Genomic DNA, 57,671 nt, shown 5'->3' with positions numbered 1-57,671 from the left:
AATACCAATTGCATTGAATAAGTGTTCTATTATAGCGCTCAGAAAATAGCGTAATAACAAGGCGAAAACTATGATATATAGTTGCTCTATATGAATAATTTTTAACGCAGTGAGTACGCTATTTAATGCGATAGAATGATTATTTTTTAATATAATTGGTATAACTATGCTACTTGAAAAAGCCAACCAACTACTGCAACAAAATAAACTCAAAGAAGCCGAGTTCCATTTTAAAGCAATTTTAAATAGTAACCCTGAAAATGGTGAGGCTTTATTTGGCTTAGGCAGAATTGCCTTACGACTAGAACGTTACGACGCTGCTGTATACCTACTCCAAAAAGCCTGTGAGCGCTTGCCTCATATGCTTGAACCATTACATGCCCTTGCTGATGCTTTTAACGGTGTTCATTCGCCAAACGATGCGCTAACGGTGCTTAAATACGCAAAAAAATTAGCAAGTCATAATCCAGAACCTCATTATTACTTAGCACAGCACTATTTAACACATGGCGAGTTAGATAAAGCTCATACAACTTTTGCTCATGCACTCAGCATTGGTGTATACCCTGTAACAGCCTATATTTTATTTGAACTTGTACAATTAGGTCGCTTTGATAAAGAACATAATTATGTAAGTAATTTGCACCACTTATTAACTCAAACTAGTAATTTACGTTTAAAAATGGTGTGTTACTACGCATTAGCAAACAGTTACGATGCACTTGAGGATACCAAGCAAGCATTTAATTATTTTATATTGGCGAATAAATTACAAAAAAAATTAAGTGAATTTGACACTAGAGATTTAATCCCTTTTTACGATGAAATAATAAAATACAACACCGAGGAGTTTATAGCCTCTGCCGATAAAAAATTTACGGGTAATATCACGCCTGTATTTATTATTGGCATGCCTCGTAGTGGCTCTACCCTTATGGAGCAAATGTTGGCAAGCCATAGTCAGTTTTCGAGCCTAGGAGAGAGCACGAGTATTAGTAATAACGCAGTTGCTTTTATCGAACAAAAAACGGGAGTGACTTACCCGCAATGTTTAGCACATTTAACGCCGGATTTAATCAAAAAAGCCCGCGAGCTGTATATCACAACATTAAAAACAGCATCGCCCATCAGACCTTTTATAATAAATAAACTGCCGAGTAATTATCAGTCGCTCGGACTTATATATATTCTATTTCCAAATGCTAAATTTATAAATTTAAGTCGTGATTTTAATGCCACTGCATTTTCTATCTTCACTAATTACTTTGCTGAAAACGAGCCTTACTTTTGCTCACTACCTGAGTTTAAGCTTTATCATAAGTTGTATAAAAAACTGATGAGCCATTGGCACTCTTTTAAAGAGATGCCAATTTATGATGTCAGTTACGAAGATTTAGTGAGTAACCCAAAAGAGCAGCTAACGCAGTTACTTGGTTTTTTAAACTGTAGTTTTGAAGAGCGCTGCTTAGCGTTTTATAAACAAAAAACACCGGTAACGACCTTGAGTAAACATGCTATTCGCCAACCTATTAATAATGCCGCAATCGCTAAGTGGGAGCGTTACAAAACACCTCTTCTAAAGTTACTTGATGAGAATTAATTAGGGCCTGTTTATCTTTCGAGGTTAAATTTGCAGTAGGCTGTTTGGTATTTAGGCAAGGCAGAGCCTATGTAGTGTGGTTGTTCCCCATAAATAGGCGATAACGCAGCATAAAGACCAAACATCCACTGCCCTTTGGGTTCTCTCTAGGGACGATTAACTCTTTGTTGCTCGGTTTTACCGAGCCCACTAGGTTACAAACTTCGCGCCGTGATTAAATCTTCCTTGGATTGAACAAATTTTAATCCTGAAAGGTCAACAGGCCCTTACGGATGTGCTTTAAACCAATTAAGTAAATCTTTAAATTGATCATCACGCGCACTTGGGTGGGTAAGCATATTAATATGATCGTAATCAAAATTATGCCCGTGTTTACGACCGTAAATTTGCATTTGTTGAATGCCTAGCCCCGATTCGTCCATAAATTTTTGAATATCGATTGGTTGCGCTAATGCTTTATCTTTTACCGCAGCAATATGAAGAGTTGGTGGTAAATGCAGATTGTTTAGCGCTTTTGCATAATCAAAATTATCATCAGAATCTATCCATGGCTTCTTTTTAGCCCATTGCATACTTTGATAATGCGACTTTTGAGTTTCGTTATCGCTTCCCCACTTATAACCTTTAGCATTTAAATAGCCATGTTTTTTAGCAAGTAAAGGTGCCATAAAATACCAAATTAAATTGGCTTGTAATAATTTTTGAGGATGATTATTAAATAAAGAACGCTTAGAGCCAAAATACACACATGCTTTAACGTCGTTAATATATTCTGGAAAACGTGCAAACGCGCTGTTCATCAATACCCCGCCCCAAGAGTGAGCAACCCAGTAGTCTGGCTTTTTGCCTTCAATCAACTCTATTTGCTTAATAAAGGCAGGGATGTCTTCTAGGATAGACTCAGTTTGTCCATATTCGGACTCGCTCGAAATGATTGGCTTGCTATCACCTCGGCCACGTAAATCAGCCACATAACATCTATACCCATGCTCAGCTAAAAAAGGGGCAAGTCCTTTATTAGAGTGCGTGTAAAAAATCTTACCGTTTTCTATTGCTCCATGCATAAAAAATACGATAGGCCCTTGCTTATCTTCATCGCTAATACGGCGTAAATGAAGTGTTTGCTGATCAGCTACATTAATAATTATTGATTGCTGAGAAATTGCCACAGTTATTCCTTTTTATTATTTTCAACTCATCCTACCAGTAATATTAAATATACCAAAGGAAATGTCTGCACTTTACTCATCAGCATTTGTTACAATCACCACATCATATCTGTTGTTAAAATGAAGCCATGAAAGAAAATAAAGCACGTTCAAAATTACACCCTCGTAACCTACATAAAAATGGGTACGACTTCGATTTATTAACAACAGAGCATCCTGCTCTACTGCCCTTTGTTATAACCACACCTGCAGGGACTAAAAGCATTGATTTTAGTGACAACAAGGCTGTTAAAACACTCAATCAAGCTCTTTTAAAAGCACATTATAATATTGATTTTTGGGATATTCCCGAGCACAACTTATGCCCACCTATACCTGGGCGTGTTGACTACATTCACTACTTGGCCGACCTATTAAGTGATGATAATCAACAACAAATACCTTTAGGTAAGCAAATTAAAGTGCTTGATATTGGCACTGGCGCTAACTTAGTTTATCCGCTTACTGGTACAAGTGAATATAAATGGCATTTTACTGGGACTGATATTGATACAGCCTCGGTGAAAATAGCAAAGCAAATAGCCCAGTTTAATGGTTTAAAAATAACCCTAAAACAACAAAAAAACGCATCACATATTTTTGAAGGCGTTATAAATCAAAAAGATCTATACCATTTAACGCTCTGTAACCCTCCGTTTCATGCAAGTGAAGAAGAGGCAAGTAAAGGCAGTGAACGTAAATGGAAAAACTTAGGAAAAACACCCAGTAGCACGCTTAATTTTGGTGGTCATAATAATGAATTGTGGTGCGAAGGCGGTGAAGTACAGTTTATCTCTAATATGATTAAAGAAAGCGAAGACTTTGCAGAGCAAGTACTGTGGTTTACGTCGTTAGTCTCTAAAAAAGATAATATTGCAGCCCTTGAAGAAGTATTAAAAGCTCACCCAATAGCACAGTATAAAATTGTTGATATGGCACAAGGTCAAAAAATTAGCCGCTTTATTGCTTGGACCTACTTTGATAAAGACACTCGTGAGCAAATTTGTAGCGAGCTTGATTAATACCAATTTTATTAAAAATAATAAAAAGGATAAGGCAATCATGATAGATTTTCGCTCTGATACAGTTACAAAACCAACAAAAGAAATGCGCGATATTATGTACAACGCACCGGTTGGTGACGATGTATATGGTGATGATGAAAGCGTTAACCAACTAGAAGCCTATGCGTGTAAGCGTTTTAATTTTGAAGCCGCACTTTATTGTAGCTCAGGCACACAAGCCAACTTACTTGCGTTAATGGCGCACTGTGAGCGAGGTGACGAATACATTTGTGGCCAAAATGCTCACAATTATAAGTTTGAGGGTGGCGGCGCAGCTGTATTAGGATCTGTTCAGCCACAGCCTATTGAAAACGAAGCTGATGGCAGCATCCCTTTTAGTAAAATAGCAGCGGCTATAAAACCAGACGATTGCCATTTTGCAAAAACGCGATTGCTCAGCTTAGAAAATACCATTGGCGGAAAAGTACTCCCGCTTGAGTACTTAGCCCAAGCACGTGACTTTGTTAATACGCATAGTTTAGCGCTGCACTTAGACGGCGCACGTGCTTTTAATGCCGCTGTTGAGCTAAAAGTTGATATCACTGAAATTACAAAGCACTTTGACTCAGTTTCTATTTGTTTATCTAAAGGTTTGGGGGCGCCCGTAGGCTCTTTATTATTAGGCTCACCAGCACTTATTAATAAAGCAAGACGATGGAGAAAAGTACTTGGTGGCGGTATGCGCCAAGCCGGAATGCTTGCAGCCGCTGGACAATTTGCACTTGAGCACAATGTAGAGCGCTTAAAAGACGATCATGAAAATGCACGTTATTTGGCTCAACAATTAAGTGAAATCAGTGGCTTTACTGTCGATATGACTAACACCACTAATATGGTTTACGCAACATACAGTAGCAGTATAAATATTAAAGATATTGCTGAAGCGCTTAAACAACAAGGCATATTATTTAGCCCAAGCAAGCAGCTTAGGCTAGTTACGCATTTAGATATAACCCGCGAAGATATTGATACATTTTTAAATGCTTTATCGGCCCATATTTAACGCGGCTTTATAATGTTTGCGGCATACCGAAACATATCGGTCATTGCCGCCAATTTCTACTTGGTTACCATCGGCTATTGCTTCGCCATTTTCATCGGTACGCAGTACATGGTTTGCTTTACGTCCACAGTGGCAAACAGTTTTAAGCTCAACTAACTTATCAGCCCACGCAAGCAAATATTGCGACCCTATAAATAGCTCGCCTCTAAAGTCGTTACGCAGGCCATAACACAATACCGGTATACCGAGTTCATCAACCACATCGGTTAATTGCATTACTTGTTCTTTTGATAAAAATTGGCACTCGTCAACTAACACACAATGGCGCTTTTTATCATCATTGAGTGATTGAATAAGATCAAAAACATCTTTACTGGCATCAAATACATGCGCATCAGCTTGCAACCCAATACGAGACGATACTTTACCCACGCCTTGTCTATCATCAATGGCAGCAGTCAGGATCACAGGTTCCATGCCACGTTCTTTATAATTAAATGCAGATTGTAATAACGTGGTTGATTTACCTGCATTCATTGCAGAGTAGTAAAAGTATAATTGAGCCATTGCGGTGCCATTTTATAAAAAGTGCGCTTATGCTACCTTAATATTAAATTAATACCAATTTACAAACGCGAATTTAATGAGTTTATTTAAGTGTTTGTAAGTATTTAATATACACAGGTGCACTTTCAAATTTTGATAACCACTGCCACATTTCCCAACTTAGAGCATTATTTTCTTCATAGAATTTTTTTGAAAAAACAAGATAACCATGGCTAGTTTCGTAAGGGGGAAAAATAGGTTTAACATTATTACCCTCATACGGATAACTCGACACTTTTAAGCCATCTACTTGGCATAGATCAACGCTCGCCTGCACTACCCCCTTATCTAGCAACTCAAAAGCTTTGCTTTTAGAAAACGTATTATGAATAAAAAATGGTTCTTCTTTTAACGCGCTATTTAGCCCATAACCATTAGGAATAGCTATCGTAAATGCTTTATTTTGAAATACTTCACGAGTCTCCCATTCCTTATGAAATTTATAACGCCCTATAAGACAGCTGCCAAATTCACTTACTGCGTAGTCATCTTGTAACTTACCTTGCTCATCAACAGGATAAACAGCAACGTTTTCTCGCCCTTTGCGGTAACTTGCAATAACAGCATTAACTCGATTAAATTCTAAATCGTTTAAGCATCTACGCCATGGCTTTCTAACAAATGATATTGCTACATTGGGCAATGCTAAATCAAGTTGTTGAAGTATTTCGATTGATGCACCAGGTTTATCTGTTGGTATATTTTGGCCATCACCTAAAAACATGGGTGCTATATTTTTGTCTTCGTAACAAAACACGAGACTTTGCGGCTTGCTAAACGCAGTAGCGGTAAACATTAAACTGGCAATAAAAAAGTACACTAAGCTATTAATACGCATAATAATTTTTATTAGTTGATTATTTAAATTATAGGTTGAGTTAAGCAGACTGGCTATATTTTATCAATTAATTTACATTAATCCTTCGTGTTTCAGCAACCACAGTTTCCTTTCAAGCCCACCAGCATAGCCCGTTAACTTTGCATTTGCGCCAATAATGCGGTGGCACGGTACAATAATACTAATCGGATTTTTACCATTAGCAGCGCCTACTGCCCTCACTGCTTTTGGGTTATTGAGTTGGTTAGCAATATAGCCGTATGTTTGCGATTGTCCAAAAGGCACCGTTAATAGTGCTTGCCATACACTTTGCTGAAATACCGTACCGGTTGTATCAAGTGGTACATCAAACATAGTGCGTTTTTTTGCAAAGTACTCATTTAACTGCGCAGCGCAAATAAGCACCGCCTTGTTAGTAACTTGCTCAAATGGCGTATAAGAGTGCTCAACTGGAGGATAAAACCCAACGTAACTCACACCTTTATCAGTCGCTTGAATAATTATGTCGTCTATAGGGCTCGAAATTGATGTTTGAATGATCATTATAATTGCTGCCAAAGTTGAAACGTTAAGTAAGAGCGAAAAGGAGCGCAATTAGCAGGCTCAAAAGGGTTTGCCGCCGCTTGAGCTTTTTTAACACCTAAGTCGCCATCAAGTAATATATCGGGTTGGCTTTGTCCTCGCAGCTTTGCATAATTTACTGTCCAAGGACCAATTCCCTTTAAGCTAAGCCATTCGTCTAAATCGTCATTTTCAGGATTTAGTGCACAAAATTGGGCTAAGTTGTGTAGCGCATTTTTGCGTGCTTGTGGCATTTTAAAAAATGCAAAATCACTATTAGCAACAATTTTAGCCGTAGGAAAATAAACGGCATCGCCCTCTTTTTCGCCTAATTCATCAACTAACTTTGTTACTAAATTATGCGCTGCAGTAACACTCACTTGTTGCCCAAGTACCGCTCTTATACCGGCTTCAAAACTTGACCAAATCCCCGGAAGTCTGAGCCCTTCGCACACTGTAAACGCATTGTTTATATTGGCGCTTAAATGCGTTTCAATTAAATTAATATCGGCATCTAAATCAAGCACACGGCGTATATTATTTATAACTGTTTGTAAGTACGCCGTATTGTCTATATTGATAGACACACTAAAGTGGTTTTTACTCGCTATAAATTCAGCGGTAAAGCTTCCTTTATATTTCTCAGTTGCAAAAGTACGCCCGTAGCTCGTTTGTGTTATCCACTCCATTGGTTTTATCAAGCGCCTTTGTAAAAAGCCCTGCAAAGCAGGCCAATTATAAGGCGGCCTAAATGGCAGGGTTAAAGTGAGTGTTGACGTTGGTTTTTTATCGCCACTGCGCAGCTTCGAGGGAGCTATATTTAACTGCTGTAAAAATGCATCATTAAAGCGCCTAATGCTTTTAAAGCCTGCAGCAAACGCTATTTCGGTAAGGGGTAAATGTGTTTCTTGAATCAGCTTTTTAGCAAAGTGACATTGTTTAAATAATCGATATTGCGTAATCGACATGCCAAAATACTGCTTAAACAACTGCCTTAAATAACGACTACTTATACCTAAACGAGCTGCTAATTTTTCGCAGTCGTGCTCGTCATTTTGATCTATTAACTGTTTTGCTCTAAGTGCAGTCGTTTTTGTACCTTGCCATGCTGCGCTGCCAGGGGCACTATCGGGCCTGCATCTGATACACGGCCTAAAACCATCTTGCGCCGCGTTATGGGCAAACTGATAATAAGCAACGTTTTTTTCGTGAGCCGTTGGTGCAGGGCAAATTGGTCTGCAATAAATACCGGTACTTTTTACCGCTACGTAAAAAAGCCCGTCAAAACGAGGATCGCGACTCTGACGTGCTTTTTGCCAATGTAAAGTGTCCATAAACGGCTCTATAATTAATCTAATAGAGCCTAGCTTATAGAAAATAAACTGTATTACTAGCCATATTCGGCACTCAACTTACTGCGGCTAGGTAGCGTTTTTCAACTTCAGTCCAATTAATTACATTATAAAAAGCAGCAATATAGTCAGGACGCTTATTTTGATACTTCAAATAATAGGCATGCTCCCATACATCAAGTCCCAAAATAGGGGTATTTCCTTGCATTAAAGGGCAATCTTGATTAGCACTATTTTCTACAATCAACTTTTCATCCGGCGTTACAATTAGCCACGCCCAACCACTGCCAAATTGACTAATTGCAGCAGCAGTAAATTGGTCTTTAAACTTATCAAAACTGCCAAACTGTTCATTTATTGCCTGAGATACACTACCTTCAGGTTCACCTCCTCCTTGCGAGCTCATTACTTGCCAAAATAAGCTGTGATTAAAATGCCCTCCTACATGCTCTTGTACTGCTTTTTGTAAATCACTAGGCAGGCTATTTATTTCCTTAAGTAATTTTTTAGCATTTGCGTTTGCATATACAGTATCTGCTAAAGCAGCATTGGCTTTATTGATATACGTTTGATGATGCAATGTGTGGTGAATATGCATTGTTTTACCATCAATATGAGGCTCAAGCGCATCATATTCATAATCAAGTGCTGGCAATGTAAACGCCATAAATTACTCCTTATTTTAATGTAGCAGGCTGTTTGTTGAGTTTTTTGAGCATAAGCAAAAATTCACTTGCTCTATTAGCTCAGGTAAAAAATGATAGCGTCTTGCAAATGATACAAGTTCAGAGGAAGTTTTAGTGTAATGATGCTTGCTCACTTTTTGTATATCGTAATGAGTATGCTTAATTAGCGAACAGAGTGTTAAGTGTACTTCGCATAGCCATTTGCATGCATTTTCAGGCTGTTGCAAAGCTATATAGGTATCAGCTAAATTATGCGACGCAACAACAAGTGCAGGTATGCAATGCTCAATAGCATGGATGACATTGTTATTAATCTGAGCATATAAAAACTGCTGAAGAAGATGATCTGCAAGTGTTTTAGCTAATAAGTATTTATCGCGGGCTTCGAGAAGTGCACCTTGTTCAAATGCATAATTACCTTGCATTATATTCGACTGCCAAGGGCTTAATGCTTGATCAAGACAAAGTAAATCTGAGTGGGATTGTTTTTGATTTGAGATCATATAATCATCTGCACGTTTATTTATGGGCGTGTAGTTAACTTACACACCCACAAACCTAAATACAAATGATTTTCATTAATTATTTAGCAAAGTCTAGTAATTCCTGCCCTGTTAAGCGATATATAATCCATTCGTTTTGCGGCTTTGCACCAATGCTATTGTAAAAATCGATAGCGGGTTTATTCCAATCAAGCACTACCCATTCAAAACGACCACAGTCATTACTAGTCGCCTTATTAGCTAAGTGCTTCATAATGGCTTTACCTGCACCATTGCCACGGCTATCTGGGCTTACGTATAAATCTTCAAGGTATAGGCCATTTTTACCTAACCATGTAGAGTAATTATAAAAATAGACCGCAAAACCAATTGGCTCATCACCTTCTAAACAAATTATGCTGTGCGCAGTAGCACCGTCGCTAAACAGCGTATCTAAAATAGCCTGTTCGTCTGTTTTAACTGCATCCGGTTCTTTTTCATATATGGCAAGTTCGGTAATAAAGTGCAAAATTGTTTTCGCATCACTTGGTTTTGCATCACGTATTATAACGGGTTGGCTCATTGTATTTTTACCTTAAATATACTGCTCTAATTTATCTTTTAAAATATCTAATTGAATCGGTTTGCTCAAGTAGTCATCCATTCCAGCGGTTATACAACGCTCTTTATCAGAGTCCATTGCGTTAGCCGTAATAGCAATGATCCTAATGTTTTTGTGTTGTATACCCGCCATACCTTTACGGATAGCTGCAGTTGTAGCAAAGCCATCCATAACAGGCATCTGGCAATCCATAAGAACGAGCTTAAAGAAACCAGAATCGTGAGACTCTAATATATCTATCGCTAATTGACCATTTTCGGCAATTGTAACGTCACAATTAAGCTTTTTGAGCATTAATGTAGCCACTTGTCGATTAATTGGATTATCTTCTACAAGTAATATTTGGGTAGGTTCCTGCACCTTTTCTTTTTTAAGAGAGGAAATATAGCCTGAAGTAACAAGTGGGAGTGTCTCATCTGAATCATTACTTGTTATGACTGACAGTGCAGAAATTAAATCGGCAGTGGTTACAGGTTTGGGGAAATATGCCTGAAAGCCTGCATTAGAATAGCGCTGCGCACCTTCCATACCAGCAATACTGGTCATCATTACAAGTGGCATTGATTTATAATGTTCATGTGCTTTTAGTGCTTTACACAGCTCTATACCATCCATTCCTGGCATTTGCATATCAAGCACTGCAATGTCATACATGCAATTGTTACTTTTATACTGCTGCGCGCACATATCAAGAGCTTCGCGTGCGTCACATGCAAGCGCAACCTTAGCTCCCCAGTGCTCAAGCTGCTGTGAAATTACAATTCGATTTGTCTCGTTATCATCAACAACCAAAACGGTTAGCTCTTCCATATTAATATTAGGAATATAACGTTCTTTTTGATCTCCCGGAGTCAGCATTATAGTGGCAGTAAAAGTACTCCCTTTACCGGCTTCGCTAGTGAGAGAGATAGCCCCCCCCATTAGTTCACAAAGCTGCTTACAAATAGCCAGCCCTAAGCCACTGCCTCCATATTCACGCGTTGTTGATGCATCGACTTGAGAGAAAGGGGTAAATAATTGCTCTTGTTTTTCTAAACTTATTCCTATGCCTGAGTCCTTTATACTTACAACAAACTCTAAACCTTGAGCTACTTTATTAATTTTCGCGCTTACAACGACCTCGCCTTGACTCGTAAACTTAACGGCGTTGCTCAATAAATTAGTAATAACTTGGCGAATGCGCCCTGGATCGCCGCATAACTGCGAAGGCTCTAGCGCTACCAGATCCAAAATAATTTCAATACCTTTGTCTTGAGCTGTAAATGCTTGTGCGGCAGCAACTTCACCAATTAAATCACGTCCATTAAAGTTAATTTCTTCAAGCTCGATTTTACCTGCTTCAGCTTTAGAGAAATCTAAAATATCATTAATTACACCCAATAAAGAATGTGCACTTTTTTTGGCTATATCTACTTTTGTTTCTATTGGTTTAGATAGCGACTCTAATTGAACAAGCTCTAGCATACCGAGTACGCCATTCATCGGCGTTCTAATTTCATGGCTCATGGTTGCTAAAAATTGGCTCTTAGCAATGGCTGCATCTTCAGCTTTCACGAGTGCTACTTTTAGCTCCTCACTAATTACTTTTCGTTTTTGAGAAACTAAAGTGCTTCCCACTAAAGTAGCTAATGAGCGAAGATACGTTTCTTCACTTTGCGTCCAGTTGTGATGCTCGCCTACTGTTTCAGCGCACAAAATACCTAAATTACCATCGCCTGTTGCAATTACAGCATCAAGCATCGATTTAATATTTAGTGGTGTTACATATGCTTCAATAAAATCAACAGTTGCTGAGTGAGTATAAACATCATCAATAGCCACTAAATTATGTTTATAAATAGCATTAAAATAAGCTGGGTAGTCTTTAGCAGTTAAAATAGCGTCGGTATCTACAAACCCTTGACCATTTATATATAAGCAATGACACGTCATCACATCTCGTTTTTCGTTAAAGATCCATATCGAAGCTCGTGTAACATTTAGCACTTCACACATAGATTTAACGGCTAGCTTTTTAACCTGTTCTACATCACTATTTTGCACCTCAGGTGCGACTGTAAGCGCGGCTAAATTTTTGTTATAACGATTTGCTTTTTCGCTCTCAAGTTCAAGTCGTTTATGTGCATCAATACTTTGAAATGAACCAAACACACGTACACATTTACCGTCTTTAAGCTCAGCTTGGCCCATCGATTTAACCCAACGCTCTTGCCCAGAATAGGTCAAAATAATAAGCTCTACACTCCAGCTTTCACCTAAAGTCACTGCGCACTCAAATAAGGTACTTATAGTATCTCGGTGTATGCCTGGTTTATAAAAGTTAATAGCGGTATCTATGCTCGGTTCAAAGTCCTCTGGTACTTCGTGAATAACTTTAACTTCATCAGACCAATAAAGTGTATGCGCATCTAAGTCCATCTCCCATGCGCCAATCTGCCCTTGCTTACTCATTGATTCAAGTAGGCTTTGCTGACGATTTATTTTTAACTGTGTATTGTAACGCTCTGTAATATCAAAAATAAATCCATCTAAATACAATATGCTGCCATCATCTGCGTAAATGGCTTGGCCTTTTTCATTTACCCAATGTAAGGAGCCATCGCGGGCTGTAATCCTATACTCAACAGACCATGACTGCTTAGCGCTAACACAACGTAGAATTTCATCTTTTATTTTTTTAGAATCGTCTTCGCATATCAAATCAAAAAAGCTGGAGGGTTCATCATGTATCAACTCATCAGGTGAATAACCTGTTATTCCACTCGCTTGCTCGCTCATATAAAGCATGCTTAATTTATTATCAAACTTACATCGATAAATAATGCCAGGGATATTTGATACCAAAGATGCAAACCTATCGCGGCTTCCTTGTAGCTCAAGCTCTGTAGATTTTCGTTCTGATATATCTAAATGCGTACCTATCATACGTTTTGGAGAGCCATCGGTATTCCACTCAACTACTTTTGCAGTATCGAGTACCCAAATCCAATGTCCATTTTTATGCTTCATGCGGGCTTCACTAACAAAATAGTCAGTCTCACCGGCAAAGTGCTCTTGAAGTTTTTTATTTGATATCACTAAGTCGTCTGGGTGAGCATATGTATACCAAGTATCTATAGTACAAGGCTCAATCTCACTGAGTTTGTAACCTATTATCTCGGCCCAGCGGTTATTAAACGTCACTTTATTCGTATCAATATACCAATCCCAAATACCCACGGCTGTTGAGTCTATCACTAACTGTAACTGTGTTTTGTGTTGCTCAAGCTCTAGCTCTTGTACTTTCAGGGCTGTAATGTCATTACGAATAGCAATATAGTTTTGCGGTTTTCCATTTTCATCTAAAAATGGTGCAATCGTCGTATCTACCCAATATATGCCACCATGCTTAGCTTTATTGCATATTTGCCCGTTCCATATATCACCACGTTTAAGCGTTTTATACATATTTTTAAAAAATGCTTTTTCGTGTTTTCCTGAATTTAAAAGGCGATGGTTTTGACCTATTAATTCGTGTTCATCGTAGCCACTAATCTCACAAAATTTCTTATTTACAAAAGTGATGGTGCCATGCAAATCAGTTACAGCAACAATAGCGTGTTCATCTAATGCACTTTTTTGCTCGGCTAATTGTTTTAATGCAATTTGAAGTGCAGAGCGTTGCTTTTGTAATATACTGTGTTGCTCTTCTTTTACGGCTACTAAATTACGTAAACCCAATGAAAGCTGGTTAAACTCAATACTGTCGTTTATTACAGGGACTTTTACCTTATCTCCTTTTGTAATACTTTCAACAATTTTAGCTAAGTTAATTAAAGGTCTAGAAAGTCGACGCCCAAACCACCACGATGACGTTAATATAAGCAGCAATGCCCCCGCATTTGTTAATAAAGCAAGCTGTTTATAAAAATTAGCACCTTGTAGTGCAACTTCTTTTGGTTTTGTTACAAGTAATTGCCATCCAGATTCATTTAAAAACTCTAGAGAATCAATATACCCGTATAAAGTCTCTTCATTTTTATTACTGTAAGAAAAAACACGTTGCGTTGGGGAGCCGTTTTGAGAGAAAAATAATGGTTGAGAATCTTCTGAATTATTATTTTTTTGAATTTTATTATTATGCATAACATAAAATGTTATGTCTTTATTTGCAGCGTGTATTTTACTTAGATTATTTAATAAGCCGTTTAAATTTATATCTGCGAGCAATATGGCTTGTAGCTTATTTTCGGTATTTACTAACGGTAAGCCAATAATATGATACTCACGCCCTGAGACTGTCATTGACTGAAATTGGATTTTACCTGTATTTTTAATACCAGAGAGTATGTTATTAAAACGTTGATCTTTAATAATATTAAAAAAGGGTGATGAAGGTAGTGATTTAACGAGGTTTACATCAATAAGTTCTACATTATTAACAAAGTCGTACTGCTCAACAAATTGCGCTATTAATTGTTGTTTTTTAGTCGGGCTAATATCAAACTGCGCCCTAAGCAAATATAGATCCTTAACATGCTCTGCAAACCAAATATCAGCAAATTGCTTACCTATATTATTAAGCTCGTTTAGTTCAGCGTCTGCATTTTGCTTAAGCGTGCTATTTACATGTCCAAGGCTAAACCAAGTAAGTATACATAGTGGCCCTAAGGCTATAATTATAAAGGTTATAATTAACTTACTTCGAACAGACTGTCCTTTACCTGTTAATTCATCAAAGTTTAAACCTTTGTGCATGCTTAATATCCAGCAACTTATAATCATTTAATATTACTTACATTAATGCACTAAATATATAAAGACGCAAGTTTTGAGCGGTAAACTCCTTAAAAAATGGGTGTTTAGCGTTACAATATTAAATTCACACTTTTTAAAATATACGCCTTTATTACTAACTTATAATTAGATTTATTGACGCTACCACATCTGTAGCGGTTTTAAACCAGCCATGATATAAGCAATATTCAATTAATACATTTGAGGTCATTATGGCGCACGATCACTCACATAGTCATGTAGACGAAAACCAGAGCGATAAACAGCTAACCGTCGCTGTGGTTATTAATGTATTGCTAACCGTAGCCCAAGTTATTGGCGGGGTATTTTCGGGCAGTTTGTCACTTATAGCCGATGCACTTCATAATTTAAGTGATGCTGCCGCTATATTTATCGCGCTCGTTGCACGTAAAATTGGTAATAAACCTGCTGACACCACTCATCATTTTGGCTATAAACGCGCTGAAATACTTGCCACACTTTTTAATAGCAGTACATTGATATTAATTGGTGTGTATTTAATTTTTGAAGCCATTTCGAGCTATTTAAACCCTCAACCAATTAATGGTTGGATAGTTGTGTGGGTGGCAGCAATAGCATTGATTATTGATTTAGCAACCGCATATTTAACCTACCGAGCTGGCGCAAATCACAGTATAAATATAAAAGCGGCCTTTATTCATAACGTATCAGATGCAATGGCATCTATTGTTGTTATTATTGCGGGCACCTTAATTATTTTATACCAGTGGTATATCGTTGACTTAATTGCCACTGTGCTTATTTCTCTTTATGTAATTTATCATGGCATTTTACTATTAAAGCAAAGCTGCAAAATTTTAATGCAAGCAGCGCCTAGCAATATTGATATACACGCAATATCACATGCTATTAGTAATGAATTTAATATCGAATCGGTAGTTAGCATTAAGCTTTGGCAACTAGATGATAAAGAAAATTATTGTGAGCTTATTATTGGCACTCAGCACTTAATTAATTTGCCAGCAGTAAAAAGCTTTTTACACGACAATTTTAATATTGAAAATTGCATAATAGAAATCCGACCAATCGCAAATTAAAGCCCAATTTAATGCTCTTAATAACAAGCTAAACCAAATACATAACTATTTAATTGAAAACAGCTCGTATTATCATTTACAATATTGTCATTAACTCATAATGAGATACCGTTTTTGAAACTTTGGTTACGTAGAATTCATTTAGGCCTTGCCCTAATTAGCGGACTATTTTTATTAATAGTGAGCCTAACCGGTGCTGTTATGATTTATGCAAAAGACATACAGCACCTAATAGAGCCTGAGAAATGGCAAGTAACACCCCAAAAAAACTTAATGCATTACGATGAACTTATACAAAATGTACAAGCTCAAACTAAGCAAAAAATCACCTTTTTTATGCCCGAACAAGCGCCAAACGCAGCATGGCAATTTCGGTTAGCCAATAAACACTACGCCAGTGTTAACCCCTACTCAGGGAGTGTACTAAACATCTATGAATCAACCGATACGATTTATGGGTTTGCTATGGGATTACATCGTTGGCTGTTGTTTGAAAACAGTAAAGGTGAAAAAACCTTTCGAAATTGGATGTCGGTGTGTGCATTGCTACTTTTAATAAATGTATTACTGGGCTTTTATTTATGGGTAAAGCCCAAAAACAGAGTTAAACGTTTAGCTATAAAACCAAAAGCCAAATTTAGAGTGCTCATGTATCAATTACATACAGTGCTTGGTGTTTACTTTTTTATACCGCTTATGCTGATTGCCTTTACTGGTATGGCATTTAACTGGAAAACACAAACTCAATCGGTATTAGAATTTGTGACCTTAAACAAGGTAGAACAAAGACCTAAAGCACCAAAAGTAATAACCCCTTCTCAAGCTACTTTAAACTACAATGAAGCAATTAAAAATGCAGAGAACGTATTTCCAGACGGTAAATTATATAGAGTTTACTTACCTAAAAAGGATGACGAAGCAATTGCACTGAGAATGCAAAACCCTGGCGAAAGCCACGCTTACAGCTGGGTTTGGACTAACCCATTTACTGGTAAAGTATTAAACTCATTTGACGCCAGTAAAACTAACTTCGCAACACAAGCATGGAACTTCAAATATAAGTTTCACATTGGTGATTTTGCAGGTCCTATCGTGCAGTTTTTATGGTTATTAATAGCCCTTTCACTCGCATTTTTTATTGTAAGCGGTGTGTATTTCTGGTTAAAACGCCATAAATGGAAATAAATCTCATTAACACTTGTGTCATTAGTTGATAATAATTACCATTACGTAAATTATTATCAACTAAGACACCCCATGTTAAAAACTTCGCTTTGCCTTATTGCTGTTGCAATAAGTACTAACACGTTAGCAAATGAAAATAATAAAAATGAATACAATTCTGATCAATTTGAGCATGTCATTGTTTCAGGCAGCCGTATATCAGAAAGCATTGACGAAGTACCAGCCTCGATCACCGTTATTAATCAGCAACAAATACAACAGCATTTAAAAGTAAGCTCAGAATTGGGAAGTTTACTCGCGCAAATGGTTCCTGGCCTTGCCCCAGATACAGGCAGTTCAAGTAATTCAGGACAAACACTACGCGGCCGTGCGCCTCTAATAATGATTGATGGTGTACCGCAATCAACACCTCTTCGTAATGGTTCTTTAGGCGTAAAAACACTTGATGCAAGTGCAATAGCGCGCATTGAAGTCATAAAAGGCGCAACGTCTATTTATGGTAATGGGGCCTCAGGTGGCATTATTAACTACATAACAAAACAAGCGCGTAGTGATGGTAAACCGGAAGGTGAAATAAGTATTTCAAGCCGCTTTAGCGCTGTTAAATTAGCAGAAAGTGGTGGCGGTAGAGTATCAACCGCAGTAAACGGTAAGCTCGACCAACTAAGCTACCTGTTAACGGCAAGCTATGAAGAAAACGGCGTGCAACGCGATGCACAGGGCGATATTTTAGGCTTACAATATGGTTTATCAGACTCTGAAACTCAAAACTATTTTACCAAACTAACTTATGATTTTGACGACGAAAAGCAACTGCAATTTAGCTATAACTTTTACAGCTCACAGCAAAAAACTGATTTAGGCGATGTTACCGGCGATGGCAATATAGGGGAAAAAACATACGCTATACACGTCCCATTAGCGCTTCAAAAACAAGGTAAACCGCAAGGCCCAGAAGGCAACGAAAATATAACCCTAAAATATGTTGATTACGCGTTGTTTGAAAACACACAAATGACCCTCGATCTGTATAAACAAAATATAGAAAACGTATTCTTTTTCTCAACCGCTTTAGCCAATCTTGATGAAGGTTATAGCGGTGGTCAATCGGTTATTAAATCAGACAAGCAAGGTGCAAGAGCTACATTTAATAGCCAGTTTGATTTTGAAAACCTAACAGCCACTCTAATCTACGGTATTGATGCCTTAAATGATAAAACATCGCAACCTTTAGTAGATAACCGTGTGTGGGTGCCAGAAATGGACATGAAAAGTGTGGCTGGCTTTTTACAAACCAAATGGGTAATAAACGACGATATTATTGTAAAAGCGGGTGTAAGAAACGAAAGCATTGATTTGAGTGTAAGTGACTACCAAACGCTAAAACTTTGCAAAACCGTATCTCAATGTTCAGTACCATTAAATGTGCGTGGTGATACCATAAACTATGACGCTACAACGTATAATGCAGGCATAAAATACAATTTAACAGATGCATTCAGCCCATTTTTTAGTTATTCACAGGGCTCTGATATTTCTGATATTGGTCGCCTACTTCGCGCTGCAACTGTTGACGATATTGCACTTGTTCAAACACAAGCCTCAATAATCGACAATTACGAAATTGGTTTTACCTCACAGTTTGAAAACGTACGTTTTGAATTTGCTCTTTACAGAAGTACTTCAGAGCTTGGTACAAGTAATGAGTATAATGAAGTAACAGGTGTTTACGAACCCGTACGTGCACCACAAGAAATATGGGGTTACGAAGGGTTAGTTAATTATACTATTAACCAAGACCTTAAATTAAGCGCCACATATAGTTACGTAGAAGGAAAAAACACCGAAGCTGATGACTATCTAGGCGCAAGCCAAATTAGCCCACCGAAAGCCACTGCTAATTTAACGTGGCAAACAAATGACGAGCTATCGCTTGCAATGAGCTTTTTATATGTAGGCGACAGAAAGCGCTTTGATAAAAATGCACAGGGCCAATACTCTGGCGATCAGGGCCCTGTTAGTAGCTACAACACATTCAACTTAAGTGGCCAATACAATGTTAACGCCAGGTGGAGTGGGTATTTTGGAATAGAAAACCTATTTAATAGCGATTACTACCCTGCCCGCGCACAGGCTTACACCTACGGTGGATATAATATTAAAGGATTAGGCACAACCGCAACGCTGGGTGCTAAATACCAGTTTTAATTAGTGATAGACTCAATAAATAGGCATCAGCATGCCTATTTATTTAAAAAGATAATATGAAAAGCAGTATCTCTACTTATTGTTTATAAATACCTCTAGTAATCATTCTCAGATACTAATACAAATAAAAAACTGTCCATAAACCAAGCAGTAACGCAAACTTAAATAAGAATCAAAACCAATAGTAACGCAATGATTTTTATAGAGAAAACTTGCAATATAGGCTATATGTACTACACTGCATACAATTGAAATAGTTGAGGCGATTTATCATGAAAGGTAATCAAAAAGTAATCGATGCGTTTAATACATTGTTAGCTAACGAATTAGCAGCAATCGATCAGTATTTTATACACTCGCGCATGTATGACGACTGGGGTTTAAACAAACTATACGAGCGCCTTAACCACGAAATGGAAGAAGAAAAAGATCACGCAGACTGGCTTATTAAGCGCATCTTGTTTTTAGAAGGTGTACCAAATATGACTAAGCGCCGTGATTTACTTATCGGTAACGATGTAAAAAGCATGATGCAAAACGATTTAACACTAGAGCTTGAAGTAGTTGCGTGTGTTAAAGACGTAATCGCAATATGTGAAGAACAACAAGATTATCAATCTCGTAGCATTTTAGAAAAGCTGTTATTTGATACCGAAGAAGATCATGTTTACTGGTTAGAGCAACAACTTGGTCTAATTGATAAAATTGGTTCTGAAAATTATCATCAAGCACAAATGGCTTAGTAGGAGCATATTATGAAAGGCGATAAAGACGTTATTGCAGCGCTTAATAAAGTACTCGCTAATGAGCTTGTTGGTATTAACCAATATTTTTTACATGCACGTATGTTTAAAGATTTTGGCTTTACACAGCTTGATAAAGCAGACTACAAAGTATCAATTCAAAAAATGAAAAACGCTGATCGTTTAATTGAACGTATTTTGTTTTTAGAAGGCTTACCAAATCTTCAAGACCTAGGCCGATTACGTATTGGTGAAAACAGCGAAGAAATGATTGCTGCTAACATGAGTTTTGAACTCGATACTATTGATGAGTTACGTAGCGCAGTTAAGCTGGCTGAAAGTAAAAAAGATTACATTACCCGTGAAGCCCTTGATCACATTTTAAATGAACAAGAAGAGCAAATTGATTGGTTAGAAACCCAACAATTACTTATTAAAAATACGGGTATCAAAAACTACTTACAGTCTCAACTTTAAATAGTAACAAGCATAAAAAAAGCAGCTAAAAAGCTGCTTTTTTTATATCTAAATTTTATATGTAACTAAGCAACTTGATCCGTTACATCCGCAATTTGAATAAGTCTGCGATTAAGGATCTTTTTAGTACAACCACAACACTTACCGCATTGGCTGCCTACTTTAAGCTCTTTGGTTAATTCACGCATGGTCGTTGCACCATCGTCAATTGTTTGCTCAATTTTTTTATCAGTCACACCGTGACAAAGACAAATATACATCAATACAAACCGTGTTAATTACATTCAATAAGTGCATACTAATCTAAACGACAATTGTTATCAATAGCTTCCTCACTAATAAATATAAATTATTTATTAGAATATGGTATTTGTTCTCTTAACTATATTTACCTAAAAATAAAGTTATGGAATAATGGCCGCCTCTTAGGGGAGTAGCCCGCTCAGTAATGAGTAAACTTATCAACATAATTGCACCTCATGTGCATGGTAAGTTTGTAATGTTGTAGCAAGCGTTATCGGCGAGACCTAGGTAGACACTATCCTCATGGCGGGAGATAGTTGTTTGCCTTGGTTTAGTATTCCCGCCTGTAAGAATCAATAATGGAAGTTTTTTTAACCTCAACCGTCACCGTCACACTTGCCGAAATTGGCGATAAAACGCAGCTTTTATCGCTCCTGTTAGCTGCCCGTTTTCGTAATAAAAGCGCACTTATTCTTGGTATTTTAGCCGCAACTTTACTCAATCATGGCCTATCAGCGTGGTTTGGGCAGTGGTTAAGTAATAGTTTTTCTTCTGAATATTTACCTTGGCTTGTAAACATCAGCTTTATTATTGTTGGCCTTTGGCTATTAGTTCCAGATAAAGACGAAGATGTAAGTAATAAATACGATAGCTACGGGGCTTTTTTAGTCGCTTTTGTATTATTTTTTATTGCAGAAATTGGTGATAAAACACAAATAGCGACAGTGTTGCTAGGCGCACAATATCAGTCTGTGTTTTGGGTAACGGTAGGAACCACGTTAGGTATGCTAATTGCTAACGTGCCTGTTATATATGCAGGTAATGCATTACTAAAAAGAATATCTCTAAATACCGTACGCGCGATTGCTGCTTGTGTGTTTGTGTTATTAGGTATTTATGGGTTAGTGACAATTTAGTCAATATTAAAGCTCGTAACTGTTGATTTAAGTGCGAGCTTTAGTTTTTTCTGCACATTATTTACGCATTATTTACACAATAACACCCCTTGGTTTGCGTAATTAAAAGGTTTGAGTTAAAGCCTGCAGCTAAATTAGTGACCGCAGTTTCAACAAAGCCACTTCCCTGGGCACACGCTAACCCTTCAGAGAGAGGACCGGCATAAACAAACTCACCGTTTTTATTAATAATAACGGCGGCAGGCGTTGCCGGAATAACGTGTTTAAGCTTTGGTGTTAATTCAACTTGTACAACCTTCATAGCTTTATTGGCAGCAAAAGAGCTTAACGATGAAATATGCGACTTAGCTTGTATGGTGCACCCGCAATTTTTTTCAGTTATAAGCACTAACGACGCTTCATTAGTGTCAACCCAGTCCAATTGCTTTTTAAAGTTATTAAACCAGTGCTTTTGCAATAAAACTTTTGAGCTATCAAACGGCTTAAGTTGCTCTAACTGAAAATAAACTAACCCTGCAACAACACAAACAAGCCATATAGCTATAAGCGAAAATACAAAAGAGTTAGATTTATTTAAACTTGGCAATGCTTTGCTCTAATACATCAATACTTACATCGATTAACTGCACCTTAGCGGTTAACTGCTGCACTATTTGCGTATCTTGGTACTGATTTTGGCGCATAGTATCTGTACTGCTTGCTATTAACTCGGTATTACCTGCCTGCTCCGCTACCACTTGTGCAACTGAGTCAGAGCTTGAAGATACTGCGGCTATTTGCTCGCTCATTGCTGAAATATTTTCTTTCATTGCAGCACTAATACTTGTTAAATCAACTACAAAACTCACACACTGACTCATTGATTGCGTTGACGTTTTACTATTATTAACAAGATCTTTTAATGTAAGACTAATTTTATCTGTTGTTGCTTTACTGTGGTTGGCCAAAGATCTTACCTCATCAGCAACAACAGCAAAACCTCGACCGTGTTCGCCTGCGCGGGCAGCTTCAATAGCGGCATTTAAAGCAAGTAGGTTTGTTTGCTCAGCAATGCCTGATATTTCATTAAGAAGCCCTGAAATAACATCGCCCGCTGCCACTAAGTGGTTTATTTTTTCTTCGGTATGGTTAAGCAGTGTTAACAACTCTCTACTTTTAGCGTCTGTTTGAAGCACTTCTTTTAATGCATCACCTGCAGATTGTGTAATATGGTCAACTTGGCGTTTAAGCACCTCACTTTCTTCTTCTACAAGTTTAAAGCCATTGGCAACTTGAGCGCCAGAATTAGCAATATCATCGGTTTGTTGTGTGCGTTGAACCGCACCACTCGCTAACTGATCGTGTACATCAATAAGCTCTTGTGAGTTTTTTTGCAATGATTCTGATTGTGTTTGTACCTGTTTAATAACATCAGATAAGTAATCTAGTAATGTGTTAAATCCTGCTACAGCTTCGCTTTTAGTGTCATCCGCGCGAAGAGAGAGTTTAATGTTTTCAGGATCTTTCATTATTTGTTCTGTCGCATAACTTAAAGATAAGCCCGCACGACGTTCCCGTTGCAGCGTTTTTGCAATATAGCCTGCAACTAATACTTCAACTATTGCGTATCCAGCATGAATTAGCACCGTAGTAAAAGCGAGTCTATCAGGGTCAAATACGTAAAAACCCGTATTTTGAGTTTGTAAATAATAAAAAGATAAATGATGTACCGCTACAAAAATAATAGCGGTAATAAACACTCGCCACTGTACAAAAACAATTAACATGGGCATTAAAATAAATATTTCAAAATGGACTTCAATCAGCCCAAAAGTTTGTTGTATGTGCAAAAAAGAAAACATCATTATGGCGGCAGCTACCACATGGGGGATAATAGGGCTATCACCTTGTGTTTTTAAAAGCCATATAGGTAATAAACACAATGGCAAACCTATCGTAAAAGCCTGCGCTAATGTGTCGAAATACAAGCCTATAGCAATAGACTCGACAAACAAAAGACTGAAAATAATTGTAAATAACCGGCCAATACTAGACATAAAAACCTTAAAATTGTTGTTTGCATTGTTGTTCTATAAAGCAGTCTGCAATATACGTGTAAAAACGAGTTTCAGTTCACTGAACACAATAATAAACTACCGACACATCAAAAAGTAATACATTTGATTTATATTATATACATGTGGTCTACTTAATTATAGGCAGTATTTTCTTAAACGTAGGCGTTGCAGCTTTTTTTGTCCATTGAAAAATAACTATTTCAGCGCATGAAATTACAGCTCCAGCTTGACGTAGCTGCTCAATCGCCAAATTTTTATGTTGTGGGTTTCTCGAACCAACTCCGTCGTAAACAATAATAACTTCAAAGTCATTTTCTATTAAATCTAAGCATGTTTGTAAAACACACACATGTGCTTCAGTGCCCACAACAACAACTTGCTTTTTACCATGGCTTTTTAACGTATCAACAAAACCAGGCTCTGCACACGCACTAAAGTACGTTTTATGAAAATACGTGGCATTAGGTAACGTATTTTTAATTTGCTGATTAGTCTCGCCCAAACCTTTCACATATTGCTCCGTTACTAAACATGGAACGCCATGAATAATACCCGCTTGAGCTAACTGCAATGTGCTTTTTAAAATATTCGGAAAATCTTTAATTGCAGGAGCAAGCAACTCTTGTAAGTCTATAACTAATAACACGCTGTTTTTTGCATCAATATTAGAGAAAAGCACTATACTCTCCTTATAAGCATTTACTATTATCTGTATAGAGTAGCTCACTATTTAAAAATAGAACTTTTAGCGTTATGTATATTATTTGTAATTAAAAAATAAAAACTTATGCTATATTTACTATCTAGCTAAGCATCATCCTATCTTCCACTGAGAGTGTTTATAAGTGCGTTTGAGCAAATTTTTTTTTCATATCACCATTACTTTTTTACTATGCATCCAAAGCACTTTTGCATCACAAAACTATGCTCAGCAATTACAACGAATTTCTACTGACGAAGGCCTATCACAAAGTTACGTTTTGCAGACTCAAGAGGATGATATTGGTTATATTTGGATAGCAACCCAACAGGGTTTAAACCGTTTTGATGGATATAATGTAAAAACTTTTAGTGGCGGCTTTGGCCTGGATAAACACTATATTTATGCATTATTTAAAGCCGAAGACGGAAAAATCATTGTCTCAACAGATCTTTCTGGTGCCTATATAATAGATCCCCTCACTTTAAAAACCGAAAAAATCTATTCTGGTCAAATAGATAAAGAACAAAAAATGTTCTCTCCGATCTCTGCAATGACTCAGCAACAAGGTACTTTTTACTTCGCCATAGATGCCCAAATATATACATTTGATGAGACGAGTAAACGCTTCACATTTAAGCTAATCCTGCCAAATAAAGGTGACTACATTCGGTCATTAACAATATATAAAAACACTTTATATATTGGTACAAATGATGGTTTATACACTGCAAATATAGATAATTCAGAACTGGTAAAAATACCTCTTCATCCCCCTGAAAAAAATACGATAGATAATGTAAACGTCAAATTCTTAAGTGTTGATAATGAATTAGGATTACTTGTTGGTACTGTTGAAGGCATGTATCAATTAGCATTCGATAATACCAAAAATATATCTGCAGCAAATATTACAACTTTAATCCCTGATTATAATATATGGGATTATGCCAATACTGTTTACGGGGAGTTTGTAGCAACCGAAAGTGGATTGTTCAGTTATCACCGCGAAACCAAAGAACTAGAATTCGTATTAAATTATGAAAAAAGTAAGTTTAATATTAATGAAAACTCAATAAACGATTTAATGGTTGATAAGTCCGGCGTACTTTGGCTCGCATCTAGGACCCAGGGCGTGTTTACATGGCCAATTAAAACCCGACGGTTTAAACACATTACTTTACCCGGTAACAATACTGTTCATGCCACCTACCAAGACAAAAATAATATTATTTGGTTAGGAACAGAAGATGGAATTGCACGGTACGACAAAGCAACAAATAAAAGTGATGTATATCTAAGCTCAACCGACTCAAAAGCAATATACGGGGCATCTGCCGTTTATGATATTTTTGCGTCTTCAATTGGTGATAATCAATTCCTTTGGCTTGTTACTTTCGATGGTTTTAAACTGTTTGATAAACAAACGGGTAAAATTATTGAAAATAAAGACACAGAAAAAGATGTAATTAACCAATCCAACTTATTTGGCTTTGCCCAGTTATCTGCAGACACATATGCATTTATGTCTGATGATAATTTTTATGTTTTTAATGAAACAACAGGAAAAACAAGAATTATTAAGGGGCTCAAAGAGCAAGTCGATCCTTTATTTTCTTACGCTTTTTATAAACAACTCGACACACATCCTGAAGAGTTTGTACTTGGCACATCAAAAAGCTTCCTTAGGTACAACGAAAAAACGAAAACTTTAACGACTATATTTCAGTCTTTTAATCCTAAAGAAGATATTTTTTACACTGTAGAAAACTTTTACTTAGACTCAAAACGAAACATTTTATGGTTAGCAACCACTCACGAAGGTTTGCTCGGCGTTGACCCCTTTACTTACGAAAGAAAGCACTATATAGGATTAAAAAATTCGTTTAATACTGATTCTATCTATTCACTACTTCCTGATGAAAACGGCTTTTTATGGGCAAGTACCGACAATGGTCTTTATCAAATAGACCTAGATACACTCAATGTAGTGAGTTTTTCAGTAAAAGACGGTTTGAATATAAACCAATTTACACCAATAGCGGCAGCAACACTAAGCGATGGTAGGCTTATATTCGGTAGCAATGCTGGAGCCTTACTTTTTAATCCCTTAGACTTTAATGAAGATGAAGAAGAACAACTACAAAAAAGTAATCTAGCCATTACTGATATTAGCCTCCTTACTAGGGAACTCAATTACAACCCTCATAAATACCTTAGCAAACCACTTGAATTAAATTATGAAGACATGGGATTGACGGTTAGCTTTTCTAACTTCTCTTACCCTAATATTGATAAAGCATATTATAAAGTAATCCTTTCAGGGCCTACGTCTCTTACATATGAAGATTTACAATCTAATCAAGTGTTTTTCACAAAGCTTCAACCTGGTAATTACTCACTAAAAATATCAGCACATAATCGTGATGGTATTATTACAAGCGAGCCTACAACACTTAATATCAACGTGGCGTATGCTCCTTGGAGATCGCCCATTGCTATAGCCGCCTACATTATTTTAATACTTGGGGTGTTATTTTTTATTTTTTGGCAGTATCGCAGCCGCCGAGTAGCAATTGAACAAGCCCATAGAGCGACTATTCATTCGCAAAAGCAAACAGAACTCGCGCTTAAAAATAATAAAAGCGGCGTATGGGATTATAACTTTAAAGACGCTTCCGTAAATACGCTCAGAGGAAGTGAATTGGGCTATACAGACTTACCAGAACGCGTGCATATAGATCAATTTTTAGCGTTGATACACCCTGACGATCGACGTCGTTTTGAAAACCAATGGGAAAACTACTTCAAGTACAAAAAACAACAAAACTGGCAAGCAACTTACCGTTTACAGCATAAAAATGGCCATTGGCTCTGGTATCAAGATACAGGGCAAGTTATATACGATCCTCAAACAAATGAGCCTCTATATGTTTCTGGCATATATACCAATATCACCGAGCAACGAGCTAATGAGCAACAAGCAAAAATTTTAGGTGAAGCGTTTAGCCAAATAAACGATTGGTTACTTATACTCGATAAGCGTTTAATGCCATTTTCTGCGAACAATAGTTTTATTGAAACATTTTCAAACGAGCAAACGGCCACCAAAATTAGCCCTAAATTGTTTATTAAAGCAATTGGTAAAGATAAGTGCAGAGAGTTTGCTAGTATTTTAAAAAAATTAAAACCAACTGAAAACTGGCAAAGTGATGTTTATATAAAAACAGCAAGAAATAATGAACACCCAATACATATAAGTGCCACAGCTGTAACAAAAGACACTGCAAGTTACTATGTGATTGTTATTACAGATTTAACTGAACAAAAACGTTCTGAAAACGAACTGCGCTATTTGGCTAATTTTGACCCTCTAACGCACCTACCTAATCGTAGTTTAATGTATCAAAACATTGAAAAGGCGATTAAATATGCCGATAAAAACAATACCCAATGCGCATTATTATTTATTGATTTAGATAAGTTCAAACCTGTTAATGACTCTTTTGGCCATGCAGTGGGTGACAAGTTGTTATGTAATATTACCCAAAGAGTAAGCGGTATGCTTAGCGAAAACGCTATACTTGGCCGCCAAAGTGGTGATGAATTTTTAGTGCTGATTCAAAATATAAAATCACTCCAATCTCTTCGCGATAACGTAAGAAAAATTAGTAATGAATTAGCTAATAAAGTAATTATTGAAGACTTCTCTATTAATATCTCAGCAAGTATTGGCGTAGCTCTATACCCATTCGATGCTATAACCACAGATATACTCATCCGTAATGCCGATGTTGCAATGATGCACGCTAAGCAAGGCGGGAGAAACGACTTTAAGTTTTTTAGCGATGAAATGAATGAGCTAATAAAACAAAAGTTACTGCTTGAAAATGATTTAAAAGATGCAGTAAAAGACAACCGATTTTTTAATCACTACCAGCCTATTATCGACATAGAAGAAAAAACAATAAATGGCGTGGAGTTACTCATGCGCTGGAAAAATGAAGGCCAGTTAATATCTCCAGCTCTTTTTATTCCTGTAGCTGAGGAAACCGGTTTAATAGAACTTCTTACTGAGCAAGCCTTGCACCGTTCACTAATTGAACTTGCGCCTATACTCAGCGAAAACCCGTTGTTTTATATATCTTTAAACTTATCGCCTAAACACATTTTAAAAACAAACATAACACAGCGGTTAATGGCTATATTAGCGGACTCTCAAGTTCATCCAAGACAATTAAGGCTCGAAATAACAGAGAGTATTTTATTAGAAGATAAGCTTAAAGCAGCCAAACAGCTGCAAAACCTAAAAGCTGCTGGGTTTAAATTACTGCTTGACGATTTTGGTACAGGATACTCATCACTCACCTACTTAAGCCAATTCCCTATTAATGTTATTAAGATAGATCAAAGCTTTGTAAATAGTATTGGTATAGATAAGGGAGATGAATCAATTATTAAAACTATTTTTTCATTGGCAGAAAACTTAGATCTATACTGCATTGCAGAAGGAGTAGAAACGCGCGAACAGATGCTCTTTTTAGCCGAGGTTGGCTGCCATGTATTACAGGGTTATTACTTTGCAAAACCAATGAATGCTAAAGACTTACGTAAAAGCGATTGTTTTAGCAATATCATTGATTTGATTTGAAACATTAAAAGCGTGCTAATCATTATTACACGCTTTTATATTAATTAGATGCTATTAATGGATATGATGGCATTCATGGCTTTCGATTTGTAATACACTATTACGTACATTAAATTTTTCGGCTAATAATTGCTCTACTTTCATACGACACGCTTCATCATGTTTTTCAATAGTACAATGTTGTTTAAGGACAACGTGTGCGCCTACTACAATACCATTATATTTGCGCGTTACAGTGACATTATGGACATTATGAACATGTTCCATATCTGTAATTTTACTTTCAATATCAGTAACTTTAGGAAGTTTCGCTTTATTTAGGCGTAAACCTTTTATACAACTAATTATGACCTTAATACCGGTGAATAATACGAAAGAAGCAATTAACATACTCGATAAAATATCGATTACAACCCAGCCTGTAAAATATATAAGAATACCGGCAACAAATGTCGATACGGTAGAAATCAGATCAAAGAATGAATGTAAAAATACCGCGTACACATTAATACTCGCTTTGCGGCCTTTATATAAAACCCATGCAGCAGCCCCATGAAATAAAAAACCAATAGCAGCAATAACCGACATTAAATAACTATTGATAGCCAGCTCATTTCCTTCATGTTGGTGTATATAGCGCTCACCACCTTCGTACAAAATAATTAAACTGATTGCTAGGTATAAAAACCCGTTCACTAGGCCACCAAAAAGCTCTGCTCGTTGATGGCCATCGTTATAGGTTTTGGCAAAATGAATAGCGAGACTTGATGCTATCAGTGCGATGAATAACGAGCTATTGTGAACAAACAAATGCCCCGCATCAGCAAGAACAGCAAGCGAATTAGAATAATAAGCACCTATAACCTGAATTACCATGAACGAACACGTAATTGCTAGCGCAATGAGTAACCGACGACGAGAAGCTTGGTGTGTAGTGATTTCTGTCATGAAATGCTTGAATAACCTATACTTAAAGTGCAAATAAGCCAAAGATGGCTTAGAGTAGAAATGGGTAATGATATACAGTATCAATTATAATACGTACTGCCCGCAAACGCACTAAAAACTTAGTAAATCAAAAAAAATGTGCTAATAGTTAGTAAAGAAAAAGAATTTAATTATGGCTTGGACACATGGAGAGTTGAGTGAGTAATAACCTATCAGAAGAAGCATGGCAAAACTTGGAGTTATTGCCGTTTTGTGTATTACTTTATGATGCCAATGAAGATATATTTAAAGTTAACAGCCAGGCACAGGACTTGTTTGACTTAAAAGACCAATCACATTTTTATAAAACTGATTTTTCACACATCACTTTAACCAATCATCACAGTAAAAAAAATCTGTTGATCGAGGAGCTATTCTTTGATTATTTTACGGCAAATAACCAATGCCAGTTTATTTTATCGAAACAATCATCCAAATTGCTACTCAACGTAAAATTTGCAAATTTACCTAATTCAAACTCCATTATTATTATCGATATATTAAATAACAACGTGGATGAACAATATGATTTTGATAATATTATATCGAACATCTCAACTGACTTAATTGATATTCAAAATGACGATGTTGATAAGCATATTAACTATGCATTAAAAGCAGTCGGTACGGTTTGCAATGCCGATAGGAGTTATCTTTTTAAGTTTGCCGAAGATGGTAAAACTATTAATAACACTCACGAATGGGTCAATGATGGTATCAAAGCTTTTAAAGACGACTTACAAAACCTTTTAAAAAGCGACCTCCCTTATTTTTTTAGTTCGATGGCCCGTACCCATTTATTCAGAGTGAATGATGTATCTTTGCTCCCCATTCAAGCAATGAGCGAAAAAACGATTTTCCAGCGACAAGAAATAAAATCGGTACTTTGCATTGGTTTACGCTATGACAAAGAACTGGTTGGCTTTATTGGCTGTGATTGTGTAATTCAAAAGCAAGACTGGACAGATTTAGACCTTATTCGCCTAAGGTTAGTAGGTGAAATGCTTGCTAATGCTTTCAAAAATTTAAATTATAAGCAAGAGCTTCAACAAACTCAGCAGCAACTCATTAACGCCAACCAAAAACTCAATAAACAAGTCAATACGGATGGCCTTACAAACATTGCTAATAGACGTTGTTTTGATCAGACTTTAAAATGCGAAATTAAGCGTTGTGCACGTAATAAGGAACCCATTAGTTTAATTATGTGTGATATTGATTTTTTTAAGCGTTATAACGATAACTATGGGCATCAGCTTGGCGATGAAGTGCTAAAGCGAGTGGCCAAAGCGCTACACAATATTTGTAAACGCGAAGGTGATCTAGCAGCTCGTTTCGGGGGTGAAGAATTTGCGATAGTTTTACCTGCAGTCGACACAGAACACTGTCAAAGGTTTGCTGTTCTTATTCAGGAAAAAATCGCAGAACTCGCAATTGAACATAACTTTTCAACTGTCAGTAAATACCTCACTTTAAGCATTGGGTTTTATAGTTTCATACCCAATCACAAAACAAAACCCAAAGAGGTTATAACTAACGCCGACATACCCCTTTATAACGCAAAAGAAACGGGTAGAAATAAAATAGCTAGTTTTTAAAAACCGACTAAGGTGGCTCACTGCAGTGAGTTTTAGTGGTTTAAAGTTTGCTGTAGTGATAATCCATACACCTGAAATTATAAACAATACTACTCAGTGATTTACGCGTAGTAAGCTAAGTAAGGCGTTGAAAGTGAGCAACCAATTATCGCCAGTACTGAGGTTTTAGTAACTAAAAAAGAAGTGGTATTATGTGGGTTACGCCTAAAAGCTAATCATCACTGAAAATTACAAGTTACAGTAAAACGGGCGGCTCAAACTGCCCTTTTTTTATACCGGAGATCTGAAATACAGCGCCTTGTTCACCAACAGTATTATTAATCGCTTCATCAAATGCCGATGTTACAAGTAGCAACTCAGCATTTTCACCACCGAAGGCGGTGCACGTCGGTTTTAATGCACAAAGCTCTATTGTTTTAATTAGCTCACCGCTTGGGGATAAACACATAACACATCCCATTCCCCAAACAGCTAGCCACAAATTGCCTAATTTATCGGTTACGCAGCCATCGGGGTCAACATCAGTATTATTAAATTGATAAAAAACACGTGGCTCAGCGCAAGGCTCACCAGTTTTCTCATCCAAATCTAATACATAAATGCAACTAGTTAAAGAGTCGCAGTAATAACCGCGTAAACGGGACTTATCAAAACACAATCCATTTGGGATACTCAAACCACTTACAACGGCTTTAAGCTGGTTTTTATAATAACGGTATATTATACCATCCCCTTTTTTAGCATTTACATCCATTGTACTTAACCAAAAGCCACCCCATGGATCAGCACGGCCGTCGTTTGAACGTCGATTTAGCTGTGTATTTTCAATACTAAGGATAAGATGGCGAGTGCTTGAATTAATATGGTATTTGTATATACCAGTACTTGTACCTAGCAATAAGTGCTGCTCATCAATCCACGCTATTGCACTGAGCGTATCGGGCATATTCACGGTTTTTAGTTGGCTTTTGCTGTGTATATTTTTGCTTAAAAGTAATTTTTTATTTATATCGACCCAAAAAAAAGTGTTCAGCATAGGATGCCAAAGAGGACTTTCTGCAAGCTGACTCTGTGTGCTTTCAAAAATGGTTACGCTAGGATCAAACATAAGTAATTATTCTTTATTATTAACAAAGCCTTGTAATACTAAACCTTACCAGAAAACAGTGAATTTCGCGATGTGTACCCGGCTTTAATTTATCAACACATTTAGTAATCTCTATCGCATTTTTTAGACTGAGTTGATAACATCAAATTTCATAAAAAGGATTGGCCATGAACAACAATAATAAAAACACACTCGTCGTTGAAGGCGGTGCAATGCGCGGTATATTTGCCGCAGGTGTGCTTGATGAGTTTTTAAAACAGCAATACCAACCATTTGAACGCTATTTTGGTGTTTCAGCTGGAGCAACTAATATAGCCGCATTTTTATGCAAACAACCAATGCGAAATTATAAAGTAATTACCGACTATTCATGTCGTCCTGAATTCATTAATTTAGCGCGCTTTATTAAAGGTGGTCATTTATTTGATTTAGATTGGTTATGGCAAGAAACAATTCGCGAAATACGCCTTCATACAGAGGTATTCGAACAAACTCCACAAGAGTTTTATATTGTATCTACGGCAATCGAATCAGGCAAAGCACACTATTTAAAAGCCACCAGCGCCGATATGGTGCATCAATTAAAAGCATCATGCGCTATACCCATTGCATATCGTGACTACCCTATTATTAATGACATAGCGATGACCGATGGCGGTGTTGCTGATTCAATTCCGGTTATAAAAGCTTACGAAATGGGTGCACGCGAAATTACCGTTATTTTGTCTCAATGTTTAGGCTATCGTAAAAAACCAAGTAAGGCACCTTGGTTTACTAAAAAAATGTATAAAAACTATCCAGCATTAATTCAAACGACCTTAAACAGGGCTAATTTTTATAATAAGTCTATCGATTTTATTATGAATCCACCTAGTGACTGCAAAATCAATATTATTGCTCCACCGACTAATTTTAAAGTTGGCCGAACCACTAAAAAGTTTGAAGTACTTAATAGCGGTTACAATATGGGAGTTGATACTGCTAAGGCTTTTTTGGCTAAATAAATGCATTATTTACCCTAATAATTGCGGCGCTTTACCCGCAATAACTGCAGTTAGTAACCCTGCTAACATAGCTCCTACAACGGTGCATATTGCACCGCCTAAAATACCATAAACACTCATAAAGCATATCAGCGCTAAACTAAATAGCAGTGTACATAAAAAAGCTTTAGTGGGTATTGTGAGTGTGTTTTTGCGTATATTGAGCATCATTAATAATAGACTTACCATGGCAATTATAATTAGTAGTTCGTTCATGCGGGTTGTACCTCTGCTTGTAATTTTTGTGTGTTTTTTATTTTTAAGGCACCAAAAATACACGCGATACCCACCACCATAAAACTTATATCTACTATCGCGACAAGCGAGCTATTAAGGTTAATAACATTGCTCACGCCAAATATAATATTGAGCGGCAGCACCAAAGCAAGCGAAGCGCCGCATAGCAAAAGAGTCAGCTTAAAATAGTTTTTATAACCTATAGGCAATACACTTAAGAGTAACCATGCCAACCACGTATAAAAAAACACGGGTCCAAAAAAGCTATTTTGCGCCACACCAATAACGGTATAATTAAGTACAACTTGCAAAGGAAATAACACAAAGCTTGCTAATACCAAGCCTCCACAACTACCAATAATAAAACGATTCCAGCGTGCATATGCCTGCACACTCAGCGACGGGCTACTGCCACGTGTACGCTTTGCTAGCCACATCATCATGCCCGAAATAGGTAAAAGCGCAGTACTTAAGCCAAGCAATACCCAAAGTAATTTTACAAACACCCCTGCAAAGTTCCCAAAGTGCAGCGGAAACATCAACTCAATTACTTTTATCGAAACACCTGAAATATCACCAAAACTACTCATCGACTGCACAAACTCACCATTGCCTTTATAATGCAGTAATTGAGAAGCAACAGCCTCGCCACCTAACAAACGCAAATATACCTGCGCATTCGCATCGTTATGCGCCATTATTGTGACGTCTCTAATTATTGCTTCAGGGTAACGACTATGAGCATGCTCTAAAATAGTGTCTATTTTTGTAGGTTGCTTAATATGGCTAACTACAGGCTCAGGAATGGCGGTAAACGTTTCTATTAACTTATCTTGATCGCCACCAAAGCTCACAAACGCAGCTGCTGGTAGTAAAATAATGGTCGCGAGCCCTAAAAATGATCCTGTAAAACCAATTACAATATTAAATACGCTACCCCAAATACCTATAACCTTATGAGCATCGCTTATTGCAATATCTAACCCTTTATCTCGCCTAAACGTAAAGAGCTCTTTTATCAATTTGCGATGAATAAACAAGCCTGTCACTGCACTTACTAAAAGCGTTAAACCTAAAAACCCAGTGAGTATTAACCCAATTGGTCGCCCTAAATGCAAATCTGCATGAAACTCACCTATATAAGTTGGCGCATCGGTTTTTTTATTGGCGTAAAACTCTTTACTAGGCCCATAGTAAGTATTTTCCAGCACCAGTGTATTGGGATGAAATTGAAATACCCTAGCCACCTCTTGGTCGTAATTTTCATCGCCATGGTGAGATTCAAATACCAACGTTAATAAATGAAAGTTATGCCCACTTGGTAAAAACACATGAATGTTTTCACCAAATTCACTAGGCACCTGTTTATGATATTCGTTTACTAGTCGGTTAATTTGCGCGCTGGCAACGTGTTGGCTAGATTGTAGTTCTGGATTAGCCCATATTTTTAACTCAGGTCGCGACAGAACTGCTAATGCGCCGCTAAATGCAACAATAAATAGCAGTACCGCAGTAATAATTCCTACCCAGCTATGTAATAAAAATAGCTTTTTTAAAGTAATCGACTTCATCCCTGCCCCTGCGTTAACGCCCAAAAACTCAATAAACCATGTAATACACACAATGCAATCATGACTACAAAAGGTTGCCATACTTTTTGCGCCAAATACGCATAAATAAACAACGCAGTCCAAATAACAGGAAAGAGTAAAATAGGTAGTAATATTTGTTCATTCATTTGAAACGGTAAATAGGTTGTCATACCCGGAATCATTATTACCGCAGTAACTAGCGCTAATACACACGCAATTAAGTGCCTTCTCCGTGTAGCTGTAAACGTTTTTTTATTATTCATTATTCGCTCAATAAATTTGCCCAAACATATACAAAACCAGCATATGCAAATGATAACTATTGCCATTATATTGCGCATTTATCACTTAATGCAATTTATTAAACAAATTAAGTCCAATAACACTGTTGGTTTGCCTTAAGAGCTTTTATGCTACGCCTCGCAATTTAGGTACGCAGTAATGCGTCATTTCAGTTAAGCCGAGTTCGGGGTTTTTAATTTTTCAGGAAGCAGTAAACCGTGGATATAATTAACGCGATTATTTTAGGTATTATTGAAGGTATAACAGAATTTTTACCCATATCATCAACTGGGCACTTAATTGTAGCGTCAAAGTGGTTAGGCATTGAATCAACAGACGCTAACCTCGCCTTCGAAGTCATTATCCAACTTGCCGCCATTTTAGCGGTACTAGCCAACTATAAAGATAAGTTTAGCCCTAAACATTTCAATTTATGGGTGAAAGTTGCCATTGCATTTATTCCTTTGGGTATTATTGGTTTTATATTTAGTGATGTAATAAAAACACTGTTTAGCGTACCAGTAGTAGGTGTTATGTTTATTGTAGGCGGTGTGATTTTTTTACTATTAGAGCGCAATTATAAAGAGGCTCAATGCACAACTACCGATGTAACCCAAGTTACTTATAAACAAGCTCTTTGGATTGGCGTAGCACAAGTATTTGCGTTAATTCCAGGGACTAGTCGTGCTGGAAGTTCTATTGTTGGTGCCATGCTGTGTGGTTTAAACCGAAAAGCCAGCGCTGAATTTTCATTTTTACTTGGTTTACCTGTACTTTCAGCAGCCTCAGGATATGACTTACTTAAACATTACCAACTGTTTAGCTTAGATGACCTAACTGCCCTTGCTGTGGGTTTTTTAACGTCTTTTATAGTCGCTTATTTTACTATTAAACTATTCATACGCTTTCTAGAAAATTTCACTTTTGTTAGTTTTGGTCTTTACCGAATCGTATTTGGTGTTATTTTACTAACTAACCTGAATTCTGGTTAAGAGATTTAAAAACACTATAAATAATAACGATATTTAAGTCTGTTTCTCTCTAGCTAGAAATTTTTGGTGAAAACAAGGCGAATTTACGCGTCAATAGCTGGTCTATTGCAAGGAAATTCAACGCAGTTAGCGCTAAAAATAGCTGCTTGAGATAGATTTATTATCCAGAACTCAGGTTAGCTATAGCCTACACATAAGAGAACATTATGACCGAAAAAATAAACGAAGAAGCACTCCACGCCCTAAAAATAGCTTTTACTTACATGCCTAAAGCGATTGAAGTGACAAAGTATGAATATGGCGAGCGCTACCAAAGCGTACTTGATCACATTGAAGCTGTACGTGAAACACTGCTTATTAACGATGTTGACCCAGAGGAAGTAGACGGCGATATCAACCCTGAGTACACACCAAACTCAACCTACTAATATACACAATAAGCTGCGAGCAACTTACTCGCAGTTTGTGTTTAAATCAGTTGTGCTTAATTAGAGAAAGTTTATATAAAGTAATAATTAACTAAATATATTTAATTTTTTTGTTAAACTAGTGCTTTATCAAGCTATAGACTCAGTTCTAAAACCAACAGGATATTTACTATTGAATTTTCTTAGGCAATTTCACGACATAGTATCTAACCAAAGCTTAGACTTTGATGAAAAAACCCATCAGCTACTAGCATTTGGACTTAAAGTGTTTAACCTTGATTTAGCTATTATTAGTAAGGTCGAGAAAAACTGCTATACCGTGCTACATGCCATTACGCCAGATAATGCATTAGAAATAGGTACTCAATTTGATTTAGATGGCACCTATTGTGTACACACTCTTAGTGCGGGTTCTGCACTTGCATTTCATAACGTCTCACAAAGCGCAATTGCTGACCATCCTTGCTATGCAAACTTTAAACTTGAGTCATATATTGGGGCACCTATTAAAATAGGTACCGATATATTTGGAACTGTAAATTTTTCTTCTGCCAATCAATCTCCAGTATTTACAGATGCCGCCTACGACTATATTGAGCTATTTGCGCAGTGGTTAGGGGCAGAACTAGCTCGCAGCATCACTAAAGAAAAATTAATAAAAAACAGCAATAGCTTATTAAAACTAGAAAGCATAGCAAATATAGGCACGTGGGAAGTTGACCTTGCTAATAATAAAATTTATTGGAGTCAGCAAACTAAACAAATCCATCAAGTTGATGAAAACTATCAGCCTGAAATTGAATCTGCAGTTAACTTTTATAAAGAAGGTACAAGCAGAGACGAAATAAGTAAAGCAGTTGAGCTTGCTATACAACACGGCGAAAAGTGGCATCTAGAGCTTGAAATTATTACAGCCAAAAATCAGACCATTTGGGTATCTACATTTGGTGAAGCCGAATTTGACGGTGATACCTGTGTACGTTTGTTTGGTACCTTTCAAAATATTACCGAAGCAGTGGCTTTAAGAGAAGAGCTTAAAAATAAACAAGAACAAGCCGAGCGATTACTCGAAGATAGAAGCATGCTTTTTGCAAAAATAAGCCACGAACTTAGAACACCGCTAAATGGCATTACGGGCATGCTTACTACGTTAATAGATGAACATAACGAACAAAAGAGAACCGAAAAAATAAAAGTCGCGCTGCGTAGCGCAGATATACTCTTGAGCATAATAAACGAAGTACTCGATTTTTCTAAAATTAACCACGGTGAGTTAAAACTAGAACCCACGGATGTTTTATTAAATACAACATTTACTGATCTCATTTCTTTGTACACCCCGTTATTTAAAAACAGCAATGTAGAACTAGAAGTAAAAAATGAAATTTCTGATAGCTGCTGGGCATATTGCGATAACACACGCCTAAGTCAAATTACCTCCAACTTATTAAGTAATGCGTTAAAGTTTACTGAGCGTGGTTGTGTAAAACTGCACACGTCTGTGATTAATAACAATAATAAATTAACGCTAAACATTAAAGTCGCCGATACGGGAAGAGGCATGACTAGCCAATTTCTTGAATCTTTATTCTCCCCTTTTACTCAAGAAGTAGATGCTAAAAACAGTAAAGGAGGCACAGGACTTGGCCTCGCAATAGTTAAAGAACTTGTTGAGTACATGGGCGGAACAATCAAGGTAAGTAGTAAAGTAAATCAAGGAACTACTTTTTCGCTAAGTATCCCTATAGAGCTAGGTAAAGAGCAAAAAGTAGAGCTAAATCCACTATCAAAAATAAACATTAACGCTTCTAAGCTTTCTGTTTTAGTGGTGGATGACAACGACATAAACAGACTCGTTCTTGATGCGTCGCTTAATAAACTCAATATAAAGCCAGACTTTGCAGTAGATGGGCAAGATGCCATATTTAAATGCGAGCAAAAGCATTACGACCTTATTTTTATGGATTGTATTATGCCTATACTCGATGGTTTTGAGGCTACAAAACAACTGCGTTCAAAAAGTATCTGTCCGCACGATTCAACCTATATTGTTGCCCTTACAGCCAATACTTCATCGCAAGATAAATTAGCGTGCAAACAAGCTGGTATGGATATGTTTATTTCAAAACCGTTTAAAATGCATTCTTTAGAAGTCGCTATTGCGTCAGCGGCGCAATTACTAAAGCTTTAAAAATATTAGCTTTGCACACTTAACCGCGTGCTAAATATAGTTAGATAAGGCATTAACAATGAAAAACATAATTAGAACTATATTACTAACTGTCCTTATTGTTGCAGTATTTAAAGGCGTTTCCACTGGGCAATGGAGCTCATCAATAACAATAGTTATCGTATCAGGCGTATTGCTGTTAGTTACATTTATCAGTGCTAAGTCATCACGTGGATCATCTGCTTATACTGGCAGTGACTCAACAGCTTCCTCTAGCAGTAACTCATCACATTCTTATACAAATTGCGGCGGCGATTCTGGTGGTGGGTGCGATTAAATCGTGTGCTAATTCTTAAGCATTAAAAAAGCCGCCTTTGGAGAAGGGCGGCTTGGGTTAACAAACAGCTATGGGTGTAGCCTTGCTGTTATATCAAGAGAGTTTTTACTAATTACATTAAGCAGCGCTTTGATCAGCTTCTTCAGAGTGACGAATTAAATAATCAAATGCGCCTAAGCTTGCTGTTGCACCGCTGCCCATTGCAATAATAATTTGTTTAAACGGAGTATTGGTTGCATCCCCCGCGCCATAAATGCCTGGTAATGAAGTTGCGCCTTTAGCATCAATTAGTATTTCACCAAATTTGCTTAATTCAAGGTCGCTGTCTTTTAACCACTCGGTATTTGGTATTAAGCCTATTTGTACAAATATACCGGCAAGTTCAAGCTCTTTGCTCTCCCCCGACACTCTATCTGTGTACATTAAGCCAGTTACTTTTTTACCATCACCAAGTACTTCGGTTGTTTGTGCACTTTTTATAATAGTAATATTAGCCATGCTTTTAGCTTTACGAATAAGCACTTCATCGGCTCGTAGTGTGTCTGCAAATTCAAGTACCGTAACGCTTTGCACAATATTAGCTAAATCGATTGCCGCTTCTATACCTGAATTACCACCACCAATTACAGCAACAGGTTTGCCTTTAAATAAAGGGCCGTCGCAATGTGGGCAATATGCCACACCGTGGCCACGATACTCTTGCTCACCTGGTACGTTCATTTCGCGCCAGCGTGCACCAGTTGCAAGTACGAGCGACTTAGCTTTAAGTACTGCGCCATTTTCTAGTGTAATTTCGTAACCATTGTTATAACCAAGTGCCGCTGCACGCTGATTATGCATTACATCTACATCGTATTCTTTAACGTGCTCTTCAAGCTGGGCAACCAATTTAGGCCCTTCAGTCGCTTTAATCGAAATAAAGTTCTCTATTGCTAGTGTATCGGCAACTTGTCCACCAAATCTATCAGCAACAATGCCTGTATTTAACCCTTTTCGTGCTGAGTAAATTGCAGCCGACGCGCCCGCTGGGCCGCCACCAACTACCAGTACATCAAACTCGTCTTTTTCGCTTAGCGCTGCTGCTTGTTTAGCAGCCCCTTTGCTATCTACTTTATTAAGTATGTCAGTAAGGCTTAGTGCACCTTGGCTAAATGGTTCGCCATTTAAATATACAGCCGGAACAGCTAAAATATTTCGTTCTTCTACTTCATCTTGAAATAATGCACCGTCAATCATGGTGGCTTTAATATTACTGTTTGTCGCTGCCATAGTGTTAAGTGCTTGCACTACTTGCGGGCACGTTTGGCAACTTAAACTTATGTATACTTCAAAGTTCAGCTCTTGAGTAAGCGATTGTATTTGCTCAATGTCTTCGCTTTTAGCTTTACTTGCGTGTCCGCCAGTATGCAAAAGTGCTAACACTAAACTTGTGAATTCATGACCCATAGGTACGCCTGCAAACGTAACATGAGTTTTTTTAATAGGCGAATGTACAACCATTGACGGGCGACGTGCGCTTGTATCAGGATTGCTTATTACAGTAAATTTATCGCTTAGTGAGGCTAAATCGTTTGCTAAGCTTTCTACTTCTGCTGATTTTTTGCTGTCATCCAAGGCAATAAGCAGCTCAACAGGTTGAGTAAGCGATTCGAAATGGCTTTTTAATTGATTTTTTATGTTGTTATCTAACATGGCTTAACCCTTTTAGGAAAATTTAAACAGCAAGCCTCCCATGCCAAATAATGCATGTGCTTAAACAAGTATATTGATATAGGAGGCACCAACAAACGAATGTTCGTTGATTTAAGGGCAGTTACCTGCCCTTATAAAAGTGGGTAAACCTATATTTAGATTTTACCAACTAAATCTAGTGAAGGTGCAAGTGTGTCTTCACCTGGCTGCCAAGATGCAGGGCAAACTTCACCATCGTGAGTTGCAATGTATTGTGCAGCTTGTACTTTACGAACTAGTTCTTTAGCGCTTCGGCCAATTCCTAAATCGTGAGTTTCGATTACTTTAATTTCGCCTTCTGGGTTCATTACAAATGTACCGCGAAGTGCTAAACCTTCTTCTTCAATCATTACACCAAAGCTACGTGTAATACGCCCTGTTGGGTCGCCAATCATTGGGTAAGTAATTTTACCGATAGTGTCTGACGTGTCATGCCATGCTTTGTGAGTAAAATGAGTGTCAGTAGATACTGAGTAAACTTCTACGCCCATTTCTTGAAGTTGTGCATAGTAATCTGCAAGGTCACCTAATTCGGTAGGACATACAAATGTAAAGTCTGCTGGGTAAAAGAAGAAGATAGACCATTTACCTAGAACATCTTTTTCAGACAATTCTACAAAGTCACCGTTGTGGTAAGCGGTTGCATTGAATGGTTGTAATTTTGTATTGATTAATGAAGTGCTCATGGTATTTCCTCATCTGTGTTTATGTATTTTAAAAGTAATCAACGCTTTCGTTTTAAACGACCTTCTGCGTTGGCTTGGTTAATACAATAAGGCCAATGGGAAATTAAATAAAATTGATTGTTTAGATTAAAACAATCGGTTTTTTGGATTGAACTATGTAATCATTGTTATCGTATGCATTATGTGAATTGTAAACGCTGGCGAATTATTAAGACCGCTAATCGCAATACTGCTACAATAGCCGCGCTTCAAATAAGTTATTAAATATAAGGCACACCGTAATGGAAAAATTTGTTAACCATATACAGCTAGGTTACCTAGGCTTAATCCCGTTTTTAGGGTGTGTAGGTTGGCCTCTCATGTTTGGCAGTAATAGTCTTAACTTGGAGTTTTTTACTTTTTACAGTATCGCCATTTTAGCATTTATGGCGGGTAACTTATGGCGCGCCGGAGAGCAAACTTATAACAATGCGATAAAAGCTGTTGCGCCTGTAATACCTATACCATTTTTATCATTTTTACCTGTTGAGTGGGCACTCGCTTGGTTAGGTGCTAGTTTTTGGTTAGTACTTTTATTTGAAAAAGCCACGCCGCAATGGCAAACCTATCATAAAGATTATCAAAAAATGCGCTTTGTACTTACCTCTGTTGTGTTTGTGTGTCATATCCTTACTATTGGTATGAGTATTTACCCTAAATAACAGCTGTAAACTTAAATATTGCGTGGTAATAAGGTAATATCCGCGCACTGCTATTTGAGGACACACCATGATTGACCAACTACGCCAACAACTCGACGAACTTGGCGAAAACTACGTAGAAAAAAACGCTGCATTTAAAATCAAAGTGATCCCATTTTTTTGTGCTATTCGCATTAAAAAAGATCATAAAAGCGAAGGTCGTTTAAGCTTTTATTCAAGTCAATTACTCGAAATATTTTTAGTCGTCTTATTTTTGCTATTCGGTTTAACACTGTACGATACAGATGCAGGATTTACTCACGGCCCTATTCATATTGCCTTTGCCATTTTAATTACCTTTAATCTTATTATTAAACAAATCGCTATTGAAGGGTTAAAAACCAGACTTGCGTTTCATCGTTTACTAGCAAAAGACTCACAAACAAATAGCGATATAAATAATACTGCTACAAACATAAACGCTAAATAAAATATGTATTTAAATCCTCAATGGCGAATACTCACCGTAGGCGATGGCGATTTATCGTTTTCGAACGCTATTTACACTCATCTATCGCCAAAAGCTTTGGTTGCATCCACTTACGATGACCAAACTACTATTGAGCAAAAATACCAGCACAATGCACTTAGCAACTTAAAAGCGCATAACGTTGAGGTACTTAATAGTTTTGATGTAACAAACCATGCATGTTGGCAAGCTCTAAGTGAAAACCAGCACAGCTTTGATGTGGTTATTTTTCAGTTTCCGCTTATACCTGCATTTGTTGGCCGAGAAGCGTTTGAAAACAACACGCGCCAAACCAGTATGAACGTATTAAACCGCGCTTTACTGCACCAATTTATTAAATACGCTAACGAATACGCGCTTGATAAAAATGGGCCAATGCTTTGTTACATCACCTCAAAGGATGTAAAACCTTATCGAGAATGGAATATAGAGGGGAGTTTAAATAACGGTTTAACCGCAGATTACTTAGGCCAAATCCCATTTGATATTAGCCATTTTGAAGGTTATAAAATTCGTAATGTTGACCGCGATAAACACGTTAAAGACACAAGCGGCATAACTTACGTTTTCAGCCCAAAAAGTCTCGATAAACATACTAGCGAATTAAGCTCACGCCTTACAAAGCCTGCATACTTAACATCTAACCATTGCCCCCTATGCCGCGTTGGGCCTTATGTGGCAAGCGAGGACGAAGCCAAGCATCTAAACGCTAAAAAGCATCAGCAAATGCTACATCTTGAAAGCGATTGGCAACAATGGCTAAATGAGTTTTATCGCTAATTAATAGCCCTGCTATTGTTAATTCAATTATACGTTTTCGTGTTTAATTAAATCAGCCGCTTTTTCAGCAATCGCAATTACCGGCGCATTTGTGTTGCCGGTAATAATAGTAGGCATAATCGACGCATCAACTACGCGTAAGTTACTTACCCCGTGTACTCGTAAATTAGTATCTACCACTGCCATTGAGTCTTGCCCCATTTTACATGTCCCGACCGGGTGATATTCGGTATCTGCAGTTTGGCGTATAAACTCAATTAGCTGCTCATCATTATTTATATCAAGCGGGTAGAGCATTTTACCGCGTATGTTATCAAAAGCGTTGCTTTGCATAATAGCGAGTGTTTTTTTAAGGCCTGCAAGCATTACAGTTAAATCATCTGGGTGGCTTAAGTAATTAGGGTCAATAAGTGGTGCACTACGCGGGTTGTTATCTGCTAATGTAATCGTGCCTCGGCTTTTAGGGCGCATAATACTGCTGTGTATACTGTAACCATGCCCAGTGTGTAATTTACGACTATGATCGTCCACCAGCCCAATTACAAATTCTAGCTGCACATCGGGCGCTGGCGAGCCTTCAAATAATTTAATAAACGCGTGCGACTCTGCAAAATTACTGGTTAATCGCCCTTCTCGTTTACTAAACCAGTTAACGCATCCTTTTAAAATGCTGGCAATGCCATGCGGGCTTATACCAAATGTGCCTTTACTTGTTTTTGATTTATAAAGTGGCACTACCGTTAAGTGATCTTGTAAATTAGCGCCAACACCTTCAAGTACGTGCTGAACCTTAATGTTATGTGCACTTAACTGCTCTTTTGGGCCAATACCCGAAAGCATTAATATTTGCGGCGAATTAATAGCGCCAGCACTGAGTATTACCTCTTTTTTAGCACGTAAATTAATAGCCTCTTTATTGCGCTCTATTTGCACACCTTGCGCTATCTTATTGGTTACATTTATTTTATTAACGTGGCTATGGGTTAATACCGTTAAATTCGGGCGGTTTAAATACGGTGTTAAATATGCTTTTGCTGCACTACAACGCTCGCCATTGTGCTGAGTTACCTGCGATAAACGCGCGCCGCTTTGCTCTTTGCCATTTATATCGTCGCTTAAATTAACGCTCTGCTCAGCACAGGCATTTAAAAAATATTGGTTTACATTGCTTGGGTTACTTAGCTCTTGTACATGTAGCGGGCCTTTTGTTCCGTGCAGCTCATTATTTATAAACGCTTTATTGTTCTCAGATTTAATAAAGTACGGGAGTAAACTCTTAAAATCCCAGCCTTCATTACCAAGCTGTGCCCAATTATCGTAATCGTATTTGTTACCGCGAATATAAACCATTGCATTGGTAGAGCTTGACCCACCCAATACTTTGCCGCGCGGCACAAAACCACAGCGGTTATTAAGCTCTTTTTGTGGCACCGTATTGTAATGCCAGCTATTTATGCCATAAGGCACACTCGCTGCTATGCCAGCTGGCATTTGCACAAATGCATTTTTATCGCTGCCGCCAGCTTCAATTAAACACACACTGACATTTTTATCCTCAGACAATCGCGATGCCATAACGCAGCCGCCACTGCCTGCGCCAATCACAATGTAATCAAATGTTATATTGTTCATGGTGTACCTTCATAAAAGTTTTAAATGGCCTTAACAGTAATAGTGCATAGAAAAACCCAATAAAACTTGATATTTTTAGACATCACTTATTTGGGGTTAACCATGAGCAGCCTAATCAGAGCCACGTCATTACAAGGTATAGACACGCTAATTAGCGAATTTGGCGGCGATCCGCATGAAATAATGCAAAGCTGTAATATTAATAACGTTGACTTTAAAAATCTCGATAACCAATATTTATCTTATCGAGATTACGCTGAGCTTTTAGAGTACTGTGCTTGTAAGTTCAATTGCTCTAGTTTTGGCCTTAAGCTCGCAAGTAGACAAAATTTTGATATTTTAGGACATATTGCAATAGCTGCCAAAAGTAGTACTAATTTAGGTGATGCACTTAATTGGGTTATTAAATACCTTCACTTACACAGCCCTGCACTTAGCTTAAACTCGCACCCTTTAGAGAATGATAAAAGCTTGTTTTTATCATTCGAAATTAATTTAAAACCATTACCGCACATAAACCAAGTCATTGAGCTAACCATTGGTTTAGCATTAGCTGTTATTAAAAAGCTGAGTAATAACCGCTGTAAACCAATTAATATATTTTTGCCAAAAAAGTTAAGTACTAATACTCGTGCCTATAACACTTACTTTGGTTGTAACGTTATAGAGCATCGCAACAGCGCTGGCATTGTAATCTCAAAAAGTGATTTAACTCTTGAGCTTGATCACCCTAAACTAAATAAAGTACAAGCAGCGCTAAACTTCTTGGCAAAAAACAAAGAACACACACAACCGTTGCCCAACCAAGTTAGTGCGCTAATTAGGCCTATGCTTCCTATTTATCAATGTAGTAACCAAACTATTTCAGCTGCGCTGGGTATGCACCCGCGTACTCTGCATCGAGAACTTATCAAACATAATACGAGTTTTGTAAAACTAAAAGATGCCACTCGCCGCGCTTTAGCTGCACACTATTTAGCGCAAAACCAATTTACAATCTCAACCATATCTGAGCTTTTAGGATATCAGGAACAAGCAACACTAAGTGTTAATGTTAAACGCTGGTTTGGATGTTCTCCTCGAGCATATAGAACTAAAAAAATGTTAAACTAAATACTCTTATTATTTTTATTTAAGCTAAGGAGTGAGCATGAACTTTGTTATTGTTGGCACCAATTTTATTAGCGACACATTGTTAGCCGCTGCAAATACGTTAAACGATTTTAATTTATATGGGGTGTGCTCGCGCGCAGTATCTAGCGGCGAAGCATTTTTAGCCAAACACCCACAAAATGCACAAGCAAAAATTTTCACCTCAATCGAGCAAGTTTGCCAAGATCAAAATGTCGATGCTGTCTACATAGCCGCCCCTAATAGCTTACACAAACAATATGCCGTTATGTGTCTAGAAGCGGGTAAACATGTCCTTGGCGAAAAACCATCAGCTGCCAATTCTAAAGAGCTTGCAAGCATTATAGCTACAGCAAAAAAGCATCAGCGCCTTTACATGGAAGCCATGATGACCTCTCACTTGCCTAACTATGAACAGCTACAACAGGCAATGGTAAAAATTGGCACACCACGTAAATATATTGGCCAGTACAGTCAATACTCATCGCGTTACGATAAGTATAAAAATGGAGAACGCCCAAACACATTTTTACCCGAGTTTGCAAATGGTGCTTTAGTTGATTTAGGGATTTACCCGCTGTATTTATTAATTGCACTTTGGGGGGCACCAAAAAGCGTGAGTGCCAGTGGCGTATTGCTCGATACTGGTGTAGATGGTGCGGGCGATGTATTACTAAACTATGCAGATAAACAAGCCGTTATTAGTTACTCCAAAATATCGCAAGGCGACAACATAACCGAAATACAAGGCGAGCTTGGGCGCATACGTATAGAAGCCGTATCGCAACTTAAAAAAGTGGAATTTATTGCTAATAATGGTGATGTAGAGATTATATCCCAGCCGTTTGATGAGCACTTTATGAAATACGAAGTTGAGCATTTCATGTCATTAGTGAAGCAAAATATCCTTGAGTCACCTGTTAATACGCACATTTTAGCCAGTAACGTAATGAGCGTTCTTGATGAAGCGCGCAAACAGCTTGGGGTTGTGTACCCTAACGACTAATTAAATAAAATATGGGCGTTAACCAACGACAGCTAACGCCCAGAAGAAAGCTTAAATAGCTCTCGTACAACGACACATTTTACAAAACACTTTAAAATAGCGATCCCCATCCATGGGCAATCAAATACTTCTACAACAAACTTAACACTGACAACCCAACTCGGTTTATTACCAATATTTATTACTCAATAACCTTAAATCTAACCTAACACATAAAAACATTACCAATCAAGCTGGCCAATTACATTATTTTAAACTAAATTGGTAATACAAGAATGCAACCGTTGGTGTATAGTGGTTTTTAACCCTAACATCGCGTTAGAATTTTGACATAATAGTGAATTTTAAGGTAACCTCTGATATTAACAGTTGGTTTTGACTTATAGGCCCCAGAGGCCATTATTCCTTAAGGTAATGAAGGTAAAGTATGGGTAATCGTCGCTTATTTTGGCGCATAGTTGATAAAATTGAGTCTTTAATAAATCAAGGCGAATTTTCTGCTGGGAGTCGTTTACCACCTGAACGTGAACTTGCAGAAATGTTTGATGTAAGCCGCCCTACCATTAGAGAAGCTATTATCGCATTAGAAGTACGTGGCCGAGTTGAAGTTAAAACTGGCTCTGGTGTTTACGTAGTAGAACAAAAAAATGCATCTATAAAATCAAAAGAGATCAGTGCATTTGAACTTACTCAAGCTCGCGCATTAATTGAAGGCGAAATTGCCGCTCTAGCTGCTCAAAGCATTACAGAAGAAGAACTAGAGCAACTAAATAAAACATTAATTGCTATGGAAAAAGGCCTGTATGTTGAGCAAGCCGATCGTGAGTTCCACGAAATTATAGCTAGAGCAACGCGTAATAAAGCACTTGAATTTGCAGTGTCTAACTTGTGGGATTTACGTTTAACAAATCCACAAATTGTTGCTGACTATGGCAGTGTGTGTAAAAACAATAACGAGTGCGTTATGGATGAACACACCGCTATTTATACAGCCCTAAAGTCGCATGATGCAAATGCAGCGCGCAGTGCAATGCACAAACATTTTAACCGCTTAATTAATGCTTTATTTGACGCTGTAGAATCGCGTGCACTTGAAGAAATTAAACGCAAAAATGATGAAAAACGAGGCCTCTACTCGCTTGATGGCTTAGTTAATAAAAGTGCCCACTAAGGCCTTTTAATCAACTGATTAAAGTTAGCAAACGCCTGTTTGCTAACTTTACCTCTTACTTTATTTACCTTCCCTATTTAATATACTTTTTATTACGTTATTTTTGGTCGCAAACACTTACCTATAAATTTAAAAAAAGATACTATGCCGCCATTAATATCGGGTGGGTTTAGCTTTTATACTCCCTGCATTACATAACTAATTGATAGAGTTACTCAACTCAAGGATAAAAATGCAAGCATCTTCAAAAAGTTATTTACTGGCTATCGTGTGTGTATTGCTTGCCATGATGACCATTCAAACGGGCGCGTCGTTTGCAAAACAGCTTTTTCCAATTGTTGGCCCTGAGGGTACGACGGCCCTTAGGCTTGGTTTTTCTGCCTTTATACTTTGCTTAGTGTTTAAACCTTGGAAACACTTACCCACTACGGGTAATCGTATTCCTATAATTGTGTATGGTTTAAGTTTAGGCGGCATGAACATTTTGTTTTATTACGCTATTGAACGCATTCCACTAGGCATTGGTGTAGCACTTGAATTTACAGGCCCGCTTGCTGTTGCCTTATTTTCATCACGCCGCAAACGTGATTTATTTTGGGTTGCCTGTGCTATTGCTGGTATTTTGCTTCTGCTTCCTGATATGAGCGGGCAAGATAGCCTTGATCCATTAGGTGTAGCGCTTGCGCTTGGTGCCGGTGCATGTTGGGCAGGTTATATATTATTTGGTAAAAAAACCGGCACACAAAGCTCTGGTGGAGCCACTGTCGCATTGGGCATGACTGTTGCCGCTATAGTGCTAGTGCCTTACGGTGGCATTATGCAAAGCCCCGCGTTTACATGGGAAATTATCCCACTGGGTATTGGTATTGCTATTTTATCAAGCGCACTGCCTTACACACTTGAAATGGTTGCACTGCGTAACATGCCTTCACAAGGGTTTAGCGTAATGATGAGTTTAGAGCCTGCAATAGCTTCGCTCGCAGGGTTTATTATACTGGGTGAATTGCTTACTTTATGGCAGTGGCTCGCTATTTTGCTTGTAATTATTGCATCTGTTGGTAGCTCGTTTTCAAACGCAAAAAAACAGGCTACTTAGTTAACTACCAAACTAACCTAAACAACACAATAAAATCACCATACAACATGGTGACTTTATTGTGTTGTATCCGGTAATTTTTTAACTCACAGCCTTACTTTGCTTTTTAGTTGTAACCAAATAACCAATCAACGAAATAAGCGGCATACCCGTAGCCACCAGTGCAATACCAGTCCAACCACCCACTTCATATAATGGGCTGGCAATAAGCGAGCCTACTGCGCCACCTACAAATATGCTAGTCATATAAATAGCGTTTAAACGCGCACGGCTTTGTGGTTCTAGTGCGTACACTGCACGTTGACCCAATACCATATTGGCCTGCACAGAAAAATCAATAAACACACCGGTTAATGCCAATACTATAATGCCGTAAGGTAACTCAAATAAGCTTGGTAAAAAGCACAGTGCTGCAATGAGTTTGGCCAGTAACGATAACTGATGCGTATAGCCCTTATCAGCCAAACGCCCAACAATAGGAGCTGCTACAGCACCTGCGGCGCCCACTAGTGCAAACAATGCTATTTCTGATTGGGATAAACCATACTCACGGGCAAGCACAACCGGTACGCTCGTCCAAAATAAGCTGAACGATGCAAACATTAACGCTTGAAAAAGTGAACGTTGGCGCAGCACTGGCTGGCTTATCATTAATTGTTTCAGCGATTTTAATAACTTAAAATACGTTGTTTTATGGGTTGGTTGCCTACTTGGAATAGCAAAATAAATTACACCAGCAATAAACACCATACACCCTGCTGCAAAGTAAAATACAGCGCGCCAACCAAAGTGATCGGCTATTAAGCTCGATATAGGTCTTGCTAGCAAAATACCTAACAACAAACCCGCCATAATATTACCAAGAACTTGTCCGCGTTTTTCGTCAGACGATAAATGCGCAGCAAGTGGAATAAGCACCTGAACAGAAACCGAACTTATACCTATCATCAAACACAAAATAAGCATTACATTAGGTGAATTAGCAAGTGCCGTACCCACTAAACTCAAAAACGACACACCAAGAGTGACCAACATAAGCTTTTTATTTTCAACTAAATCAGCTAGTGGTACTAAAAAAAACAACCCCAAAGCGTAGCCTATTTGTGTAAGCGATACGATAAGGCTAGCACTGTGCGCACTTAATCCAACTTCTGGGGCAAGTAACTCAATAATAGGTTGAGCGTAATAAATATTGGCAACAATAAGACCGCAACACAAAGCAATAATAGTAACGAGTGTATTGCTAAGAGGTTGCGCTGAAACGCCTGTTTGGGTCATGTGTGTCTCTACTTTATAAAAATAATAAAACCCAACCCGCAAACGCGGGTTGGGTTTCTACAAAAAACTAAACTTTATTTTATTGGTGATGGCTGCCCATGTGGGCTTGAGCGTAAATACTGTTTAGGTGCAGTTACTGTAGCGCCAAGCTCTGCAGCTGCATGCCACGGCCAGTGCGGGTTATATAAAATGCCACGCGCTAGTGCTACGCCATCGGCTTGCTGCTCACTAATAATATCTTCGGCTTGTTGCGCCTGTGTAATTAAACCCACCGCTATAACAGGCATTTTAACCGCTTCTTTTATGGCTGTTGCAAACGGTACCTGGAAATTAGGTTTAACTGGTATTTGTTGCTCTGGGCTTAGGCCCGCCGTACTTACATGAATAAAATCACAACCTAGTTCATCAAGCGCTTTACTAAGCACTATCGATTGATCTAAATCCCAGCCACCTTCAACCCAATCGGTTGCCGAAATACGCACACCCACTGCTTTATTACTGGGGAATACCGCTCTTACCGCTTTAAACACATCAAGTAATAAGCGCATTCTGTTTTCTAGGCTGCCACCGTAGTTGTCATCTCGCTTGTTTGAAAGTGGCGACAAAAATTGATGTAACAGGTAACCGTGCGCACCATGAAGCTCGATTAAATCAAGGCCGAGTTCATCAGCGCGTTTAGCTGCACTTACAAAATCTTTAATTAGTGAATCTATGTCAGATTGGCTCATTGCTTTTGGCACTGGGCTGTTAGCGTCGTACGCAATTGCCGAAGGTGCGAGCGTTTGCCAGCCATTTACATCATCAGGTGCAATGGCATCGCCACCGTCCCATGGTTTTTCAGTTGATGCTTTGCGTCCAGCATGCGCTAACTGAATACCAATAGGCATAGGGCTGTATTGCCTTACTGCTTTTAGGCTTTTGCCTAGTGCTTGTTGGGTTTCGTTATTCCAAAGCCCCAAATCGCCGTAGCTAATACGCCCTTCAGGGTTTACTGCTGTTGCTTCTAAAATAAGTAACCCAGCACCGCTTAAACTCAATTGGCCTAAATGAATAGTATGCCAATCGCTAGCAGCGCCATTGTTTGCTGAATACTGGCACATGGGTGCAATAATAATACGGTTATCTAACGTTACTTGCCCAAGTGATAAAGGCGAAAATAGTTGGCTCATTGTTAATCCTTAAAAACACGCACAAAAAAGTGCGGACAAAATAAAAAAGAGAATACGAAGCGGCAATCAAACACGCTCACTCAATAACTTAAACTGTCACTAATAATGGCGACTTAACATCCTTAATGGGGATCAAAATACACTTTAATAGTGCTAATAAAAGTATAAGTAATGACATTATGAAATATTAATTTTAATGTAATAATTTGTTTAACGAGCACGTCATAACACCTGCTTTAAAACATGAATGACTATTTACCTTTAAACAAGGGTGTAATTTTTAACCTAACTGTACCTAATTCCACTAAGCTATTGCTTGTATTGCCTATTAACCAAATAAAAACCCCGAAAACAAGCTATATTTATTCTATAAAAGTGAATTAAAATTCAATTTAAATATTCCCAGCTACTTCACTCCCTGATAAACTGCTTAACTTAATTTACTAATGTAAAACATTTGAACTGGGGATCACTTTTTATGTTTAAACCAAGCTTGTTAACCTTGGCTATTTCGAGCGCTGTTTCTAGCGTATTTTTATTGCCTAATGCCGCACTTGCTCAAGAAGAAGTTGCAGCTAAAAACAAATCACTCGAAGTAATTGAAGTTACAGCAACAAGGCGCAGCGGCTCGGTGCAAAATGCACCGCTAAATATTACAGCCCTTGATGCTGATATAATGAAAGATCAAAATATCAGTGAGCTTGCGGATGTAGCGCGCTGGGTACCTGGTTTAACAATTACCGATCAAGGTGGGCGCTCAGGCTCGCCTATTATTGTTCGTGGTTTAAATACAAACTCGTCTGGTCCATCATCAGATGGCGGCACAGTATCTACTTACATTAACGAAATTCCTGTTTCGGTAGATATGCGCCTAGTAGATATTGAGCGTGTTGAAGTATTAATTGGGCCACAAGGCACCCTTTATGGTGCAGGCACATTAGGCGGTGCAATTCGCTACATGCTTAAACAGCCTGAGCTTGATTTTACATCTCTTGAAGTTTACGGCGACCTGTTTCAAACAAAAGAAAGTGACTCTTTAGGTGGCGAAGGCGGTTTTATATTTAACCTTCCTATTATTGAAGATAAATTAGCAGTACGCGCCAGCTTAAACGTATATGAAGACCCCGGTTTTATCGATTACGGTTATGTAGTGCGTGAATCTGGCGTATCACTGCCAGATCCAGATTGGAGCGATAGCTCAGCAGTTAATAACAACCTTAAAAATGTAAAAGACGCCAACGGCGAAACCACCACTACAGGTCGTATTTCTGTTCGCTTTAAACCAAATGAATCGTTTGAAGGTACGCTTAACTACTTTTATCAAAACCAAGACAGTGAAGGCCGCTCGATTGTTCATTACAATAGCCTTAATGCAAACAACGGTTTAAGCGACGTAATAGGTAAATACGAATCGGCTTATCGCTTTGAAGAGCCGCGCGAGAAAAAAGATCAATTACTAAGCCTTGAACTAAAAGCCGATTTAGGTTTTGCAGAGCTAGTATCGGCAACCGGTATTTCGAGCTTTGATGCCGACGGTCAACGCGATCAAACAGACTTACTTATTCGTCTTGATTACGGCTATGAAGAATTCCCTTCGTTTTCAACGTTTACCCGTGAAATAGACGAAGAAGATACCTTCACTCAAGAAATTCGCTTAGTGTCGCAAGGCGACAGCGACTTTAACTGGATTGTGGGTGGCTTTTACAACAAAACAGAAACCGAAGCGTCAAGCCGAGAGTTTACCCCTGGGTTTGACCAATTCGCTATTGATAACTTTGGTGGCGAGCAGCTAAGACCTGACTCATTAGAATACTTAGAGCTTACAAAAAGTAAAGTCACTGAGTCTGCACTATTTGGTGAAGTTGGTTATCAAGTAACCGACAAATTAGATATTACCATTGGTGCCCGTTTTTACGAATACGATGTAGAGTCGCAAGCAGCTTTTGACTTCCCGCTAGCCAATACATTGTATGGTGGAGTAGATCCTGACAAAATCACCGTTGCATACGAAAAAGATGACGCTGGCGATAACGGTAACTTATTTAAATTTAATGCTAAATATCAATTTACTGATTCAGTAATGGGTTATGTAACAGTAAGTGAAGGCTTTAGAATTGGTGGTTCAAACGGTTTAGTGTCTTGTCCTGATCCAATTGTTGAGGATCAACAAACAGGTTGTGGTAAACCTGACGAATTATTATATGAAGCCGACACCACAACAAACTACGAGCTAGGCTTTAAAAGTACATGGTTTAGAAGCCAGCTACACTTTAACGCCGCGTTATTTAACGTAGATTGGGATGATGCGCAAATCACTGGCGCTACAGATATAGGTCAATTAACGTACCTTTCAAACGCAGGCAGCGCTAATGCAAAAGGGGTAGAAATTTCGACCCGTGCCATTTTATCTGACTCGTTTTCAGTTTACGCAACTTATGCCTACACAAAAGCAGAGCTAACATCAGACGCACCATTTTTGTTTAATGCCGATGGTACCGATGGCGCAGAAGACGGCGACCGTTTACCAGGCTCACCTGAAAATCAATTTTCGATGGGTGTAAACTATCAAACAGACGTGTTTAACGACAAAACGCTTGATATTAACTACGGTTTAACTGCGCAAAGCGACGTGCTTTCAAGAGTAGGGCTTCGTGATAACGGCGAAACACTACCAGGTTACAGCTTAAGTAATATATCAGCTAAATTAACAGCTGATGCATGGTCAACTACCCTATATGTTGATAACCTATTCAACAAATACGCGGTTACATCCGTTCGTCGTTCAGATGCCGATATAACATCAGCAAATGGTGCCGACATACAACGTAACTACGGCCATTACATTAATCGCCCGCTTACGGTAGGTGTTAAATTTAACTACAAATTTGAAATATAATTTATAGTAATTTTTAAACAATGTTTTAAGGCTCAAATTTATTTGAGCCTTTTTATTTTCTTTCACAAAATAATTACCAAAAACCATGCAGCCAAATTTAAAGCAACTTCATCAAAGCGCAATACACTCCCTAAACCAAGGTAAAATAGAGCAAGCACACAAAGCCCTAGTGGAGTTAGTTACACTCAAACCAGACTTTGCTGATGGGTATTTTTTGCTGGCAATGGTTAATTTAACTGTTGGGCAAATACACAAAGCAATAAAGCTCATCGAAAAAGCCCTCACCCTTGGCAAAAGTATTGAATATACCGCGCAACTTGCTAAATGTTACGCACTTACTGGCGAATTACAAAAAGCAAAAAACACCGCACTATCGGTGCCATTAAAGCAAATAACTAAAGCACTTGATGCCGACACACTCGGCGTTGCACTTACTCAAGCAGGTATTCACGAGCAAGCACTTAACTACTTTGAGCGCGCTATTACACTGTCTACAGCAGCTAACAAAGCTCAACCTCAGTTTTATTATAACTACGGTGTAAGTGCTAAGTTTTTAGGGCTATTTGATAAAGCCCAACACGCTTTTGAAAATGCCATAGCGCTTAACCAGCTGCACCATCAAAGTCATTTTGCATTAAGTGATTTAACTAAAGTAAGTACACAAAACAATCATATTGAACGCTTAAAAAACGTGTTTGAGCAAGTAACACACCCCGATGCAAAACTGCATATTGGCCATGCTTTAGCTAAAGAGTATCAAGATATTGGTGAGTTTTCAGACGCTTTTACCGCGTTAGAGCAAGGTAAAGTAGCAAAACGTGCTGTACAGCCGTTTGATCATAAAAGCTCAACTGAGTTATTTGAACATATTAAACTCTTAAGTGAACAGCACACACAAGCGCGAGTACAAGGTAACCCAACGGCAGAGCCTATTTTTGTATTAGGCATGCCCCGCTCTGGCACCACATTGGTTGAGCGTATTTTATCGAGCCACAGCGACGTGCAATCAGCCGGTGAATTACAAGACTTTGGCCTAAGTGTTAAAAAGCTAAGCCAAACGCAAACACCGCATGTACTCGACACTCAAACACTCAGTAAAGCCTACGAGCTTGATTTTAATCAGCTTGGGTCAACCTATTTAAACGCAACACGCGTAATAACAGGCAGCCATAAGCACTTTATTGATAAGCTCCCGTTTAACTTTTTTTATATCGACTTAATAACCAAAGCACTACCAAACGCTAAGATTATTTGCATGCTGCGCAACCCTATGGACACGTGTATTGGTAACTATCGCCAGTTATTTACCATTAATAACCCCTACTACGCGTACTCGCTCGATTTACTCGACACTGCAAAATTTTACAGCCGTTTTTACAAGCTAATGCAGCACTTCAGCATGCAACACAACAATATAAAATTAGTAAAATACGAAGAGTTAGTCGCACAGCCCGAGCAACAAATAAAAGAGTTAGTCAGCTTTTGTAACTTAGAGTGGCAAGAACAATGTATAGATTTTCACTTAAATACCGCTCCGGTTTCTACCGCAAGCAAGGTGCAAGTACGCCAACCACTCAACAATAAAGCAATTGGCCGTTGGAAAGCATTTAAGCCCCATACTAATGAGGCTGAGACCTACTTAAAACAACAAGATATTATAGGATGAAATATCACTTCTATTTTATATAAATTCGCTTAATTAATTTATAGTCAGGTAATTACTTTTTAAAATAAATATAAGCACTGTGACGATCAAACTTACACAGTTGCCAATGCTTACTGACAAATATTGATAGAAAAGGAATAATATAAATGGAATAAAATTCAGCTAATGTTCCCTTGAAGGGGCCACATAGTGAGTGGTATAGTTACTAAAGGATAAAAATTAAAGGATTAAAATGTTAATATTTAAAGAACTAAACTTAGTAAATATAACAAGTGACTATGGTGTCAATTCCTAATTTCAAACCATTTTAGGATCCCACATGACACCATCCCTCACCATAGAATTTATGATTACTATAAGCTTTCTTATACAGGCAATAATAGCAACT

General features: G+C 37.9%; 48 protein-coding genes. 25 read left to right on the top strand and 23 right to left on the bottom strand.

Features of this window, described 5'->3' with window-relative positions; translation table 11 throughout:
- The first annotated feature begins 166 nt into the window (after positions 1-166).
- The gene (locus H5116_RS12840; RefSeq protein WP_182716320.1) at positions 167-1,600 is read left to right on the top strand and encodes a sulfotransferase; all 1,434 of its coding nucleotides are present in this window, start codon (positions 167-169) and stop codon (positions 1,598-1,600) included.
- 266 nt (positions 1,601-1,866) lie between these two features.
- Here H5116_RS12840 and H5116_RS12835 read toward each other — a convergent pair whose 3' ends face one another.
- Positions 1,867-2,769, bottom strand: a complete 903-nt coding sequence (locus H5116_RS12835) for an alpha/beta fold hydrolase (protein ID WP_182716319.1) — start codon at positions 2,767-2,769, stop codon at positions 1,867-1,869.
- 128 nt (positions 2,770-2,897) lie between these two features.
- On the opposite strand from H5116_RS12835, the gene rlmF reads away from it, so the two are divergent.
- Positions 2,898-3,830, top strand: a complete 933-nt coding sequence (gene rlmF, locus H5116_RS12830; protein WP_182716318.1) for a 23S rRNA (adenine(1618)-N(6))-methyltransferase RlmF — start codon at positions 2,898-2,900, stop codon at positions 3,828-3,830.
- Positions 3,831-3,870: 40 nt separating this feature from the next.
- On the top strand, positions 3,871-4,875 hold the full coding sequence (ltaE, locus tag H5116_RS12825; RefSeq protein ID WP_182716317.1) for a low-specificity L-threonine aldolase: 1,005 nt from the start codon (positions 3,871-3,873) through the stop codon (positions 4,873-4,875).
- On the opposite strand, the gene H5116_RS12820 is transcribed toward ltaE, so the two are convergent.
- The 8 genes from H5116_RS12820 to H5116_RS12785 all read right to left on the bottom strand — a co-directional run bounded on the left by H5116_RS12820 (position 4,858) and on the right by H5116_RS12785 (position 14,759).
- Positions 4,858-5,442, bottom strand: a complete 585-nt coding sequence (locus H5116_RS12820) for a thymidine kinase (protein ID WP_182716316.1) — start codon at positions 5,440-5,442, stop codon at positions 4,858-4,860. The two genes, ltaE and H5116_RS12820, sit on opposite strands and share 18 nt — an antisense overlap.
- Before the next feature lie 82 nt (positions 5,443-5,524).
- Entirely contained in the window at positions 5,525-6,319 is a 795-nt protein-coding gene (locus H5116_RS12815; RefSeq protein ID WP_182716315.1) for an amino acid ABC transporter substrate-binding protein, read from the bottom strand.
- Positions 6,320-6,391: 72 nt separating this feature from the next.
- Complete coding sequence (locus tag H5116_RS12810) at positions 6,392-6,862, bottom strand: methylated-DNA--[protein]-cysteine S-methyltransferase (protein WP_182716314.1); 471 nt, start codon at positions 6,860-6,862, stop codon at positions 6,392-6,394.
- On the bottom strand, positions 6,862-8,214 hold the full coding sequence (locus tag H5116_RS12805) for a DNA-3-methyladenine glycosylase 2 family protein (protein ID WP_182716313.1): 1,353 nt from the start codon (positions 8,212-8,214) through the stop codon (positions 6,862-6,864). The genes H5116_RS12810 and H5116_RS12805 overlap by 1 nt, the downstream gene beginning before the upstream one ends.
- A 73-nt stretch (positions 8,215-8,287) precedes the next feature.
- Complete coding sequence (locus tag H5116_RS12800) at positions 8,288-8,899, bottom strand: superoxide dismutase (RefSeq protein ID WP_182716312.1); 612 nt, start codon at positions 8,897-8,899, stop codon at positions 8,288-8,290.
- A 15-nt stretch (positions 8,900-8,914) separates the two neighbouring features.
- The gene (locus H5116_RS12795) at positions 8,915-9,421 is read right to left on the bottom strand and encodes a hypothetical protein (RefSeq protein WP_182716311.1); all 507 of its coding nucleotides are present in this window, start codon (positions 9,419-9,421) and stop codon (positions 8,915-8,917) included.
- Between the two features lie 79 nt (positions 9,422-9,500).
- Positions 9,501-9,983: a GNAT family N-acetyltransferase gene (locus tag H5116_RS12790; RefSeq protein WP_182716310.1), complete on the bottom strand. Its 483-nt coding sequence runs from the start codon at positions 9,981-9,983 to the stop codon at positions 9,501-9,503.
- Between the two features lie 12 nt (positions 9,984-9,995).
- A complete protein-coding gene (locus H5116_RS12785) occupies positions 9,996-14,759 on the bottom strand; it encodes a PAS domain-containing protein (RefSeq protein ID WP_182716309.1) in 4,764 nt (1,587 codons plus the stop codon).
- Positions 14,760-15,010: 251 nt separating this feature from the next.
- Here H5116_RS12785 and H5116_RS12780 point away from each other — a divergent pair, with 251 nt between their 5' ends.
- From H5116_RS12780 to bfr (H5116_RS12760), 5 genes are all read left to right on the top strand, one after another.
- Positions 15,011-15,877 (top strand): cation diffusion facilitator family transporter, encoded by an 867-nt coding sequence (locus H5116_RS12780; RefSeq protein WP_182695204.1) that lies wholly within the window; start codon positions 15,011-15,013, stop codon positions 15,875-15,877.
- Between the two features lie 114 nt (positions 15,878-15,991).
- Complete coding sequence (locus tag H5116_RS12775) at positions 15,992-17,062, top strand: PepSY domain-containing protein (RefSeq protein WP_182716308.1); 1,071 nt, start codon at positions 15,992-15,994, stop codon at positions 17,060-17,062.
- Positions 17,063-17,134: 72 nt separating this feature from the next.
- On the top strand, positions 17,135-19,270 hold the full coding sequence (locus H5116_RS12770; RefSeq protein WP_182716307.1) for a TonB-dependent receptor: 2,136 nt from the start codon (positions 17,135-17,137) through the stop codon (positions 19,268-19,270).
- A 272-nt stretch (positions 19,271-19,542) separates the two neighbouring features.
- On the top strand, positions 19,543-20,013 hold the full coding sequence (bfr, locus tag H5116_RS12765; protein ID WP_002958985.1) for a bacterioferritin: 471 nt from the start codon (positions 19,543-19,545) through the stop codon (positions 20,011-20,013).
- Between the two features lie 12 nt (positions 20,014-20,025).
- Positions 20,026-20,490: a bacterioferritin gene (gene bfr / locus H5116_RS12760; protein WP_002958984.1), complete on the top strand. Its 465-nt coding sequence runs from the start codon at positions 20,026-20,028 to the stop codon at positions 20,488-20,490.
- Positions 20,491-20,555: 65 nt separating this feature from the next.
- Here the strand turns inward: bfr (H5116_RS12760) and H5116_RS12755 are convergent, their stop codons facing one another.
- Entirely contained in the window at positions 20,556-20,750 is a 195-nt protein-coding gene (locus tag H5116_RS12755) for a (2Fe-2S)-binding protein (RefSeq protein ID WP_002960627.1), read from the bottom strand.
- 342 nt (positions 20,751-21,092) lie between these two features.
- Here H5116_RS12755 and H5116_RS12750 point away from each other — a divergent pair, with 342 nt between their 5' ends.
- Positions 21,093-21,650: a TMEM165/GDT1 family protein gene (locus H5116_RS12750; protein ID WP_182716306.1), complete on the top strand. Its 558-nt coding sequence runs from the start codon at positions 21,093-21,095 to the stop codon at positions 21,648-21,650.
- Positions 21,651-21,711: 61 nt separating this feature from the next.
- Here the strand turns inward: H5116_RS12750 and H5116_RS12745 are convergent, their stop codons facing one another.
- From H5116_RS12745 to H5116_RS12735, 3 genes are all read right to left on the bottom strand, one after another.
- The gene (locus H5116_RS12745) at positions 21,712-22,236 is read right to left on the bottom strand and encodes a DUF6436 domain-containing protein (protein WP_182716305.1); all 525 of its coding nucleotides are present in this window, start codon (positions 22,234-22,236) and stop codon (positions 21,712-21,714) included.
- The gene (locus tag H5116_RS12740; protein ID WP_182716304.1) at positions 22,220-23,686 is read right to left on the bottom strand and encodes a methyl-accepting chemotaxis protein; all 1,467 of its coding nucleotides are present in this window, start codon (positions 23,684-23,686) and stop codon (positions 22,220-22,222) included. Before H5116_RS12740 ends, H5116_RS12745 begins: the two co-directional genes overlap by 17 nt.
- Before the next feature lie 148 nt (positions 23,687-23,834).
- On the bottom strand, positions 23,835-24,386 hold the full coding sequence (locus H5116_RS12735) for an isochorismatase family protein (RefSeq protein WP_182695210.1): 552 nt from the start codon (positions 24,384-24,386) through the stop codon (positions 23,835-23,837).
- Positions 24,387-24,552: 166 nt separating this feature from the next.
- Between H5116_RS12735 and H5116_RS12730 the strand changes: the two genes are divergently transcribed.
- Complete coding sequence (locus H5116_RS12730; RefSeq protein ID WP_182716303.1) at positions 24,553-29,058, top strand: EAL domain-containing protein; 4,506 nt, start codon at positions 24,553-24,555, stop codon at positions 29,056-29,058.
- A 54-nt stretch (positions 29,059-29,112) separates the two neighbouring features.
- On the opposite strand, the gene H5116_RS12725 is transcribed toward H5116_RS12730, so the two are convergent.
- The gene (locus H5116_RS12725; protein WP_002960617.1) at positions 29,113-30,006 is read right to left on the bottom strand and encodes a cation diffusion facilitator family transporter; all 894 of its coding nucleotides are present in this window, start codon (positions 30,004-30,006) and stop codon (positions 29,113-29,115) included.
- Between the two features lie 197 nt (positions 30,007-30,203).
- Between H5116_RS12725 and H5116_RS12720 the strand changes: the two genes are divergently transcribed.
- On the top strand, positions 30,204-31,643 hold the full coding sequence (locus H5116_RS12720) for a diguanylate cyclase domain-containing protein (RefSeq protein WP_182716302.1): 1,440 nt from the start codon (positions 30,204-30,206) through the stop codon (positions 31,641-31,643).
- Between the two features lie 235 nt (positions 31,644-31,878).
- On the opposite strand, the gene H5116_RS12715 is transcribed toward H5116_RS12720, so the two are convergent.
- Positions 31,879-32,751, bottom strand: a complete 873-nt coding sequence (locus H5116_RS12715; protein WP_182716301.1) for an SMP-30/gluconolactonase/LRE family protein — start codon at positions 32,749-32,751, stop codon at positions 31,879-31,881.
- Between the two features lie 167 nt (positions 32,752-32,918).
- On the opposite strand from H5116_RS12715, the gene H5116_RS12710 reads away from it, so the two are divergent.
- Positions 32,919-33,755 carry a patatin family protein gene (locus tag H5116_RS12710; RefSeq protein WP_182716300.1) on the top strand — a complete coding sequence of 279 codons (837 nt, stop codon included), beginning with the start codon at positions 32,919-32,921 and terminating at the stop codon, positions 33,753-33,755.
- 9 nt (positions 33,756-33,764) lie between these two features.
- Here the strand turns inward: H5116_RS12710 and H5116_RS12705 are convergent, their stop codons facing one another.
- From H5116_RS12705 to H5116_RS12695, 3 genes are read right to left on the bottom strand one after another with little or no spacing between them, the layout of a single operon-like run.
- A complete protein-coding gene (locus H5116_RS12705; RefSeq protein WP_165723373.1) occupies positions 33,765-34,010 on the bottom strand; it encodes a hypothetical protein in 246 nt (81 codons plus the stop codon).
- Positions 34,007-35,602 (bottom strand): PepSY domain-containing protein, encoded by a 1,596-nt coding sequence (locus H5116_RS12700; RefSeq protein ID WP_182716299.1) that lies wholly within the window; start codon positions 35,600-35,602, stop codon positions 34,007-34,009. Before H5116_RS12700 ends, H5116_RS12705 begins: the two co-directional genes overlap by 4 nt.
- Positions 35,599-35,886, bottom strand: a complete 288-nt coding sequence (locus H5116_RS12695; RefSeq protein ID WP_024600574.1) for a hypothetical protein — start codon at positions 35,884-35,886, stop codon at positions 35,599-35,601. Before H5116_RS12695 ends, H5116_RS12700 begins: the two co-directional genes overlap by 4 nt.
- 237 nt (positions 35,887-36,123) lie before the next feature.
- On the opposite strand from H5116_RS12695, the gene H5116_RS12690 reads away from it, so the two are divergent.
- From H5116_RS12690 to H5116_RS12675, 4 genes are all read left to right on the top strand, one after another.
- Complete coding sequence (locus tag H5116_RS12690) at positions 36,124-36,897, top strand: undecaprenyl-diphosphate phosphatase (protein ID WP_182716298.1); 774 nt, start codon at positions 36,124-36,126, stop codon at positions 36,895-36,897.
- Positions 36,898-37,103: 206 nt separating this feature from the next.
- Positions 37,104-37,325 (top strand): penicillin-binding protein, encoded by a 222-nt coding sequence (locus H5116_RS12685; protein WP_182716297.1) that lies wholly within the window; start codon positions 37,104-37,106, stop codon positions 37,323-37,325.
- A 172-nt stretch (positions 37,326-37,497) separates the two neighbouring features.
- On the top strand, positions 37,498-39,516 hold the full coding sequence (locus tag H5116_RS12680; RefSeq protein ID WP_182716296.1) for an ATP-binding protein: 2,019 nt from the start codon (positions 37,498-37,500) through the stop codon (positions 39,514-39,516).
- 58 nt (positions 39,517-39,574) lie between these two features.
- Complete coding sequence (locus H5116_RS12675) at positions 39,575-39,832, top strand: hypothetical protein (protein WP_182692531.1); 258 nt, start codon at positions 39,575-39,577, stop codon at positions 39,830-39,832.
- 117 nt (positions 39,833-39,949) lie between these two features.
- Here the strand turns inward: H5116_RS12675 and ahpF are convergent, their stop codons facing one another.
- Both ahpF and ahpC read right to left on the bottom strand, forming a co-directional pair.
- Positions 39,950-41,524 carry an alkyl hydroperoxide reductase subunit F gene (ahpF, locus tag H5116_RS12670; protein ID WP_182692532.1) on the bottom strand — a complete coding sequence of 525 codons (1,575 nt, stop codon included), beginning with the start codon at positions 41,522-41,524 and terminating at the stop codon, positions 39,950-39,952.
- A 155-nt stretch (positions 41,525-41,679) separates the two neighbouring features.
- Positions 41,680-42,249, bottom strand: coding sequence for an alkyl hydroperoxide reductase subunit C (ahpC, locus tag H5116_RS12665; RefSeq protein ID WP_002960601.1), 570 nt, complete (start codon positions 42,247-42,249; stop codon positions 41,680-41,682).
- A 281-nt stretch (positions 42,250-42,530) separates the two neighbouring features.
- Between ahpC and H5116_RS12660 the strand changes: the two genes are divergently transcribed.
- The 3 genes from H5116_RS12660 (at position 42,531) to H5116_RS12650 (ending at position 44,238) form a co-directional block, all read left to right on the top strand.
- Positions 42,531-42,950: a DUF3429 domain-containing protein gene (locus tag H5116_RS12660; RefSeq protein ID WP_182716295.1), complete on the top strand. Its 420-nt coding sequence runs from the start codon at positions 42,531-42,533 to the stop codon at positions 42,948-42,950.
- Positions 42,951-43,017: 67 nt separating this feature from the next.
- The gene (locus H5116_RS12655; protein WP_002960599.1) at positions 43,018-43,419 is read left to right on the top strand and encodes a hypothetical protein; all 402 of its coding nucleotides are present in this window, start codon (positions 43,018-43,020) and stop codon (positions 43,417-43,419) included.
- Between the two features lie 3 nt (positions 43,420-43,422).
- Positions 43,423-44,238 (top strand): class I SAM-dependent methyltransferase, encoded by an 816-nt coding sequence (locus H5116_RS12650; RefSeq protein WP_182671071.1) that lies wholly within the window; start codon positions 43,423-43,425, stop codon positions 44,236-44,238.
- Positions 44,239-44,265: 27 nt separating this feature from the next.
- Here the strand turns inward: H5116_RS12650 and H5116_RS12645 are convergent, their stop codons facing one another.
- On the bottom strand, positions 44,266-45,870 hold the full coding sequence (locus H5116_RS12645) for a GMC family oxidoreductase (RefSeq protein WP_182716294.1): 1,605 nt from the start codon (positions 45,868-45,870) through the stop codon (positions 44,266-44,268).
- Between the two features lie 102 nt (positions 45,871-45,972).
- Between H5116_RS12645 and H5116_RS12640 the strand changes: the two genes are divergently transcribed.
- The 4 genes from H5116_RS12640 to H5116_RS12625 all read left to right on the top strand — a co-directional run bounded on the left by H5116_RS12640 (position 45,973) and on the right by H5116_RS12625 (position 50,274).
- On the top strand, positions 45,973-46,983 hold the full coding sequence (locus H5116_RS12640) for an AraC family transcriptional regulator (RefSeq protein WP_182716293.1): 1,011 nt from the start codon (positions 45,973-45,975) through the stop codon (positions 46,981-46,983).
- A gap of 37 nt (positions 46,984-47,020) precedes the next feature.
- A complete protein-coding gene (locus H5116_RS12635; RefSeq protein ID WP_182716292.1) occupies positions 47,021-48,007 on the top strand; it encodes a Gfo/Idh/MocA family protein in 987 nt (328 codons plus the stop codon).
- Positions 48,008-48,434: 427 nt separating this feature from the next.
- Positions 48,435-49,178, top strand: a complete 744-nt coding sequence (locus tag H5116_RS12630; protein ID WP_002960591.1) for a FadR/GntR family transcriptional regulator — start codon at positions 48,435-48,437, stop codon at positions 49,176-49,178.
- A gap of 232 nt (positions 49,179-49,410) precedes the next feature.
- Positions 49,411-50,274, top strand: coding sequence for a DMT family transporter (locus H5116_RS12625; RefSeq protein ID WP_182681551.1), 864 nt, complete (start codon positions 49,411-49,413; stop codon positions 50,272-50,274).
- 81 nt (positions 50,275-50,355) lie between these two features.
- Here the strand turns inward: H5116_RS12625 and H5116_RS12620 are convergent, their stop codons facing one another.
- Together H5116_RS12620 and H5116_RS12615 are read right to left on the bottom strand one after the other, a co-directional pair.
- The gene (locus H5116_RS12620; protein ID WP_182716291.1) at positions 50,356-51,552 is read right to left on the bottom strand and encodes an MFS transporter; all 1,197 of its coding nucleotides are present in this window, start codon (positions 51,550-51,552) and stop codon (positions 50,356-50,358) included.
- Between the two features lie 74 nt (positions 51,553-51,626).
- Positions 51,627-52,721, bottom strand: coding sequence for an NADH:flavin oxidoreductase/NADH oxidase (locus tag H5116_RS12615; protein ID WP_182716290.1), 1,095 nt, complete (start codon positions 52,719-52,721; stop codon positions 51,627-51,629).
- 478 nt (positions 52,722-53,199) lie between these two features.
- On the opposite strand from H5116_RS12615, the gene H5116_RS12610 reads away from it, so the two are divergent.
- Both H5116_RS12610 and H5116_RS12605 read left to right on the top strand, forming a co-directional pair.
- Positions 53,200-55,617 carry a TonB-dependent receptor gene (locus H5116_RS12610; RefSeq protein ID WP_182711693.1) on the top strand — a complete coding sequence of 806 codons (2,418 nt, stop codon included), beginning with the start codon at positions 53,200-53,202 and terminating at the stop codon, positions 55,615-55,617.
- A gap of 85 nt (positions 55,618-55,702) precedes the next feature.
- On the top strand, positions 55,703-57,283 hold the full coding sequence (locus H5116_RS12605) for a sulfotransferase (RefSeq protein ID WP_182716289.1): 1,581 nt from the start codon (positions 55,703-55,705) through the stop codon (positions 57,281-57,283).
- The last annotated feature ends 388 nt before the right edge of the window (positions 57,284-57,671 follow it).

Origin of the sequence: Pseudoalteromonas sp. SG45-2 (assembly GCF_014164115.1) — a bacterium.
Classification (GTDB): domain Bacteria; phylum Pseudomonadota; class Gammaproteobacteria; order Enterobacterales; family Alteromonadaceae; genus Pseudoalteromonas; species Pseudoalteromonas distincta.
The sequence above is the reverse complement of the archived record's forward strand: the minus strand, read 5'-3'. Positions and strand labels throughout refer to the sequence as shown.

Bases quoted from the DNA above. Each gene is read 5' to 3' on its own strand.
- H5116_RS12615 (WP_182716290.1), bottom strand. From the start codon at position 52,721: ATGAGCCAACTATTTTCGCCTTTATCACTTGGGCAAGTAACGTTAGAT.
- ltaE (WP_182716317.1), top strand. From the start codon at position 3,871: ATGATAGATTTTCGCTCTGATACAGTTACAAAACCAACAAAAGAAATG.
- H5116_RS12780 (WP_182695204.1), top strand. From the start codon at position 15,011: ATGGCGCACGATCACTCACATAGTCATGTAGACGAAAACCAGAGCGAT.
- H5116_RS12820 (WP_182716316.1), bottom strand. From the start codon at position 5,442: ATGGCTCAATTATACTTTTACTACTCTGCAATGAATGCAGGTAAATCA.
- H5116_RS12785 (WP_182716309.1), bottom strand. From the start codon at position 14,759: ATGCACAAAGGTTTAAACTTTGATGAATTAACAGGTAAAGGACAGTCT.
- H5116_RS12700 (WP_182716299.1), bottom strand. From the start codon at position 35,602: ATGAAGTCGATTACTTTAAAAAAGCTATTTTTATTACATAGCTGGGTA.
- H5116_RS12715 (WP_182716301.1), bottom strand. From the start codon at position 32,751: ATGTTTGATCCTAGCGTAACCATTTTTGAAAGCACACAGAGTCAGCTT.
- bfr (WP_002958984.1), top strand. From the start codon at position 20,026: ATGAAAGGCGATAAAGACGTTATTGCAGCGCTTAATAAAGTACTCGCT.
- H5116_RS12840 (WP_182716320.1), top strand. From the start codon at position 167: ATGCTACTTGAAAAAGCCAACCAACTACTGCAACAAAATAAACTCAAA.
- H5116_RS12810 (WP_182716314.1), bottom strand. From the start codon at position 6,862: ATGATCATTCAAACATCAATTTCGAGCCCTATAGACGACATAATTATT.
- H5116_RS12635 (WP_182716292.1), top strand. From the start codon at position 47,021: ATGAACTTTGTTATTGTTGGCACCAATTTTATTAGCGACACATTGTTA.
- H5116_RS12620 (WP_182716291.1), bottom strand. From the start codon at position 51,552: ATGACCCAAACAGGCGTTTCAGCGCAACCTCTTAGCAATACACTCGTT.
- H5116_RS12605 (WP_182716289.1), top strand. From the start codon at position 55,703: ATGCAGCCAAATTTAAAGCAACTTCATCAAAGCGCAATACACTCCCTA.
- H5116_RS12625 (WP_182681551.1), top strand. From the start codon at position 49,411: ATGCAAGCATCTTCAAAAAGTTATTTACTGGCTATCGTGTGTGTATTG.
- H5116_RS12645 (WP_182716294.1), bottom strand. From the start codon at position 45,870: ATGAACAATATAACATTTGATTACATTGTGATTGGCGCAGGCAGTGGC.
- H5116_RS12630 (WP_002960591.1), top strand. From the start codon at position 48,435: ATGGGTAATCGTCGCTTATTTTGGCGCATAGTTGATAAAATTGAGTCT.
- H5116_RS12800 (WP_182716312.1), bottom strand. From the start codon at position 8,899: ATGGCGTTTACATTGCCAGCACTTGATTATGAATATGATGCGCTTGAG.
- H5116_RS12790 (WP_182716310.1), bottom strand. From the start codon at position 9,983: ATGAGCCAACCCGTTATAATACGTGATGCAAAACCAAGTGATGCGAAA.
- H5116_RS12755 (WP_002960627.1), bottom strand. From the start codon at position 20,750: ATGTATATTTGTCTTTGTCACGGTGTGACTGATAAAAAAATTGAGCAA.
- H5116_RS12740 (WP_182716304.1), bottom strand. From the start codon at position 23,686: ATGTCTAGTATTGGCCGGTTATTTACAATTATTTTCAGTCTTTTGTTT.
- H5116_RS12610 (WP_182711693.1), top strand. From the start codon at position 53,200: ATGTTTAAACCAAGCTTGTTAACCTTGGCTATTTCGAGCGCTGTTTCT.
- H5116_RS12655 (WP_002960599.1), top strand. From the start codon at position 43,018: ATGATTGACCAACTACGCCAACAACTCGACGAACTTGGCGAAAACTAC.
- ahpF (WP_182692532.1), bottom strand. From the start codon at position 41,524: ATGTTAGATAACAACATAAAAAATCAATTAAAAAGCCATTTCGAATCG.
- rlmF (WP_182716318.1), top strand. From the start codon at position 2,898: ATGAAAGAAAATAAAGCACGTTCAAAATTACACCCTCGTAACCTACAT.
- bfr (WP_002958985.1), top strand. From the start codon at position 19,543: ATGAAAGGTAATCAAAAAGTAATCGATGCGTTTAATACATTGTTAGCT.
- H5116_RS12705 (WP_165723373.1), bottom strand. From the start codon at position 34,010: ATGAACGAACTACTAATTATAATTGCCATGGTAAGTCTATTATTAATG.
- H5116_RS12650 (WP_182671071.1), top strand. From the start codon at position 43,423: ATGTATTTAAATCCTCAATGGCGAATACTCACCGTAGGCGATGGCGAT.
- ahpC (WP_002960601.1), bottom strand. From the start codon at position 42,249: ATGAGCACTTCATTAATCAATACAAAATTACAACCATTCAATGCAACC.
- H5116_RS12770 (WP_182716307.1), top strand. From the start codon at position 17,135: ATGTTAAAAACTTCGCTTTGCCTTATTGCTGTTGCAATAAGTACTAAC.
- H5116_RS12750 (WP_182716306.1), top strand. From the start codon at position 21,093: ATGGAAGTTTTTTTAACCTCAACCGTCACCGTCACACTTGCCGAAATT.
- H5116_RS12710 (WP_182716300.1), top strand. From the start codon at position 32,919: ATGAACAACAATAATAAAAACACACTCGTCGTTGAAGGCGGTGCAATG.
- H5116_RS12685 (WP_182716297.1), top strand. From the start codon at position 37,104: ATGACCGAAAAAATAAACGAAGAAGCACTCCACGCCCTAAAAATAGCT.
- H5116_RS12695 (WP_024600574.1), bottom strand. From the start codon at position 35,886: ATGAATAATAAAAAAACGTTTACAGCTACACGGAGAAGGCACTTAATT.
- H5116_RS12815 (WP_182716315.1), bottom strand. From the start codon at position 6,319: ATGCGTATTAATAGCTTAGTGTACTTTTTTATTGCCAGTTTAATGTTT.
- H5116_RS12675 (WP_182692531.1), top strand. From the start codon at position 39,575: ATGAAAAACATAATTAGAACTATATTACTAACTGTCCTTATTGTTGCA.
- H5116_RS12725 (WP_002960617.1), bottom strand. From the start codon at position 30,006: ATGACAGAAATCACTACACACCAAGCTTCTCGTCGTCGGTTACTCATT.
- H5116_RS12640 (WP_182716293.1), top strand. From the start codon at position 45,973: ATGAGCAGCCTAATCAGAGCCACGTCATTACAAGGTATAGACACGCTA.
- H5116_RS12660 (WP_182716295.1), top strand. From the start codon at position 42,531: ATGGAAAAATTTGTTAACCATATACAGCTAGGTTACCTAGGCTTAATC.
- H5116_RS12805 (WP_182716313.1), bottom strand. From the start codon at position 8,214: ATGGACACTTTACATTGGCAAAAAGCACGTCAGAGTCGCGATCCTCGT.
- H5116_RS12795 (WP_182716311.1), bottom strand. From the start codon at position 9,421: ATGATCTCAAATCAAAAACAATCCCACTCAGATTTACTTTGTCTTGAT.